The organism is Pseudomonas lactucae (assembly GCF_036688725.1).
Taxonomy (GTDB): Bacteria; Pseudomonadota; Gammaproteobacteria; order Pseudomonadales; family Pseudomonadaceae; genus Aquipseudomonas; species Aquipseudomonas lactucae.
On sequence record NZ_JAQQPT010000015.1, the window covers coordinates 113697 to 171367 of the forward strand.

The following is a 57671-nucleotide window of genomic DNA, read 5'->3' on the forward strand; positions in this document are numbered from 1 at the left end:
CGCATCGGCTGAACTGCTCGCGGCGCTGAACGGTTTTTCCAGGCATACCCTGCTGACCGCCCTGCCCTACGCCGGGCATGCCAGCCGCGTGGTGCTCGACGCGCTCGGTTGGAATGATCTGCAAGCCTTCCAGCGTGAATACCTGAGCATTGCCCTGGCACCGCAGTCCGGCTGGGGCAGTGACCTGCCCAACACACAGGATGAGACCGTGGGTGTGGTGGACCGCTACTTGCTGGACAAGGCGCTGGCCGAGGCCGACCCCGACCACCTGCGCGACTACCTCGCGGCACTCGAACCTTCGCACTGGGCGTTTCCCGAGACGCGTGTACTGCTCGACGCCTACCAGGGCGTCGGCCGAGCAGCGCTGGAAAAGAAACTGACCCGCCATGCACAGGCGTCCATGCGCATCTATGGGGTACTGCCCGTCACGGACGCGGACGACGTACGCCAGCGCTATCTGATGTTCAAGAAACTGCACAAAGAGGTGCGCAAATACGGCGCTGAACGACAAGCCAACTCCCATGCCGCGATACAGGCAGGCCTGGAAAATCTCGCGCGTGTCGCCGGCTATCCCTCGGCGATTCGCCTGGAATGGGCCATGGAAGCGCAGATCGCCGAGTCGGCAGTGACGGCCGCCACGATCGATGGCTATGACGTCAGACTGATCATCGACGGCTTGTCGCCCGCACTGCACGTCGGCAAAGCCGGAAAAACCCTGAAAACCGCACCGCCCGCGATTCGCAAACATCCCGACTTCGTCGCCCTCAAGACCCGGCAAACCCAGCTCAAGGACCAGATCGCGCGCTTCTGCCGCACCCTGGAAGCGATGATGAGCAGCGGCGAAGCCCTGGCGCTGGACGCGCTGAAACCGCTGTTGAACATGCCTGCGGTGCGCCTGCTGCTGGAACAACTGATTGTGCAGGCTGACGACGCTGTGCTGGGTTGGCTCGATGCCGCAACGCTGACGGTGACCGACCTTGAAGGCCGCCCGCACAGCGCAAAAAAACACCTGCGTATTGCTCACCCGTTTCATCTGTTCACGGCGGGCCAACTGTCGGCCTGGCAAAAAGAAGTGGTGACCCAGCGCCGCGTGCAGCCGTTCAAACAGGCCTTTCGCGAGTTGTACCTGCTGACGCCGGCTGAGCAAGACACCGGCCTGTGGTCCAACCGATTTGCCGGCCACCGCCTCAAAGCCAAGGTCGCCGCGCGGTTGCTGCAGGCCCGCGGCTGGTCGACCTCAAGCGTCGAAGACATCTATTACGAGAGCAAGGAGCACGGCATTTACGCGATGTTCAACTTTCTGGACACCGGCCATTACCTCTCGGAAACCGAACACTTTACCTTCGACACGATCGCGTTCTACCGCGACCGTAAAGCCCTGCCGCTTGAGCAGGTTCCGCCGCTGCTGTTTTCGCACGTCATGCGTGACGCCGACCTGCTGGTCTGCGTGGCCCATGCCGCGGACGGTTACAGCACCAGTAACGAAACCCTGCAACGCCGCGCCGAACTGGTCGGCGAGTTGATTCAAGGGCTAGGGCTGCGAAACGTCAAATGTGCAGGGCATTTTCTGTACGTCACCGGCCAGCGTGCGAACTACCGCATTCATCTGGGGAGCGCAGCCATCCATATCGAGCCCGGCAATTACCTGTGCATCGTGCCCGCCGGCAGTGGCTTTACCGAGTTCTACCTGCCGTTCGCCGACACGGACCAGAAAATGGCCGAGGTGCTGAGCAAGATGTTTCTGTTGCTGGACGACCTGAACATCACCGACAGCCTGATATTGGAGCAGATACAGCGCGGCGGCTGATATCGCCGCTCATCACTGATCCGGTGCAGCTTCAAGGGGAATATCCAGGGTAAACGTTGCGCCCTGCCCGGCTCCGTCGCTGTGCACGGTCAAGCGGCCGCCCATTTCCTGCGCGGCGAGGGCACAGCTGTGCAGGCCAAAACCGTGGCCTTCCTTGCGAGTGGTGAAGCCATGCGAAAAGATCCGCGCCAGATGCTCCGGCGTGATCCCGTTGCCGTTATCGGTCACTGAAATACGCAGGACTGATGCGTCAACGAGGCAGGCATCGAGCGTAACGCAGGGGCTGCGATCAGCCACGCCTTCCAACGCATGCTTGGCGTTACTGATCAGGTTCACCAGAATCAGCAACACCCGGTGCCGATCCAGCGGCAGCAAGGGCAAGTCGGCAATCCTCTTGACCAGCGTCACCCCCTGACGCTCCAGCGAACCGGCACTCATGCGCAACGCATCGTCGACTAACCCGGCGACCGAGACTGTCTCCACGACACTGACCGCAACGGCATAGGACTGCTGGGCAGCGACGATGGTCTTGATGTGGTCAATGCCCTTGGTGAGTTGCCCGAGTTCTTCGACAATGCCTTGTTGCTCTGCCGTCACCACCTCCGCCAGCTTGAGCAGGTAGTCGGGCAGCATCTTGCCTTTGGGATCGTTGGCGAGAAAATCGCTCAGGTCATTGACGTGTTCGTTCATCAGTTGAGCGACCTTGCCCAGCCCCTGGACTTTGGAGGTGCGCATCTGGTTGCTGACCAGGTCTGCCGACACGTTCACGCTGTTGAGGACGTTACCAACGTTGTGCAGCACAGCGGTGGCGATTTCGGCCATGCCCGCCTGGCGGGATTTTGCGTGCAGTTCGCTTTGCACCTGGCTCATGCGTAGCGCCGCGCGCACGCGAGCCTTGAGTTCCAGCGGCGAGAAGGGTTTGGCGATGTAGTCATCGGCGCCACTCTCCAGCCCGGAAACGCAGGCATCACTGCCGCCGCGAGCGGTCACCAGGATCACGGGCAAGTGGGCAAAACCGGGGCTGCCTTTGATTCTGGCGGTCAGGCCGAAGCCGTCGAGCAGCGGCATCATCACATCCGAGACAACGACATCGATGGAGCGACGCTGCAGGAGTGCCCAGGCCTGCTCTCCATCCACCGCGGTGGCGACGACATAGTCGTCACGCAAAAGCTCGCTGAGATAGCTGAGCATTTCCGGGCTGTCGTCCACCACCAGCACTTTGGATCGCGCGGCGTGTTCCGGGTGCTGTTCGTCGTCTACGCCTTGCGCCGGACTGCCCTGGCGGCCGTCGTCGAAACGCAGATGGCGCTGCTCGGTCGTGCTCGCTGTGCTCGGTGACGATGGCTCATGCATCGTACTGGCTTCGCTCAGCAAGGCGTTTTGCTCGGCCCCCAGCGGAAGTCGAACGAAGAAGCACGACCCGCGTCCCGGCTCGCTACTGACGCCGACTTCGCCCCCCATCAGTTCGACCAGGTCCTTGACCAGGGCCAGGCCGATGCCTGTGCCGCTGTAATGGCGCGTGGCGGAATTGTCGATCTGGGAAAACCGCTGGAACAGCAACGGCAGTTCCTCAGGCGCAATGCCGATCCCCGAGTCCTGCACCGCCAGTTCAAATCGCTCGCCGTCCAGCGGCGTCACTGCCAGGTGTACGGTGCCGCCAGCGGGCGTGAACTTGATGGCGTTGCTCACCAGGTTGAGCAGAATTTTCTCGAAGTGTCGGGGGTCCAGGAACACCGTGCCGAGCGCGGGATCGATGCTGCAGGTCAAGGTGCACCCCTTGCCCTCGGCCACCATGGCGGCATCCTCGGCCAGCACCCCCACCGCATTGTTCAAGTCGACCAGCGTCGGGCACACCTCGAACTTGCCCGCTTCGGCCTTGGAGAAATCGAGGATGTCGTTGACCCGGTTCATCAAGCGCAGTGCGTTGCGTTGGGCGCGCTCGATTTGCACCCGCCAGTCGGCCGGCACAAGCGTCGCTGCCGACAGCTGCTCCAGGGGGGCGAGAATGAGGGTCAGCGGCGTGCGCAGTTCGTGGCTGACCGTGGCCACGAAATCGCTCTTTGCCTGGTTGGCCGAATCGGCCTGATTGCGCGCCTGGATAAGCTCGATGGCCTGCGCCTCCAGCACCTCGGTCTGGTGATGCAGCGTGTCGGTACGCTCGGCGACCATTCGCTCCAACGAGGCCTGGACCTGCTGTCGTTCGGCCTCGGCCTCGGCCTCCAGCACGCGGATGCGCAGGGCATTCTCCTGGAACACGCGTACCGCGCGGGTCATGATGCCAATCTCGTCGCCGCGTTCGACGCTGGCGATCCCGGTGCGCAGGTCGCCGGCCGCCAGCCGGCGCATGACCGAGGCCAGGGCCACGATAGGCTGCGCAACAAATCGCGAGGTGCTCCAGGCGATGGCGCCGGCCAACAGGATGGCGACCGTGCCCGCAATGATCGTCGCAAGCATGCCGCGGTCATTGTGGACCAAGGCATCGGAGCGCGCCTGACCCGCGAAGCGCGCCACCAACAGGCCGGCACTGCGAGCCTCGTTGCGAACCTGGTCGCGCGCGTCGCTCAAGGCATTGCTTGCCTGGCGGAACCTGGCGAATGCCGCTCGGTAGCCGGCAATCTGATCCTTGACCGTCACCGGCGTCGCATTGGCTTGCGTCCCCACGGACGAAGGGAGCACACGCGCAACACGCGAGAGTTCGTCCAGCAGGGTGCCGACAGCGTCGGCGATCTCGGCCGACGGTGACAGGCGAAACGACAAGGTCTGCGCCTCCAGAGTGGCCACGCGTTCGGCGAAACGCTTGGATAACGCCGCGGCATTGTGCAGCAATCCGGTGGCGGCCTGAATGTCGCTTGCGTCATGGGCAACCTGCCCATCCACATCCCCCAACTGTGCTTCGAGACGCTCGGCCACATCCCCGACAGCGGCGAGCTGCCGCAACGCCTCGCCCCCGCGCAGCTTGGGCGCCTCGCCAAGGTGCTCCACCGCCAGGCCGGCCGCAGTGATCGCCGCGGCCAACTGGTCCAGGTTCTCTTTTGCATCCGCCGTTCCCATCACCTCGCGCAATTGTTCGACCACCGGCTGAAGTGCCGCGCAGGCGTTGCGCGCCGCAGTGGCGGCCGTTCCATCACCGCTCAGCAGCATCCTGGCCACATTGGCGGTGATGATCCGCTCGCCGTTGCGCAGCACATCCAGCATGCGGTGGGCACTTTCGATGTTGCTCACCCGAGCCTGGTGTTCAGCCGCACGGGTGTCGAGGTCCTTGAGCCCATCGGCAATGCCTTGTTCGATGAGGGTCGTCGCCTCTCGCATCCGGCTATGGTGGGTGGTCATGTTCTCCGTTTCACCATCCATGGTCAGGGTCGCCGTGCGCAGGGCCGCGATCGCCGAGGCAAGCCGTTCCAGGCTGCCTTTGAGCGATTGCGCCTCTGCCACCGGAATGGCGGTCAGGCCGGCGATAGCCGTCGCCACCATGCCTTCGGCCTGGGACAGGCTTTCCTGGTCGCGCGTGGCAATGAAGTTCTCCACCCGCCCGGTGGCGCCGTTGACCGACGCCAGGATCTCCGCGGAATGACTGGCCGAATCCACCGCGCGCACCATGCCGCGCAGCCCGTAGAGGTTCACGAGCGACACCGCCAGCATCAGGAACACCAGTGCGGCGACCGCCAGGCCGATCTTGACGGCAATGGGCCGGTCCCTGGCGGTTTTGAATGTCAGCATGGCCCTTGCTCCCCAACCGCCACTACTGTTTCTTGACCTCCGGCACAGGCGCCGGCGGCGCCGTATGATTGTTGGCCGCGTCGATCATCGCCACAACGGAAGCCTGGCTGTAGAAAGGATTGGCGGCGCCGCCCACCGGCATCGTGGCAAGCCAAGTGTCCAGGTCTTTGGCATCGATGCGCACCAGCGGCACTTCAACGAACTTCGGGACCCGTTTGCCCGCCAGAATCTGTTGGGCCACCCAAAACCCCACTTGGGAGACGCTTGGCGAAGCGGAAACGGAGACGGTCTCGTAGCCATTGGCCTCGCGTTCCTGTTTCCACAGGGCGAGTTCATCCTGACGGTTGCCCATCACGATGATCGGCAATGGGCGTCCCGCCGCTTTGAACGCCATGGCCGCCCCATAACCGTCGCCCCCTTGGGTGGCAACGGCATCGATGACGGGCAACGACGGCAACGCCAGCGACACCTCCTTGCGTGCGACGGCCCCCGTCCAGTTGCCGTATACGGTCTTGGCGAACCTCAGGCCCGGATAGTCGCTGGCGGCCTTGCGAATGCCGTCGCTGATGTTTTTATCGGTGGCATCACCCGCAATGCCGCGGATCTCCAGCAGCGTTCCGTTGCCTTTGAGGCGCTCGGCGATATAGTCGATTTCCACGCGGCCCATGGCGGACCAGTTGTAGTCCACGGTATAGACGCAGCCTTCGGTGACCTTGCTGGCCATCACCACCACCACGATGCCGGCGTTGCAGGCATCGCGGATCACCCCATCGAGGGCCGTGTCGGACGCAGCCAGGACAACGATGGCATCGACGCCCTTGACGATCATGTCCTGGATATGAGCCGCCTGTTCCGACGCCGAGTTATTGGCGCTGACCACCGGAGCCTCGCGGATCAAGCCCTCCAGTTGCGCTTGCTGCGCAATTTCCTGCCAGTTGCGCACCATCACTTTGCGAAAATCGCTGCCCGCGTAGGAGTTACTGAAGGCGATGCTATAGCTCGCGGCAGGGCCACCGGCGATACTGCCGTCGGCAGCCTGGGCAGGATTGGCGGCCACCATTACCAGCCCGCTCAGGCAGGCGGCGAAGCGCCACAGGCTCGGCCTGCACGTGCCCACAACCTGTCGATGAAGCCATTGCGGCACTGCCGGACAACATTGAGATCCAGACACATACGGCTCCTTTCCTTGGCGGGCGACAATTGAAACCACGACATGGCTTGCATTTGGCAATGAGCATAGTCTCAATGTGCCAGCTGCGCGCGCGATCATGGCGGATTTCAGTCGATTGTGTGGAACTCGCCAATGTGGGAGGGGCGGTGCGACGACTCGAGTTGCTCCCGGCCGGGCAGACTCATTTACCGCCCGTCACATCCAGGAATGTTCCCGTCACGAAGGATGCCTGTTCGCTGGCCAGCCATAGAATGGCGCGCGCCACTTCCTCCGGCTGACCACCGCGGCCCATGGGGATCGAGTCCTTGACGCGATCGACACGCCCCGGCTCGCCGCCGCTGGCATGCATGTCGGTGTAGATGTGCCCTGGGCGAACACAGTTGACGCGTATGCCTTCCCGCGCCACCTCCTTGGCGAACCCGATTGTAAACGTCTCCAAGGCACCTTTTGAGGCTGCATAGTCGACGTATTCGTTGGGGCTGCCGAGGCGCGCCGAGGCCGAAGAGACGTTGATCACCGCACCGCCCGGGCCGTTATGCCGGTAAGCCATGCGCTTCACCGCCTGCTGGGCACAGAGTATCGGACCGATAGCGTTGACCGCGAAAATGCGCTGCATGCGCTCGAAGCCGAGGTCTTCCAGACGTGACTGCGTCTCCAGCACCCCGGCATTATTGACCAGCACGTCGATTCGCCCGAACGTACGGTCGATGGCCGCGAACAAATCGGCGACATGCCGAGGGTCCGCACTGTCGGCGCGCATGGCCAAAGCCTTGCGCCCTAACGCTTGCACCTGCGCCGCCACTGCCAGCGCCGCGGGTTCGTTGGCAACGTAGCTGATCGCCACGTCATAGCCGTTTGCGGCGGCTAACCGGGCGGTTGCCGCCCCCACTCCGCGACTGCCGCCGGTGATCAGAATCAGCGGTACCTGCGAGACATTACCCATTGAAAAGACTCCCTGAGCCGTTGGCCGTGTCAGCCGATGAGAAGCGTGCCGCTGACGATCACGACGCACGCCAGAATCCGGCGGACGGTGAGCGTCTCGCCGAGGAACAGATAGCCGATCAACACCGCAAACAGCACGCTGGTTTCGCGCAAGGCCGATACCGCACCCAACGGCGCTTCGTTCATGGCGTAGATCACCACGCCATAGGCGAGCAAAGAAACGAGCCCACCCACCACGGCGGAGACTGTTCCAGGCCGCACGCAGAACAGGCTGCGGGCGTCGCGCAGGCCGATGTAAACCACCGGCATCAGCACACCCCACAAGGCGCACATCCACACCGTGTAGGCAAGCGGTGCACCGGAGAGCCTGGCGCCGATACCATCGACGACACTGTACGCTGCGATGAAGACGCCCGTGCCCAGCGCGAAAGGCAGGCTGGGAACCGACAGGCTGCGCCCCCTGAAGGCCAGCGAAATAATTCCGCCCGATACCAGCGCAATACCGAGCAACTCGCCCGGAGCGATGCGTTCCCCGGCAAAAGCCGCAGCCCCGAGGGTGATCAGCACTGGCGACGATCCACGCGAAATCGGATAGATCTGCCCCAGGTCGCCGACCCGGTAGCTGCGCACCAGGAACAGGTTGTAGCCGACATGCAACAACCCCGACAGCAACGCATAGCCCCAGCTTTCAGGCGCAGGGCGCACCATGAACGTGGCGGCGAGGACACAGGTAACGGCGATGGCGATGCACATCACCGTCATCGACCATAACCGGTCCGCACCGCCGCGCAGCAGCGCATTCCAACTGGCGTGTAGCAGCGCGGCAAACAGGACGAGAACCACGAGATGAATAGGCATACGCCACTTTAGGCAACCCCGCGCCCGGACGACAGCGAAGTCTCTTCATTGCAGCATGAGCGAATGCTCATGGATCACTGATCTGCTTGTTGGACTTTCAGCGCCTCGCCGACCAACCATCGACGAAAGCGTGCGATGTGCGGCTGCGATTCGATGCCCTTGGGGCACACGAAATAGTAGGCAAGCGGCGACTGGAACTGCACATCGAACAGCCGCACCAGACGGCCATCGCTGATTTCGTTCTCGACATGCCCGCTGCGCACCAACGCCACGCCCTGGCCGAGCAAGGCGGCCTCAACCGTCATGTTGGTATCGCCAAACCTGACGCTTTCCCTGAGCGGCGAAAATGCCAGGCCGACCGCTTCAAACCACACCTCCCATTTCGGCGCCAGCTCGGCGCCATCCCGGATCAGCAGCGGTAAACGCAACAACTCGGTGGGGCTGCCCGGTGTTCCAACGCGCTGCAGCAGCTCGGGACTGGCCACGGGAAACACCTGTTCGCCAAACAGGAACTCCGAGTACAGCCCTGGGTAGTTGCCTTTGCCGAGTCGGATCGCGACATCGGCCTGAGCGTCGGAGAAGTGGATGACTGCGTCCGTGGTATCCAGCGAGACCAGCAGCTCGGGATGCTGGCGAGAAAGACTCGGCAAGCGTGGCAGCAGCCATTTCAGCGCGAAGGAATAGGTGGTGCTGACGCTGAGTCGAACCCGGCCTTTTTGCTCGCGCAGGTCGCCCAAGGTCGCCTCCAGGCTCATGAAAAACTCTCGCACGATGGGCGCCAGCGTAGCCCCCGCTGCCGTGAGGCGTAACGCCCTGCCCCGTTCGAACAACTGCAACCCCCACAGCGCCTCGAGATGCCTGAGCTGGTGGCTGACCGCGCTCTGCGTCACATGCAGCTCCTGCGCCGCAGCGGTAAAGGTCGGGTGCCGCGTGGCGACTTCAAAAGCGCGCAACGTGGCGGTGGGTGGCAGGTCTCTCATAGGCGGGGCGTCCGGCGAGTGGTCGGGAAAAGCGCAGCATGAAGATTGGCTCATGTTAGAGCCAAATTCGTTGGCGATCACCTTCGTCGGCTGAAACACAAGGAATCGGCATGGAGAAGCTTGGGCATCTACACCGCTTTTCGAGACCGCGATGAGTCTGTGGCGAGGGGGCTTGCTCCCGATATAGGTGGGTCAGTGACAGATGTATCTGACACGCCCTCATCGGGAGCAAGCCCCCTCCCACAGGAAGAAGTTTCAGCTTTTTGAAATTGTAGATATTCATGCACGAAGAAGCCTGTCGTCCTACGGTACAAGGGAATGCACAGTGTTCGCGTATGCCTCCAGCAACCGCGCCAGGTCCTGGTAACAGGCCGCCAAATGATGCGCCCCAAGCCTTTCCATCGACCTTGCCGTACGGCGTGCCTGCACAGCGCCGATCGCCGGGTCATAAGCAAAACGAGCAATCCGCCGGGCGCCGGTTTGTGCGCATTGGGCGACGGGCGAACCCGGGGCAATGCGGCTCGCTTTACGCTGTAGCCGGCTCAATTGCTTGCTCAGTTGCAACGACAGGTATCCCGTCTGCTCAGCGTGCGGGTTATCCGCGCCAAGCGCACTCTTCAGCGCGACGATCCGGTGTTGTTGCGTTGCCTGCCACTTAAGGTGATCGACAGTGCTCGCCTGGCGAAGTAGCCGGCGTGTGTGCTGGTGGAGTGAATCTTTCAAGGCCCGAACGTGTTTAGCCGGATCTTTCGGCAATATCTGAAATGCCAGCAGGCAGATAAGCATGGCAACGATCCAGGCCAGCGCCTGATTGGCGAAGCCGGCGAAATCGTAGAGGGCGGTATCGCCAGTGCTTACCAAGGTGTTGAACCCGATCAGGTAGGCAATTCCTTGCAGACCGTAGCGCGGTTGGCTGGTGGCATGGATTCCGAACGACCAGAACGCCGCCAGTACCAGGAATAACAGAGGGAAACCGTTGATCTGAGGCATCACCAGGAACTTGCACAGCACCGCCGCCAACATGGCATAGAGCGTGCCCCGTATGAAGCCGGCGATACCCTGGGCAGGCGCGGGGGCCGTCGCCAACAATGTGCAGCACGGGCCCACGACCGCCAGTAGCGTGGGCCCTTGATCCCAACCGCTGACGTACCAGAGTGTGCCGGCGGCCAGCGTGGCGAGCAGTGCCCTGACGCCGTTTCGCGCGGCATCGACGTAGTTGCGGTGATACCCCACGGCACGCACGCGCTTTGGGCGAGGCTGATCAAGGCTGGAGAAATTCAACAAGGCCTCACTCAGGTCCGTCAACTGTTCCTCCAGGCGTTCGCTGAACACGTGCGAATGCACGGATGAGTCAGCAGGTTCACGCGCCCTGCGACACAGTTGCTCCACCGTATCGGCAGCGGCGAGAAAGTCGCCGCGTGTGTCGGGCATCCGCTCGCTCAATTGTCGCAACGCGGTGCTTATTTGAGCCAGCGACGTGGGATCGAAGCCGGAGTGTGGCTCGTCCAGGCGCATGTCGAGTACAACGGATTGCAGATGCGCCAGACCTGCCTGAATCGCCAATTGCCGGGAGCGAATCAGCGCCGACTCCCCGCGTGCGAGTCCCAGTTGGTCATCCACCTTGGCGATATCCATCGCGAGCGCATGACGTTGCCTCGCCAGCCCCACAGGCTGCTCGCCGGCGAGTTGGGCAGCGAGCAGCCCCACGCTACGGGCACAGACATCGACAAGCGAGCTTCGAACTTTATGCGCCATCGTTCTGGAGCTGAACAGCGTGACGACCAGGCTCAAGCTCAACACGCCAAGCGCCACCGCCGTGCCCCGCGTGATGAGGTGGTCGAACGCCTGCTCAGGCGCGACGATGGCTGGCCCCAACGCCAGGCACACCGTATAACCCGCCACCACTGCCGCCGTGGCCTGGTAATGGCGCAACACGGTCATTGCACCGACACACAGGCCCAGCCACACGCCGATGCCCAGTATGAACAACAGCATCTGTTGCGCGAACAGCCCTGTCAGCACGAACGCCGCACCCAGGCCGATCAAAGTACCCAGCATCCGGTAGACGCCCTTGCCGCGAACCGCGCCCTGAATCGGCTGCACCAGCAGCAACACGGTAGATGCGCCCGAAAACGGAGCGTCCAGGTGCAGTTGGAAGCCGAGCCACAGCGCCAGACCCGCCGCCACGATACAACGCAGTACGTAGGCGAAGGTGGCGGGTGTCCAGGGTCGGGGAATCGCCGCGAAAAGGCGTGTCGACAGCCGCGTCATCACATGAACGCCTGCAGCCATTGGGTAAGCCGCCAGCGCGGCGCGGCGTTCGGCTGCGTCACTTCGACACTGGCGGTCATGCCCGCCGCCAACGCCACCCCGTCCGGCACCTTGTCCAACTCGATGCGCACAGGTACGCGCTGTGCCAACCGAATCCAACTGAAGGTCGGGCTCACCTGAGGCAAACCGCTGTCGTTGCGCAATTCATTGGTGTCGGCGATCCCCCGGCCCATGCTTGCCACATGCCCTTGCAGCAGTGGGGCAAACCCCATCAGCTTGATCGAGACCGGTGCGCCGATGCGCACCTGCGCCAGCTTGGTCTCCTCAAAATAACCCGTGATCCAGAAACTATGTGCATCGACCACGAACAGGTTGGTAGTGCCCGCCTGCGCGTAGTCACCGGGCTGCAGGCGCAGTTGAGTGACATAGCCATCCACCGGCGAACGCACCGTCGTGCGGTCCAGATCCAGTTGCGCCTGGGCCAGTTGGCTGGCTGCCGCGTCCAGGCGCGCCTGGGCCACCGCCAGGTCGCGCGCTGCGTTGTCAATTTCCTCCTGGGCGATGGCGCCGGCCAACAGGGTTCGTCGCTTGAATTGCGCACGGCGTTGCTCGAACACACTGCGCACCTCGGCGAACTCTGCGGCGCGCTGCTGCACGGCCAGTCGATAGGCGCGTGCATCGATGCGGTACAGCAAATCGCCCTTTGCCACCCACTGGTTGTCAGTGGCCGACAACTGATCGATCTGGCCGCAAACCTGCGGCGCAATACGGATGACCTGCACACTCACCCGTGCGTCCCGCGTCCAGGGCGCCAGGACATACGCTCGCCACAGTTGCAGGCAGAACACTAGGGCCAGCGCCCCCAGCGCCAGGGTGGCGACAGGTTTGAGGAGTTTGACGATAGACATGCCCACAGCCTCGCTCAGCAATTGACAACCATCGCCGACACGACGATGAGCGACACAAAAAACCGCGCCAGCGCTGGGTGCCACGCGCCGTCCAGCCAGCGGCGTGCCAGGCGCTCGATGAGGATGTAGACCAAGGCCGATACGCCCAGGTAGATCAACAAGGGGGGAAAGTAGAGGTTGGCAATGGCGATTTCGCTGAGCATGGCAAGTACCGGGTTCGGAGGGTTCGAGCATTCGCCCGCATCCTGAAAGGGGCTTGTTGACGATGCTAAGGAATTACCCGTGCTGCCGATATTGAGCACACTGCCAAAATATAATCAAATCCAGACAACCCTCGATGGCACCCCATGGCCGAACTCCAGCACTTACCCGTCGATCAGTTCGAGTACGACAACCTGTCCCAACCCGCCGTAGCGCTGATGCTCGCCCCCCAGCGCAACGACAGCGAGTCCGCCGTACACACGCACCGCAAAGGGCAACTGGTCGTGGCTTACTGCGGCGGCATCGTGTGTACGGGAGAAGATGGCGTGTGGATGGTACCGTCAGGGTTCGGCGTGTGGATCCCAGGGGGCGTCGCCCATAGCAACCGCGTCACGGCTAACGGGCAAGTGTGTTTTTTGTTCGTCGAACCCGGCGCCGCGTCACTGCCGGATCGCTGCTGCACGCTGGCGCTGTCGCCACTGATCCTCGAGCTCATCCTCCACCTGAGCGGCCAGGCCCAGGATTACCCCGCGAATTCGCGCACTGCGCGGTTGACCAACGTGCTGCTGGAAGAACTTGAACTGGCCCCCACGGAACAGCTTTACCTGCCGTTGCCCGTATCAACCCCACTGCGCACCATCGCCCGGGCGTTGGCACAAGACCCTTCCAACCGCGCCACCATGGCGAGCTGGGCACGGCACGTGGCCATGAGTGAACGTTCGCTGGCCCGCCTGATAAAAGGCGAAACCGGCCTGACCTTCGGCCAGTGGCGCAAGCAATGGCAGATCATTGTCGCGTTGCAAAGCCTGGCCGAGGGGCAGTCGGTGCAGCGAACCGCCGAGACGCTCGGCTATGAGTCAGTCAGCTCGTTCATCAGCATGTTTCGCAAGACACTGGGCACCTCGCCAGCGCGCTACCTGCGCGAAACCACACGACGCCAGCCTTGATTTAGCTACAATCCCATAGGTTTTTCGCCAAGGTAGCGCTGTATGGGTATCGCATTATTTCGCGGGCGTTTTACGCGCTTGAACAAACGCCTGCGCCAGGAAGCACAGAATCATCCCGAGACGTGGTCACAGATGCTGGTGTTGAGTGCCATCGATCAAATGGACGGCATGGCAACGCCGTCGAAAATCGCCGAAGCAGAAAACATCCGCTCGTCCAACCTCGCCGCCCTGTTGAAGGATCTCGAAGCGCGCGACTTGATCACCCGGACACCGGACACCGAGGATCGCCGGCGCACCTGGATCGGCCTGTCCGACCAAGGCCGCCGCGTATTGCAGGCAAGCCGCAAGCGCCGTGATGAGTGGCTGGCTGAAGCCGTCGACGCCTGCCTGACAGCCACTGAACGCAAGCAGCTGGAGGCCGCCGGGCTGCTGATGGACAAGCTCAGCCAGTACGGCCGCTACGAAGAGCGCTGAACGCGCCCGGCCTCGGCCAGTTGTTCGCACATCCGGTCGGCCGTGGCGTGGGTACGCTCGAACTGCAACGGCGTCGCGGTGATGTGACCGGCGAGATTTTCCGCGGTTTCCGTGCCCGGCTCATCAGGCCGTGGGTGGCGCTGCAATTGAAGCCAATGGTATTCCAGGCCGCGTGGGTCGTTCTCCGAGCGCACCGACACCCCGTCCAAACGCCCCCTGCCCTGGCGGGTTATTTTCAGCGGACGTACGGCACCCGGCGCGCAACTCGGAAAATTGACGTTCAGGCAAACGTCCTGCGGCCAGTCCAGCGCCATCAGTTGCTCAACCGTGTACGCACCGTGGTTGAGGGCGTTTTCCCAAGGCACGGCGGTGCGGTCGGTAAACGCCTGGCTCAGTGCGATAGACGGGATACCGAACAGCAACCCGGTCATCGCCGCGCCGACGGTGCCCGAGAACACCGTTTCGGTGCCCAGGTTCGCGCCACGATTGACGCCGGATAAAATCAGGTCCGGCTTGTCGTGGTTGAGCAGATGCCCCAGCGCCACGGCAATGCAATCGCCCGGCGTGCCGGTCACCGCAAACCGGCGGGTGCCGTGGCAGCTCAGCCGCAGAGGAGCGTGTAGGCTCAATGAATGAGAGGTGCCGCTTTGATCAAGCAAGGGCGCGACGACCCAGACTTCATTCGCCAGTTGGCAGGCGATGCGTTCCAGCACCTTGAGCCCGGGCGCATCGATGCCGTCGTCATTGGTCAGAAGAATTCGCTCGAATCGATGATCACCGTTCGCCATGGCCGTGCCCCGTCAATGCAGGCGCTCGGATGAGCGCCGTCGACGGCATAATTACCTATATTTAAATAGTTATCTAGCCATAGATATAAACCCGAAAACCACGGCGAAAACTACAGCGGAAACTCCGCCCGGATCAAGGTGCCCCCCTCGGCGCGGTTAATGGCGGTAATGGCTCCGCCATGGGCCTGGCAGATCGCGCGGGCAATGGACAAGCCCAGCCCGCTGCCGCCCGAATAACGCGCCCTGGAGCGCTCCGCCCGCCAGAAGCGGTCAAATACGCTGTCCAGGTGCTGTGCCTCGATCCCTGGACCACGGTCACCGATTTCAATCACCACGCGGTCTTCGACCCGAAGCGCCATCACGCTTAATTCGCCCCCCCCCGCAGCGTAACGCAACAGGTTGTCCACCAGGATATTGATCACCTGGCCCAGGCGATCACGATCGGCATGCAGGCGAAACCCATCGGCAATACTGACTTGCGTGCGCACGCCGGCCTCATCCAGTTGCGGCTGGAACCAGGCCAGCCGTTCGGCGATCAGGACCGCCAGGGGAAAATCGCTGCGCTCCAGCACCAGTCGGCCGGCCCGGGCCATCGACAGCAGGTGCAGGTCATCCACCAGTTTGCGCAGCTGATCGAGCTGACGCTTGACCATGCCCAGCTGTGCGGCATCGCTGGGGAACACCTCATCGAGCATGCCCTGCACCCGGCCCATGGCTGCATTCAAGGGCGTGCGCAGTTCGTGGGCGATGACCGCGCTGGACTCACGCACATCGCGCTCATAACGCTCCAGCTGGGTGGTCATACTGTTGAAGTCGCTGATCAGCCGCTGCATCTCGTCGGGTGCGTCGCGGTGAACCGGCAGGCGTGTCAGGAAATCACCGCCGGCGACCCGCCGTGCGCCCTGGGCAATCGCCGAGAACTGGCTGGACAAGGGGCGCGAAAACCACAAGCCACAGACGATGATGATCGGGATGGCCGCCAGCACCAGGCACGCCAGAATCAGCCAGTCGCGATTGGCGATGTCCGGCTGGAAGAATTCCACCGGATAGTATTCGGCAACCAGTTGGCGCAGGCGTTTTTCGTTGAGCTGCGGCTCGGCGCGCAACTGCAGCAACTCCTCGCGCGCCGCCGGCGGCAGGTGCTGCAAAAAGTAGCGGTCCGACAGCCTGAAGTTGATCCACATGCAGATAGCGATCACCACCACCGCGCCAATCGCCAACAGGCTCATGCGCATGCCGACCCAGCGCCACAAGGGTTTGTCGTTGATCCGTGATTTCTCAAGCATGCGGCTTACCTGAACCGATAGCCAATGGAGCGCACCGTGACCAGTACCCCGGCGATGCCATGAGTTTCCAGCTTGCGCCGCAGGTTGTGCACGTGGGTGTCGACGACACGGGCCAGGGCTTCGCTTTCCGGCAGGCAGATTTCCAGCAGCTCATCACGGGTGAAGGCCTTGGAGGGTGTCTTCAGCAAGGTGACCAACAGTTTGAACTCCGTCGGCGTCAGGTCCAGCAGTTGCGGTGGCGCATCGCGGTGTTCAATGGCCGCCGTAAACGCGATGAGGTCCACTTGCAGGTTTTCATGACGCAGCAACTGCTCCACTGGTTGGCTGCCCGTGGTACGTCGCAACACTGCGTGCACCCGCGCCACCACCTCGCGCGGGCTGTAGGGCTTGACCACATAGTCGTCGGCGCCATAGCGCAAGGCGCCGAGTTTTTCCGGCTCGTCCCCCATGGCCGTGACCATGATCACGGGCGTGTCACTGCTGCGACGCACGGCGGACAACACCTCGGTGCCACTCAAGCGCGGCAGCATCACGTCCAGCAGGATCAGATCGGGTCGCCAACTTTTGTGCAGGTCCAGACCGCGCTGGCCGTCTTCGGCCAGGGCCACCTCAAAACCATCCCGGCGCAGATAGGCTTCGAGAATGTTGGCGCTGTCGGCGTCGTCTTCGACGATGAGGATACGTTTTCCTGACACAAAGAAGCCTCTTGATGAAACCTTGATAATTCACGAACGGTTTATTGAAAGTCCGCGAGCAGTATTGCCCTACGCCCGACTTTCGCGAACCGATCCTATGCCGACCACCGCCCCGCTGTCCAAGCCTATCCAGCTGCCCGAACGCCTCGGCGCGGTTTTGCTGCTGGTCGGCATGCTGACCGGCTGTTCGCTGGCGCCTGCGTACCAGGCCCCCGCGCTGCCGGTGCCGCAGACCCTGCAAGGCGAACCTGTAACGGGCGCGCCCTCCTCCACGACCAACGAGGTAGAGGCGCTGTCCGAGGAAGAGAAACAGCTGCTGACCGGCCTGGACTCATCGGCGCAGTTACCGCAGTGGGTTGAACGCGCCCTGAACTACAATCGCGACTTGCGCCTGGCGCTGCTGCGTGTCGAGCAAGCCCGCGCCCAGTACGGCATTTCCCGCGCCGACCGCTTGCCCACCGTGGCCCTGGGACTGCAACGCAACCGCCAGCATTTGCATGACAAGGCCGCCGACGAACGTTATGGGCAGGACATCGCGGTGGCCTCCGTGGGCATCTCGGATTTCGAGCTGGATTTTTTCGGCCGGGTGCGCAGCCTGTCCGAAGCGGCGCAGCATGACTACCTGGCTACGCGCTACGGCGCTCTCGCCGCGCGCAAGGCGCTGATCGTTGAAGTGGCGCGCCTGTATTTGCAGGAGCGTTTGCAGGCAGGCGTACAGGCCGACACGCAGTCCATGCTCGACAACCAGAACCAGTTGCTGAGCGTTTTCGTCGGCCAGCAAACGCAGGGCCTCATCGCCCAGGACATGGTCGACAGTCAGCGCATGGAAGTGCGGCGTGCCACCCAGCAATGGCAGGACGCAAGCGCCGATCACGCCAGTGCACGGCAGGCGTTGGCGTGGGTCACCGGCTATAAGGCCGCAGCTTCGACCGCTACCGTCACAGACCCGGCGATTGACTTGGACACCCCGCCCTGGCTGATCGAACTCTCGTCCCAGCGGCTGTTGCAGCGCTTTGATGTGCGCCAGTGCGAACAAGCGCTGCGCGCCGCGAATGCCAACATCGGCGCCGCGCGTGCGGCGTTCTTCCCCTCGATCACCTTGAGCACCGGCGCGGGCATCGCCAGCCCGCGCTTGAACACCTTGTTTTCATCCGGCAGCGGCGCCTGGCTGTTCACCCCGCAACTGAACCTGCCGCTGTTCGACGGTGGCCGCAACCAGGCCAACCTGGACCTGGCCACCGCCCGCCAACAGTCCGCCGTCGCCCAATACGAAAAGACCGTGCAGGACGCCTTCCGCGAAATCGCCGACCTGTTGAATCAGCGCCAGCAAGCGTTGGCCAACGCCACCACGCAAATCGATCTGGCGGCGTTGACCGCACTGAAAGCCAAGCGTGTCGAGCAACAGATTGCCGCCGGTGCGGCAGCACGTTCGGAGCACCCGGCGGCGGCGATTCGCCTGACTGAATCGGCCATCGAATTACGCAAGGCCACCTACCAATTGTTGTTCAACCGCCTGGCGCTGTATCGCGCGCTGTCCGGCGCACCGCTATTTTCCTCCACTGAAAGGGTTTCACCATGAACTTGACCACTCCCCCGACCCGTACCGTGCTGTGGGGCGCCGCCTTGATGGCCTGCACCCTCGCGACTTCGGCACAGGCGGCCGACGCCGGCGCGGCAGCCGACAAGACCACCGCCACCCTGGGCCTTGGCATGGGTGTCACGCCGCGCTACATGGGTGCCGACCGTTACCGCGCGCTCGTGCTGCCGATGTTCAGCATCCAGCACGGCGTGCTGTTCGCCGACACCACCCGTGGCGTGGGCCTGCAATTTCAATCCGACAGCGGCTTTGGCGCCAGCGCGGCGATCAACTATGACCTGGGCCGCAAGGAGAAGGACAGCACCAGCCGCCCGGGCGACCGCGAGTTGAACGGCATGGGCGATGTCAACGGCGCCACCGTCGCCGACTTCACCCTCAGCCAACAACTGCTTGACTGGCTGTCGGTCAGCGGCGAAGCCGAACTGCGCATGGCCGGCGAACACCGTGGCAACCGCTACCGCTTCGGCCTGGAAGGCATCCTGTTTCATACCGACAGCGACACCCTGGCCCTGGACCTCGATGCGCACGCCGGCGATGGTCGCTACAACCAGACGTTCTTCGGCGTCACCCAGGCGCAGAGCCAGCGCTCGCTCTACGGAAGATACAACGCCGATGCCGGTATCTACGCCTACTCCGCCGCCTTGAACTGGCAGCACAGCCTGGACGCGCACTGGTCGACACTGGCCAGCCTGACCCTGACCCAGTACGCCGACCAGGCGCGTAACAGCCCGCTGATCCGACGTGAAAGCGCTGGCCTGGGCATGTTCGCCATCAACTACACCTTCTGATAACGAGGCGCCAGGCATGCAGGGTATTGCTCAGTTGTTCCGTCCTTGGGGCCGTCCCCTGCTGCTCGGCGTTGCCTGCCTGATGGTGGCGGCCTGTTCGCGCGAGGAACCGGTGCCGGAGCCGGCCGTAAGGTCGGTGAAAGTCACCACCGTGCACGCCGCAGAGGCCGACGCTGCGCCGTTGACCGGTGTGGTGCGCCAACGCCAACGCGCCGCCTTGGCCTTTGAAGGCGCGGGCCGATTGATCGCGTTGAACGTCGACGTCGGCGATAGCGTGAAACAAGGCCAGGTGCTGGCAAGCCTGGACACGGCAGCCGTGCGGTTGCGCCTGAAACAGGCGCAGGCGGCCCTGTTCGCCAGCGTGGCGCAAACCGGCGAGCGCAAGCGCAACAAGCTGCGCCAGCAACAGCTGTATGCCCAGGGCAGCGTCGCGGCCAGCGCCGTGGAGCAAGCCGAAGCCGCGTGGCAAGCCGCGGTTGCACAGCAGGCCGCCGATGAAGCGGCGCTGGACCTGGTACGCCGCGATCAACGCCTGGGCCAACTGATCGCGCCGTTTGACGGCCGCGTCGTGGCCAGACCCGCGCAGTTATACAGCGAGTTGTCGCCCGGCCAAATGGTAATGGAACTGGAGGCCGGCGGCGCGTTGCAGGTCATCGTGCAAATCCCGGTGGAACAGGCTGGCGGCCTCAAGCCTGGCGACCACGCCATCGCCAACGACCCGGCGGCGCCCGGCTCCACCCTGCCGCTGATACTCGAAGGCGTGTCGACACGTGCACAGAACGGCCTGTTGCAAAGCGCGCGTTTCCGCCTGGACGCCCGTGACCTCGCGCTCCCCAGCGGCGTGAACCTCAACGTGCGATTGGCGGCGCCTGCCGCGCTCACGCTGTCGATTCCGACCCAGGCGCTGCGCATGGGTGGCGACGCCAGCCAGGTGCAGGTGTTCGTCTATGACCCGGCCCAGGGCAAGGTCGCCCTGCGTGAGATCAGGATCGGCCTGATCGATCAGGGCCGTGTCGCCATCGACAACGGCCTCAAGGACGGCGAGCAAGTGGTCGTCACCGGCGTCGCGTTCCTCACCGACGGCCAGCCCGTCAACCTGCTCTCGCCCTCCAGCCGTCTGAGCACACCCGAATGATCAACCTGACCCGTCACGCCCTGGGCGCGAGCCGCCTGACGTTATTCACCGCCTTGCTGATCCTGCTCGCAGGCGTGGCCACATTCCTGAGTTTCCCGACCCAGGAAGAACCCTCGGTGACGATCCGCGATGCAGTGGTGAGTATCCAATTCCCCGGCCTGCCCAGCGAACGCGCCGAAGAGCTGCTGGCCCGACCCACCGAAGAAAAACTGCGCGAGCTGTCGCAGATCAAAAACATTGTGACCACCGTCCACCCCGGCAGTGTGATCATCCAGGTGACGGCCCGCGATGAGATCAAGGACCTGGGCGTGCTGTGGCAACAGGTGCGCAATAAAGTCGCCGAGGCCGGCGCCAGCTTTCCACCCGGCACCCAGGGGCCGTTTGTCGACGATAATTTCGGACGTGTCGCCGTGGCGTCCATCGCTGTCACCGCGCCCGGCTACAGCATGAGCGAGATGCGCGGACCGCTCAAGCGCCTGCGCGACCAGTTGGGCGGGCTGCCCGGCATCGGCCAGGTGACGCTGCACGGTGTGCAAGACCAGCAGTTGTCGATCGACTTCAACCCGCAGCGCCTGGCGGGGCTGGACTTGTCCCCGCAACAGCTGTTCCAGCAATTGCAGCAACAGAACGTGCTGGCGCCCGGCGGCATCGCCGACATTGGCGGGCAGATCACCACCCTGACCGTGACCGGCGAAGTACTTAGCGTGGAGCAACTGCGTCAGTTGCCGATCCAACTGCCCGGCGCCGACGGCACCGCGCAATCGGTGGCCCTCGGCGCCATCGCGCAGATCTCGGTGATGGCGGCCGACCCGCCCCAGACCGCTGCGGTGTATCAAGGCCAGGACGCCGTGGTGCTGGCGGTGTCCATGGCGCCAGGACAGAACGTTCACCAATTCGGCGTGGCCTTGCGCGAGCGTTTGGCCCAGCTGGAACAGCAACTGCCGTTGGGCTTCAGCGCCCATATGGTGACGTTCCAGGCTGATGTGGTCGATCAGCAGATGGCCAAGATGAAGCACGTGATGATCGAGACGGTGGTCATCGTCATGGCCGTGGTCATGCTGTTCCTGGGCTGGCGCACTGGGCTGGTGGTCGGCGCCATTGTGCCGCTGACCATCCTCGGTACGTTGATCGCCATGCGCATGCTCGGGGTCGAGCTGCAAACTGTGTCGATTGCCGCAATCATCCTCGCGCTCGGCCTGCTGGTGGACAACGGCATTGTGATCGCCGAGGACATTGAACGTCGGCTGCATGCCGGTGAGGATCGGCGCCAGGCCTGCGAGAACGCCGGACGCACCCTGGCGATTCCGTTGTTGACCTCGTCGCTGGTGATCGTGCTGGCGTTCTCGCCGTTCTTTCTCGGCCAGACCAGCACCAATGAATACCTGCGTTCATTGGCTGTCGTGCTGGCGCTGACGCTGCTCGGCTCGTGGTTGTTGAGCATCACCGTCACGCCGCTGCTGTGCCTGTATTTCGCCAAGGCCGCTCCTCAGGACACGGCAGAGGACAGTTACGACAGCGGTTTTTACCGGGGTTATCGGGCGGTCATCCGCCGAGTGCTGCAGCACAAAGTGCTGTTTCTGATGGCGATGCTGGTGTTACTCGCCGCCGCGATCTTCGAACTGATGCGCGTGCCCTATGACTTTCTGCCTCAGTCCGACCGCTTGCAGTTCCAGGTGCCCATCAGCCTGGAACCCGGCAGCGGTTCGCGCAAGACCTTGCAAAGCGTGCGCGAGATCAGCCTGTGGCTGAGCAAGGAACCCCAGGTGGCCGACAGCATCGGCTACGTCGGCGATGGCGGGCCGCGTATCGTGCTGGGCCTCAACCCGCCGTTGCCAGCACCGGAAACCGCGTACTTCACCGTCAGCGTCAAGGCCGGTTCGGATATCGATGCGGTCATTGCCAACACCCGCCGCTATCTGCTCAAGCAACACCCGGAACTGCGCGCCGAGCCCAAGCGTTTTTCCCTGGGCACCACCGAGGCCGGTGTCGCGATCTATCGCGTGCTGGGCCCGGACGAACAGGTATTGCGCAGCCTGGCCGCTCAGATCGAAAAGGCCTTGCGTGAAGTGCCGGGCACCCTGGATGTGCGTGATGACTGGAGCACACGCCTGACACGTTACACCGTCGAGGTCGATCAGCACGGGGCGCGCCGCGCCGGTGTCGACACCCAAGCCATTGCCCAAGCGTTGCAACTGCATTTCGGCGGTCTCCAGGTGTCGTCATTGCAGGACAACCAGACCCGCGTCCCACTGGTGGTGCGCGAGCCTTCGACGACAACCGATGCCACCCCCGATCTGCGCGGCATCCTGGTCTACCCGGCCGACGGTTCGACGCCCGTGCCGTTGACGGCCGTTGCGCGCATCGTCGCCTCCAGCGAACCCTCGACGCTGATGCGGCGCAATCAGGAACGCGCCATCACCGTGGTCGGGCACAACCCGTCGATGACGGCCACCTCCATCGTCGAGCAGTTGGCGCCGCAAGTGGCGGCATTGCCCCTGCCGCCGGGCTACCGCATCGAGCTGGGCGGCGAAATCGAAGACTCGGCGGACGCCAACCAGGCGTTGCTGCAATACCTGCCCCACGCGCTGATCGCCATGCTGTTGCTGTTCGTCTGGCAGTTCAATTCGTTTCGCAAGCTGCTGATTGTGGTCTCGGCGATTCCCTTTGTACTGATCGGCGTGGCCGTTGCGCTGCTGGTCACCGGTTACCCGTTCGGCTTCATGGCCACCTTCGGCCTGTTGTCGCTGGCGGGGATCATCGTCAACAACGCCGTGCTGTTGCTCGAGCGTATCGAGGCCGAACTCCACGAGGGCCTGCCGGTGTACGAGGCGGTGGTGAACGCCGCCGTGAAACGCCTGCGCCCCATCGTCATGACCAAACTGACCTGCATTATCGGGCTGGTGCCGCTGATGCTGTTTGCCGGGCCGCTGTGGGAAGGCATGGCGATCACACTGATGGGCGGCCTGGCGCTGGGCACGTTGGTCACTCTGGGGTTGATTCCCGTGCTGTACGTATTGCTGTTCACACCGCGTCAACATTCACCCATCAAGGCGAACACACCATGAATTTTTCGTTGAAGTCAAAGCGCAATATCAAGCGCATAACCTGCGCGGCCGTGCTGCTTGGCGGGCTGGCGATGAGTATCGGTGCTCAAGCCTCCGCGTTCGTCCACCCAGGCCTGTTGCAGACCGAACAGGACTTCATACGCATCCGCGAAAAACTGGCCAACCATAATCAGCCGTGGCTGGCCGGTTGGCAGAAGCTGACCGCCAACCGGCACGCTTCACTGGCCTGGAACCCGAGCCCGGTCGCAGTGGTGTATCGGGGCGCGGATGGCCAACATCCGGAAAACTACGCCCGGTTATTCAACGACGCCGCGGCAGCGTACGCACTGGCCCTGCGCTGGCAGCTTTCGGGCGACCCTGCGTATGCCGACAAAGCCGTAGCGATGTTGAACCAATGGTCCAGCACCCTTACATCGATTGAAGGCACCTCGGACCGCTTCCTGGCATCCGGCTTGTACGGTTATCAACTGGCCAATGCCGCAGAGTTACTGCGCGGTTATTCAAAGTGGAAGGCGGCGGACTTTCATCAGTTCCAAAGCATGATGCTCAATGTCTTCTATCCGATGAACCATGATTTTCTGGTGCGTCACAATAACGCGCTGGTCGACCACTATTGGGCGAACTGGGACCTGGCCAACATGAATTCGATGCTGGCAATTGGCGTACTGACCGACCGCCGCGATATCTATGATGAAGCGCTCAACTATTTCAAACATGGCGCCGGCAACGGCTCCATTGAACACGTGGTGTGGAAGCTCTACGGCAATGGTCTCGGCCAGGTCCAGGAAAGCGGGCGTGACCAGGCGCACACCCTGCTCGACATCGCCTTGCTCGGCAGTTTCTGCCAAATGGCCTGGAGCCAGGGCGACGACCTGTTCGGGTACCAGAACAACCGCGTGCTGCAGGGCGCCGAATATGTGGCCAGGTACAACCTCGGCCAGGATGTGCCGTTCACGCCTTTTATCAACAGCGGTTTCAAGCAAACCGTCATCTCGCCGGAACACCGCGGCGACATCCGTCCGATCTGGGAACTGCTCTACAACCACTACGTCGTGCTTAAAGGCCTCAGCGCACCGAACGTGAAGGCCTTCGCGCATAAGGTCCAGGTGGAAGGGGGTGGCGGCGACTATGGACCGAACAGCGGTGGCTACGATCAGTTGGGGTATGGAACCTTGCTGTATTCGTTGGGGGAATATGGGCTGTCCAACACGCAGCTGATGCCGTGAGGGCGGCCCCCATAGGCGCCGTTACCGCAGATTCGGTCTGATCCGCCTTATATGCAGCCGTCGGGGGCAAGTCGAATCGTCGCTCCGCCCCTCCCACAGCAAGCGCCCTCGCCAACGGTTCAATCAGTTCTCCGGCAATTTCAAGCGCCAGCCCTGCCCCTCGCGGGTTATCAAGCCGCGCTGCTCAAGGGAAACCAGATAGTTGCGATGGCCGGTTTCGCTTTTGCGCTGAAACAGCGGCAACAGCCGGGGCAAGATACCGGGGGCCAGCATCACCAGGCGTGCCGTCCAGGATTCGCTCGGTCTTACGAACATCTCCAAGCGAGGTTTATCCAGCGCCTTGAGCACGGTTTGAGCGACGTCCTCGGGCATTTGCGGTGGGTCCAGGAACTGCATTTTGTTGCCGTCCTCAATCGCCTCGCGCATCAGCATCGGCGTTTCGGTAGCTGACGGGTTGACGATGGTGAATTTGACGCCGAGGCGCTTGCCATCCAGCCCCAGGCACAGCATCGCCCCGCGCAGGCCAAACTTGGTTGCCGAATAAATACAGGTTTCCGGCATTGGGAATAACCCACCCAGAGACACGATGGAAATCACCCGACCGTCCATGGCCTGTTGCAGCAACCCGAGAAATGCCTGTGTCAGCGCGATCGGCACCAACATGTTGAGCTGCACTTCGTGGGTAATGGATTGCATCGGCCGCACTTCAAACAGCGTGTTGCTCAGTATCCCGGCGTTATTGACCAGCAGGTCCAGGCGCCCAAGATCCTCGCGCACATGGTTGACCAATCCTTCCAGCGCCGTGGCGTCCGTCAGGTCGGCCTGGTAGGTCAGCGCCATCGGGCCGAGGGCCCTGCTCGCCTGGGCCAGGCGATCGGGGTCGATATCCACCAGCAGGCATTTGATACCCCGGCCGATCAGCGCGGCGGCAATCGCACGGCCCAATCCACCCGCGCCGCCGGTGATCAACGCGACCCAGCCCGTAAACATCCGATTATTCGCCATGGACGCTGGCCTCCTGCAACACCGGCGCTGGCTGGCGTGCCGCTATTGCCTGACGGGAGGACTGTTTCAGGGCGTCGTAGGTATGCTCGCCCAAGGCTGGCCAGTTCAAGTCGGTGCGCAGTTTTTCCAGGTACGCCAGGAAGGCGCGCGCGTCCAGATACACCGCATGGCGGTCCGACTTGACGAATTGAATACCGCCGCTCAGGTCAGGCTCATCGCGTTGGATCAGTTGGTCGAACTGCAAGGCCGTCGCCGAGCCTTCAAGCTGCGCACGGAAATACGCGGCCAAGGTCAACGCCTGGGTATCGAAGGTTTTGAACGCGCTGGAGTTCTGGTCCAGGTAGCCGATGGCGCAGAGGTTGCGGTGGGTGCGGCTGAACATCGACAGGTACATCAGCGGGCGTCCGTTCTTCCACTCGAAAAACTGCGTCGCGCAATCGGCCCCCCACTGGTAGCCCGTCGCGCACAGCACCAGGTCGACCTGCTCGCGGGTGCCATCCTCGAAGACCACGCTGTCGCCTTCAAAGCGGTCAATGTTTTTGCGCACGGAAATATTACCGTGCTGCAAATGGTGCAGCAGTTGCGAATTGATGATCGGGTGGGTTTCGAACAACGCGTGGTCCGGCTTCGGCAGCCCCCAGCGCGTCAAGTCGCCGACCAATAAGCGCAACAACCCTTTGAACACCGGCCGCGCCAACCACAACGGCAAATGCGGGCCTTCGTTGAACTTGTCGACCGGCATGCCGAACACATGCTTGGGAATGAAATAATAGCCGCGACGCATGCTGATAAAGGCCTGGTCGGCATGGATCGCCGCCTCGCAGGAAATATCCGCGCCGGAATTGCCGGCACCGACCACCAGCACGCGTTTGCCTTGGAACTCACGCCCGGATTTAAACGTGTTGGAGTGACGGATTTCGCCGTTGAACTCACCCCGGAATGACGGCAGGTTCGGTTTCCAGTTCGTACCGGTGGCCAAGATCACCCAGCGGTAGCGCTTTACAACACCGTCGGAGAGCGTAACCACCCAGCGGTTTTCAGGGTCTTTTTCGATCAGGCTGACCGAGGTGTTGAATTGAATCGCCTCGCGCAAGCCAAAAGCGTCGGCGAAACTCCTGAGGTAATGGGCTATTTGACGGTGCGAGGGGTAGTCCGGGTAATCGCGTGGCATGGGAAAACCGACGAAGCCGGATAGGTCACGGGAAGAGATGAAGTGCGCCGACTCGTACATCGGTGTACCGCTGTTATTGATGTCCCAGATGCCACCCACCTGCGCGTGCCGCTCGAACTGATCGTAGGGGATCTTTTGCGCTTTCAGGGCGCGCGCCGCACTTAGACCACCCGCCCCCGAACCGATGATACAAACACTGTCGCCCTGATCAATCACAGCGGCATTCCCGAGCGCACTCATGGCTAATTCCTTCCTTTATTGTTAGATAGGCTTTGAACCTGGAATGTAAAGCACGCATCATCCAGGCACGGGGCTTTGGCGGTCAGGAAGGGTTCTTTGCCGGACAGGTTTGTGCCTCCGATACACCTATGTTCATAAGCCACGAGTCTTGACCTATGTTCGAGTCTGCCGGTGACACCCACGACTGGACCCAGCACCCACAGCACAATGAAGCCGTGGTGGTGCCCAACGTCGCGCGAGCCTTGCTCAGCCTGGTCAGTGAAAGCGGGTTGTCCACCGAGCGCCTCTGCCGAGGACTGGGCTTCGGGTATGAGGAGCTTCTGGACCTGGACATGCGTCTGTCTTACCGCCAGACCCGCACGTTGATCACCCGCGCGCAGCGAGCCATGGGCGATCCCGCGCTGGGGATATCGACGGGGATACGGCAGACGCCAGTGTCATGGGGCTTTGCAGGGCTGGCGATGCTGACCTGCAAAACTCTCGGCGAAGCGATGAGCTACGGGCTTGAGCATCAGGGTGACACCGGGGCCTTGATGGAGCACCAGGCCAGCAGGCAGAAAGAGGTGTTGATCATCGAAGTCAAACCCAAAGTGTTTGATCTGGACATCGAGCCGTTTCTGGTGGAAGAGGCGTTTTCCAGCGCCGTGGCCGTTGTACGGCGGCTGGTGGGTTCGAGCTTCACGCCACTGCGCATCGAACTGGCCTACTCACGCCCGTCCTATGCGGACACTTACAGCCGGGTGTTTCGCTGCCCCATCACGTTCAAGGCCGGCAAAAACCGCTTGATCAGCGAGGCTCACTGGCTGACCACGCGCCTGCCCGATTATGACGACATCACCTGTGCGCCTCTGCGCGCCAAACTCGACCAGTTGCTCAACCGTGGCGTGAGTTTCGATGCGTTGATCGAAACGCTTCGCAGCCATATTCGCACCCACCTGGACGATCCGCAGGCGTTGCAGGCGTTTGCCAGACAGATGAACATGAGTGAACGCACCCTGCGTCGCCGTCTGACAGACTCCGGGGTTTCCTATAGCCAACTGCTTGACCAGATCCGCCACGAGCGCGCCCGCGACTTGCTGAGCAATACCGCCATGACCTTGGCACAAGTTGCCCACACCCTCGGCTACAGCGACGCCCGCGTACTGCGGCGGGCGTTCAAGCGGTGGACCGGCACATTGCCCAGCGAGCAGCGCCGGCGTTGAGGATCAACCCGGTTTATTCAGCGACACGTGCGCCTCACACTGCACCCCCGCCACCTGCTCGCCCGGCAGTTCCTTGCGCAACACCCACAGGGTGAGCGACTTGGGCAGCACCCTTGCCAAGCGGATCACCCACCTCATCGGCCAGGGAAACAAGTAGTCCCAGCGCTGGCTGCGCATGGCATAGAGCATATGGTCGACGGCTGCCGCTTCGGAGATTTCCAGCGGCGCCGGCATGCCATCGTTCGCCGTTTGCGCGGTGGCGACAAACCCTGGGTAGAGCGATAGAAAGCGAATGCCACGGCCGCCGAACTCGATACGGCAGGTATCGATCAGCAAGCGCAGTGCGCCCTTGGCCGCGCTGTAGGGCCCCTGCAAGGTCACACCCAGGAAACCCGCGAGGGAGTTGGTGTGCACCACGAACCCATGGCCCTGGCGACTCATCTGTTCCAGGGCCGGGAACAGGTAGTTGACCACCACATCGTAGTTCGAGCGCATGTACGCGGTGACGTCGGCGGCTTTCATCTCGCGCATATCCAGCGCAGGCGCGCCGCCGGCGTTGAGCACGATCACATCCAGCCGGCCATAGTGTTCGACGACTTCATCCACGAGGCCGGCGGCTGCCTGTACATCCAGGGCATCCACCGCCGAGACCCGACATTGCCCGCCCTGAAGCGTGATTTCCAGCTGCAGGTCGTTCAGCAGCTCCTTGCGCCGGGCCGTGGCCACCACACAGGCGCCCTCCTGCGCCAGACGCACCGCCAGCCCACGACCCATGCCGGAGGATGCGCCCACTACCAACACCACTTTGCCCGCGAAACTGACGCGCTTGCTTGCCGGGCATCGGCGAAGCAAACCGACCAGGGTCAGGGCAATCAGCGAGAACACCGCGCTGACCAGCAACACGTACTGGGCGTTCTCCCCCACCACCCACTGCGACGCCATCAAGGGCCCGAAGGCGCACCCCAGCAGTTGCATGCCCGGCACCAGCGCCGCGACTCGTCCCGAAGGATCAAGCTGCAGTGCGATACGGACCTGGAACGGCGTCAGCATCAGCCAGACCAGGCCAAACGCGCCGCACAACGCGAGGAATAGCCGAACGCCCATATCGGCGGAAAAATACATGCCCAGGGCGATGCCGCCCAACAACACCGCGGCGACGGCCAACAATCCGGAGTCCGAGACACGGCGTACCAGAACAATCCCCAGGCACCCGCCCAGGACTTGCATCAGCAGCGTGCCGGAGACGAGCAGCTGTGCGTTTTGTGCATCCAGTCCCACGTATTTGCTTAGCGGCTCCAGGTAAGCCCACAGCCCGCCGATGGCGCTGAGCTGCATGAAGGCCAGCCCCAGCAGCAGCACATGGTTGAGGCCCCATGAAAAACCGGCATCCGCGGTGCACTGTGCTTGCTGACTGGCCAACCGGGTGGGCTGCCACCGCACCAACACCAGGGACGCCGCCGTCAGTGCCCCCAGAAACACGAAGCCAAAAGACGAGGTGCGCTGTAGGGGCAGTATCCAGTACGCCAGCACCGCCGCCACCAACGCCTGACCGAGGGTTTGCACCACCATGAACACACCGGCCACGCGATCAGGCGCCGGCCCCTGAATGATCAGGTTCACGGTGCCCCATAACAGCAGGCCTTCGGCCAACCCGGCCAACGACCGCGTCAATGCCAGCGCGCCATCCCCGCTGGTATTGGCCGTGACCAGGTCCATGCCCGATGCCGCCAGAATGGCGACGATCGTGATCACGCGCAGGCTGAACACCGAACGCAATAAATCGCCCAGGACCACCCCCAACCCCAACGAGAGGATTTCGCCCATCGCGACCAGACCGACGCCCTCGAGTGACAGGCGGTTTTGCTCCAGCAATTCCCCCAGCAGCAAGGGTTGCAGCCCCACCATCAGCACAGCGATCGAGCCCAGCGCCAAGGCGGCGCTCAGGTGTTTACGGGAAACAGCGGACGACATGTGCATGGCGTTACACCTCTTGAAGGGTCTTTTAGTAACCACGGTTTTCCGGCGGAATTTGGCCTCGGGCAAAACACTGCGTCGCGCGTTTTTCATCTTTCATCAAGCGGCTGTTGGCCACCCGCACCACCCACCAGGGCAACAGCGTCATCCTGACCCCGGACGCCTTGGCAAGGGTGAAGGCCTTGGCGCACTTTTCAAACAGCTGCGCATTCATCGCCATTCGCGCACCGGTGGTGCCCAGGACCGCGGGCACGCCCTTGATCAACAGTGCGTTGCCGCCGCGCTGCAAGCCCGTGGCAATGTCCTGGATCGAAGCCACCGGCACGCCCATATGACCAATATGCCGCGCCTGCTCATCGAACAGAATAGGCATGACCCCGCCAAAGTCCGCGAGGCTGTTGGCGAAGTCGCCCCCACCCAGCAAAATGGCGCCGACGTCCGAGCGGGCATGGTAGATCACACGGTGGGTCTGGCTGTCTCCCATGGCATGCACCGGCCAGTCGATGCGGGTGGGGACCAGGTCAGTCAACTGCCCCCACCACATGCTTTCCTCGCCCGGAATACGCAAGGAGACGCTGCCCCCCGCCGACACCAGGCCGATGAGTCGTTCGCGCAGTTCCAGCCATTGTTGTCGCAGTACGTCCTGCATCGTGCTCACCTCACACCAGTTGGAAAACGGCGTCGAATCGCTCGAGCGCATCGTCGATGACGTCATCGGTATCGGCCAGGCTGGTGTAGATCCGGCTGCCGGCCAGGGTGATCAAGCCGTGCGCGGTATACGCGGCGCCCATCTCTTCCATCATGTGCTTGCGTGACTTGGCTTCGTTACGCGCGCGCAGCAGCTTGAGCGGGTTGCTGGTGTCGAGCAGCAGCACGCCGGAGGTCTGCAAATGCACGATCGAGCCCATGTTATAGGCCACATATGGCAAGCCACGGCGATTGATGATTTCTTCCAGCCCTTTGCGCATGCGGTCGCCGGCACGCCCCGCCAGCGCCGGTGCATTCAGTTTGCGCGCCTCGAGCAGCGCGTAGTAACCCGCCACGCAGGACAACGGGTTGGCTGACAGCGTACCGCCGACAAACGCCCGCCGCGCCGAAGTGCCGATGCCACCGGCGAGCAACTGCATGACATCCCTGCGCCCGCCGATCGCACCCGCCATGGGGTAGCCCCCGGTCAGGCATTTGCCCAGCACGGTGATGTCCGGCATCACATTGAAATACGCTTGTGCACCGCCCAGGCCGGCACGGAAACCGGTGACCACTTCGTCGAAAATCAGCAGCGTATCGAACTCGTCGCACAGCTTGCGCAGCTGGCGGTTGAAATCCGGGTGCACCGGACGCGTGCCGCTTTCCGGGCCGAAAGGCTCCACCATGATCGCCGCCGTGCCGCCGCGCAGGCGATTGATCTGCAAGCGCCGACGCAACGCGTCCAGGTTATTCGGCGGGCTCTCCTGGGTGTGAGCCGTGGCGCCACGCGGAATGCCGACGGCCTCCATGCGACCGGTGCCCGGCAAGCGCATGCCGTAGACCAACTGGTCACTCCAGCCGTGATAAGCCCCGCCGATCTTGATCACCCATTTCTTGCGGGTATAGGCACGTGCCAGGCGCACCGCCGCCATGACCGCCTCGGTACCCGAGCCCAGCAGGCGCACCATGTCGACGCCGGGCATCACTTCACAGACCAACTGCGCCAGCTTCACCTCGTATTCATGCAGCAGGCCGGTGACCGGACCGCAGTCGTCGAGGATGCGGTTGACCTGTTCACGAATCGCCGGATGGTTGGAGCCCAGCAAGGTCGGCCCGCCAGCCTGGAGAAAATCGATATAACGGTTGCCGTCCACATCGGTCAGGTGCGCGCCGTTGGCCTGGGCGATGGCCAGCGGGAATGGGTGGTTGAACGCCAGGTTGTGCTGCACGCCACCGGGTATGAATTTTTTCGCCTCCTCGGAAAGTCGCCGCGATCCCTGGCAACGCTCGTCGAAGTAACCCATGACCTTGTTCAGCGCGTCGCGCTTCAAGGGTCGAATCGGTTGTTTGACCAGCGCATCGAAACGCCGATACAGCGAATCGACATCCGGCCATTGGGATACGGCTGAGTCTGTCAGCGCAGGCAATGTGATGGGATCAAGAGGCTTGTTCATGATGGGGTCTCGGAAGAAAAGTGAGCGTCGGCTGCGCTGGACCGCGCCAGCGCATCGACCAGGCGTGCCACGGCGGCGGGTGACTGTGATTGGGTGCGGGACTGTTCGTTGATGTGTCGCAGCAGGTAGTCACGGCAGAACGTTTCCAGATCCTCGAGGCGCGCCAGGGTCGTCTCGATATCCGGGCCACAGCACAGCACACCGTGGTTGCGCATCAGGTACGCGTTGTAGTCCCAGCGAATGGTGCGGCCGAACTTGCCGGCCAACCAGTTGGAGCCGGAAGGCGCGTACCCCACCATGGGAATATGTTTGCCCAGGGAGGCCCACAGCTTGGGGTCCGGGACATCCAGCGGTTCACCGAGCAAGGTGCAGGCGCTGGCGACGGGTTGATGGGTATGGATGCTGCACTGCACATCCGGGCGGGCGCGCAGGATCTTTGCATGCAAGCCGCTTTCGACCGTAGGCGCGCGGTCGCCGGAGAGTTGCGCCAAATCCTTGAGGCGCAGCACACAGACGTCCTCGGGGCGCATGGTGAAATAGTCGGTGGCCGACGGCGTGACCGCAATGTGCTGCGCATCGATGCGCAACGCGAGGTTGCCGCCCGTTGCCGCAAAAAAGCCGCGGTGGCACAGGTGCTGTGATAGCTCAACGATTTGTCGTTGGACATGACTCATGAGGCAGTCTCCTGCATAGGGTTCAGGCGCCGATAAAGCGGTGCGAGGCGTTTACGCACTTCCTGGAACGTGGCGAATTGATCGTCATACAGCGCACGACTGGCGCGGGACGGTTCAAACAGACGATGCGGGCGTTTGAGGCTCGACAAATCGTCAAACTGCAGCTTGCCCAGCGCCACCGCGGCAATGAACGCGGCGCCACGGGCGTTGGTCTGGATCGCGTTCTGCGGTTGCTGGATCACGCGCCCGCAGACGTCGGCCATGATCTGGCACCACACGTCCGATTGAGCGCCGCCACCGGTGGCCACGATCAAGTCGCTGGGCCGGCCGAGAAAGCGCGAGAACGGCTCGAACATCCAGCGCGTATTGAGCGCGACCCCTTCCATGAACGCGCGAATGATGTCCTCGCGTGAGTGCTCCAGCTTCAGGTTGAACAAACCGGCACGCAGGCTGGGATCACTGATCGGCGAGCGTTCGCCGCACAGCCAGGGGGTGTAGATCAACCCCCTGGACCCCGGCGGCACCCGTGCGGCGATGCGGTCGAGCAAGGCGTAGACGTCCGGCTGCTGTTCATCGCTGAGCAATTCATCCGGGTGGTACAACACTTTGTCGCGCAGGAACGAAAGGTTCGCGCCGGCCGCCGACTGCATCGCCATCGCCAGGTAGCGGCCGTTGACGGCACTGGGCACCGCCGCAATGTGATGACGCACACTGGTTTTCTTGAACGGAACGTGCGCGCCCACCCACGATGAAGTACCCAGGTAAAGGTGCGGGGCAAAATCGCTGACAGAGGCGCCGACCGCCACCGCCGAGGTGTCCACGGCGCCCGCCACCACCTGTGTGCCGCGCGCCAGCCCGAGGATGTCGGCAAGCTCCGGGCGCAGCGTGCCGATCACATCCGTGGAGCTGACAAGATCGGGCAATTTGCCGACCTCGATCCCCAGCGCCTTGACCAGGCCGTCGTCGTAGCGGATGCGGTGAGGGTCGCGGTTATCGGTGATCCAGGCGGTCAGCATCGAGTCGTTGGTGGCGCAATAGCGACCCGACAGGCGCAGGTTCATGTAGTCGAGTACGTTGAGGAACTTGTGGGTGCGCTCGTAACGCTGCGGCTCATGATCGAGGATATAGGCCATGTGCCCGGCCGAATCCATGCCGGACAAAGAAGCCACGCCACCGGTCAGGCGCAGTGACCGCCAGAGTTTGAGCGGCCCGTACCCGGCCAGGCTGAACCGCCCTCCGCCCATGCGTTTTTTAACCGCACCGGCGCCGCGTTTATCCAGCCACAACATCGCGCGCCCAATCGCCACGCCGTCCCGATCCACGCACACCGTGCCTTCGCTCTGTGTCGAACAACACACCGCGACCACCTGGCGACGCCTGACGGGGTCGGCACTCAACAGTTCGTTGGCGCCGCGCAGGAAGGCATCCCACCAGTCCTGCGGCTCCTGCTCGACACTCAACCCGCTCACATGCAGCGGCACGCTGTGAAACGCCCATGCCCGGATATCGCCTTCCAGTGAGACCAGGGCGCACTTGCAACCGGAGGTGCCGAGGTCCACCGCGAGGACGAGTTGCTCCAGACCGGTGGCCGCCTGAGGCGTCCGGGATAAGAAAAGCGAAGTCATAAAGGTCTACTCAGAAAGTACGCGAAATCGATGCAACCCAACGGTTTTCATCCGTGGCGCGCACATGCCCGTCGTCCTCGGCCATATACAACTCGCGCGCGCGCGTCTTGGCGGTGACAAAGTCCAGCCCCCAATCGAAGCCCCACAAGTGATGGATCAGGCCGATGTCGTAGTCCGCCGCGTTCGCTTCGGAGAAATTGACGATTTGCTGATAGCCCGCATGCAGCTTGAGCGTAGTGTTCATGCCGAGTGCGTATTTGTAGTCCAGGTCATAGAGCATGCTGCCACGGGAATTGCGATCGCCCTTGGCGTAGCATTCAAGGCCCTTGGTGGGGTCATCGCGAAACTGTAGCTGGGCACCACAAACGCCACCGGTGTTGGCGCCGCGATAGGTCTTGGACAGGACCCTGGCGATTCGACCTTCCAACGCGCCGTAGCCGATTTCCAACACGGCGAATTGGCTGTTGTAGTTGGTCGTGCGTTCATTGGTGGGAGTGAAGGTGTCGAAGTCGAATTTGTTCGGCGCCTTGAACTGCGCCCCCGGGAACATCTCCGCCGCCAGACCCACGCCGTAGTGCCACGCATCCGGGTCGCCAAAGCGATAACCGCCGGCGAGCAGGACGCCCAGCCCATCACCTTCAAGAAACTGCTTTTTGCTGACGGTGGTGAACTCGGCAAGCGCGACCAGGCCACTTTCATGGGCAACCTGAACGGTGACGCGGGCGCCGGGATGATTCAAGGAATCCGAAACGCCTCGAGTGCGGACGTCGGATACCGCCTTGGCCGTAACATCGATGGCATAGCTGGCCATTTCGTCGGCGAAGGCCAGGGATGGGCTGACAATGGGCCACAGCAAGGCGGCCATCAGATAATGGTGTGTTGTTGCGCGCATGAGGCTCTCCTACAAGAAAGGTCGGATTTACAAAGTGCAAACCGGTGCAGGAGGCAGTGAGGCAATGCGTTCGAATTGCTCTGTCTTGCCGAGAATCTCGGTGCCGACAAAAGCCCGGACATTGAGGATTCCCTCTTTGACCCGAACGACGCCTTTGTATTTTTTATGATCACGGGGGTCGAACACCCAGCCATCGCGCCACGCTTGCTGGTCAAAACGCTCCAGCTGCATGATCTGTACGCCGCAATCGTTGGTGGTGGAGGCCACGTCCTTGACCCAGACCACCTTTCCACACAGCGCGCCAGGCTTGTCGGCGCAATCGTCTACCTTGACCACAGCGTCCTTTTCCGAGGTGAGCCACAGGCCCTTGGCCTCCTGTGGGCCCGCTGCCGCATAACCGCTGGTAGAGCACACCAGTGCCAGAGAAAGGAAAAGCCATTGCCGAGCGTTCATAGTAGTCACCTGTATTTTTTGTTTTAAGAGACCGTCACACTAACGACGCATCGGTTATGATAGTCATCGCTACACGATAGTTATAACTACCATTATCGAGCTCAGCAACATTTTTTTTCATTTTGATAAGCTGACTCTTCACCCTTTTTTTGCCAGGTACCTATGGTCAAGCCCAACACTGCCAGCGCCCGCGCCGCGACCGCCGGGAAAACCCAGGAACACAAGAAGCCGCCTGCACAGCAGCGCAGCACCGAGACCTACGAACGGATCCTGGTCGCCACCGCGCAGACCCTCTGCGACGTCGGCATCGAACGCCTGTCCACCAACCTGGTTTGCGAATGTGCTGGGCTGACACCGCCGGCGCTGTACCGCTACTTTCCAAACAAATACGCACTGCTGAGCGTGCTGGGTGAACGCCTGTTGGAGAAACAGAACGGCCTGATCGACAACTGGATCACGCCGCAGCTGTTGTCCGGACCGCCCGAAGCCCTGGAGTCGGCGCTCGCCGAGCTGATCCTGGACACCTACCGGGTCACCCAGGCGACGCTGGGCGGCATGTGGATTCTCAAGGGCCTGCGCGCCGTGCCGGCACTGGAACACGTGCGGCTCGACTCCCACCGCAAGGTGTCCGCCGCACAGGCGCAGATCCTCGCCGCGATATTTCCACAGGCCGATCCTCAACAGCTGGCCACCGCTGCGCGTGTCGCGGTGGAGATGATTCACGCCACGATCGAACTGCTGTTCGATGAGTCCATGGACCCCAAAAGCGTGTGTGCGATGGTCGCGTCGATGATTGTCAGCCATCTGGATCGGTTGGCGCCTGCCCCAAGCGCATGAGGTGAGCGCGAACATGGCCGGCGCGAACCCGTTGGCCGGCCGGATCGCACCTTCGTTGGCATCTGGGCACGCTTTACCCTCCCAGCGGCGAGACCACGCGTCATTTCATTTACCGCTGAACTCATTAGGTCCTTCATGCGCCGTGTCGAAACTGCCCCGCTGCTTCCCGCTCGCGATTACGCCTATTACCACCAGGTGCTGGACGGGGTGCGGTTACCCGCCGCGTTCGTCGACCTGGATGCGCTGACCGCCAACCTCCAGCAGTTGGGCAAACGTGCCGGGCGCCTGCCCGTGCGGCTGGTGACCAAATCCATACGCTCGGTGGAGATGATGCGGATGATCATGAGCGCAGCGCCCTTCGTGCAGGGCCTGCTGTGTTACTCCGCCGCCGAAGCCGCCTGGCTGGACTGCTTGCCCAGCAACGTAATCGGCGTCTTGACCTTTTCCGGCCTGAGCAGACGCTCGGCATTTTTCTCCAGCCAGTCGAGCCAATCGAGGGTGCCTAGAACCTCTGCGATCAATGCATCCGTTCTGCATTTGCCCACCTCCTGCATCACCCGCTCGATGATCATGGAGCGATCAGCCAAGATCGTTTGCTTAAGCTTGGCCAGCTCCGCCAGGCGCGCCCGGGTCGACATCTGCGAATGAGCGCCGAACGCCTGACGGGCCTTCGCAAAGGCGATCCGGGAGATCTCGACCTCGCCGGGCGGCATGTGGTCGTGCGGCTGAGTGTTCAGCTCATGGGGGGTGTGCATGCAGGTTCCTCGGGATCATCGGCCAGCCGTCAAAGTAACGGGCTGCGGGATCGTAAGGCAGGGTTGAGACGGACGAAAACCGGTCAAAAACGGCTAGCTGACAGCGCCTGGCTGAACCTCAGCTGAAGGCAATGGCTATCGGGCTAAAACCGTTTGATAAATACCCGCGCCTGTTCAGATCATGGCGGGCCTGTTTCACAAGGCTTGGCCGCCAGTATTGAACCACTCAGGAATATGCCGTTGACATTCCCGACGCCCCAGTGTCTTTCAGCCCTCGTGTTAGCTGCCGCTGCGCTGTTAGCGCAACCCTCTCTGGCGGCAAGTCATGCAGAGGGTTTTGCCAAAGACGTGACCGGCGGCGGCCAAATTGCGGCCATGCGGCCCACCACACCGGCCGAACTGAAAAAGGCGCTGTGTGCAAGCTTCGACACACGCGGCAACTGCACCGATGACACCCCGCGTGTCATCGCTCTGGACCATACATTTGATTTTCGCGGTTCGGTTGTGTCCGACGGCAGCGCCCAAGTCACAGAGGCCGGTTGCATGGCCAACGCCTGCCCCCAGGGCGGCGGGCAATGGGCAATCGACGGTGCCAACCATTTCTGCCAGTCGAAACCGCCTGCCACGGTGACGTATGACAAGGCCGGGTTGCAGCGCCTGAAGATCGGTTCGAACAAGACCCTGCTGGGTGTGGGCGCCCATGCCGGTATCCAGGGCATGGGGTTGTTCATCGGCGGCGGCGCGCACAATGTCATCGTGCGCAACCTGGTTCTGTCGGACATCAATCCCCGCGTGGTCTGGGGCGGCGACGCACTCACGCTGGACGATGCCGATGGCGTGTGGATCGATCACAACACCTTTGCGCGTGTCGGTCGCCAGATGATCGTGACCGGCTGGGGCAGCGCGACCCATGTGACGATCTCCAACAACGAATTCGACGGCCGCACGCCCTACTCCGCGACCTGCGATGGTCATCATTACTGGGTATGGTTGTTTCTGGGCCATCACGACACCCTGACCCTGCTCAACAACTATGTGCATGACACCTCGGGACGCGCCCCTCATTCCGGCGGCATGGGCAATGCCGAAGTGCGCGCGCAACTGGTCAATAATCTGTTTGTTCATCTGACATACCAGGGCGCGGTCATGTCGCGTACCGCCAGCTCCTATCTACTGGTGGAAGGCAATGACTTCGAAGACGTGTCCCACCCGCTGTTCAACGATACCCAGCAACCGGGCAGCGCGTATGCCCTCTTCACGCCCATCCCACCGTCGCCCGACGATGCCTGCCAGGCTGCGCTGGGCAGGCCCTGTGTTGCCAACCGGCAACGCCTGAGTGGCGATGATTATCGTCCCCGGGATGCTTCTGTGCTGGAGGCGTTCAAGGCCTACCGTCAATACCTTGTTGCACCGCAGCCAGCCGACGTTGCGCGAATTGGCGTGCAGCGCGATGCCGGTGCGGGCCACCTCACCCCTGGAAACCACTGATGCGACGTCTCTTGCTGCTGATGCTCTGCTCACTGGCGACGCCTGCCTTCGCCGGTTTCGGCTTCACGCGCACCGACTCGCGCATCGTCGTCGACACCGATGCACAGTTGCTGTTCAGCGTGGACACCCGCAATGGCGATCTGGTGTCCCTGCGTTATCGCGGCAGTGAATTGCAGACCACCGAACCCAAGGCCTCGCAGCTTGCATCCGGGCTGGGTAGCGCGCAGGTAGAGGCACACACAGTGGGTGATGTGATCGTCATCAGCGTGCGGACCGGTGATTTGATCCACTACTACTTGGCAAAAAAAGGTCGCGCAGCCATTTACATGGCGACCTACGCGCCCACCTTGCTGCCCGTGGGCGAGCTGCGCTTCGTGGCGCGGCTCAACGTCGGCAAGCTGCCCAAGGCTGTGCATGGCACCGATTCCAATGTCGGCACGGCACTCGAAGGCAAGGACGTGTTCTTGCTACCGGATGGCCGCACCAGTTCCAAGTTCTATTCGGCGCAACCGATGATCGACGACCCATTGCACGGTGTGAAAGGCCCGGGTGTCGCGGTGTATATGCTGATGGGCAACCGCGAGCTCAGCTCGGGCGGTGCGTTTTTCAAGGATATTGCCACCCAGAAAACCCCGATCACCCACGAGCTGTACAACTACATGTATTCCAACCACACCCAGACCGAGCCCTTTCGCGGCGGCCTGCACGGGGTCTACGGGCTATTGTTTACCGACGGTGATGGGCCTGATGCACGCTTGAGCGACCTGGGTTTTGTCGACAATCAACTGGGCCTTGCGGGCTTCGTGGACAGCGCCGGGCGCGGCACCCTGGCCGGTCATGTATCCGGTGTCGACGGTGGGTTGCCGGCGGTGGTGGGTTTGAGTAATGCCAACGCCGAGTATTGGGCACGCGCCGACGGCAGCGGGCGGTACGTCGTGACCGGGGTCAGACCTGGACACTACCGGGTCACGCTGTACCAGAATGAGCTGGAAGTCGCGCAAACCACCGCCGCAGTGAGCGCCGGCGGCACCACGCAAACCAGCCTGCAGGCGCAACCGCTGGCCGGCCAGGTGAAATGGCAAATCGGTATGCCAGATGGCACGCCGGCGGGTTTTCGCAACGCCCACCTGCTGGCATCCGCCCACCCCAGCGATTCACGCATGGCGCCATGGGCCCCGGTCACCTACACCGTTGGCAGCAGCCCTGTCGACGCCTTTCCCGCCGCGCAATGGCGCGACGTCAACAGCCCGACCCGCATCCAATTCGTGTTGGCCGCCAACGAGGTGACGGCTTACCGGTTGCGCCTGTTTATTTCACTGGCCCAAGCCGGAGGGCGCCCGGCGGTGAGTGTCAATCAGCACTGGGAGGCGCCCGTGCCAGCGGCCTCGAATCAACCTGACAGCCGTGGGATTACCCGAGGTACTTATCGCGGTAACAACAGCGTGTTCGAGATCAATGTGCCGGCCACGGCGCTGCATGCGGGTGTCAACACACTGGAGATCGGCGTGGCGTCGGGTAAAACGGGCACGGGCTTTCTGAGCCCTGGTTTTGTGTTTGATTGCGTGCAGTGGGTGCGCCCCTGAACAGCGGAGTCGCCACGCTTACTTACCCAGGTTTTGATTCATTAAATTATCTAAAACAGGGCGTTGATTGGCGGCCTGCCATTCATGCAAATGCGCGCAACCCTCAGCATTGACTTCAGCGAGGTTGCTGCGAGGGTCGCACAGCGTCAGCCATTTTTGCCGCAGGGATGGGTACTTTATAAAGTCTTCCCGCGCCGGCGGTTGGCCGCCGGATATTCGCAGCACGGACAACACCAGCAGCACGGACGCGCCAAGGCCTATAGAGCACTTTTTATAATTCATATTCAGCTTTCCGTAGAGTGGGAGCGCTCAGCGAACAGCGCTGAACACTCGGGATACGGCGCGACTATAGGAACTAAATGGATCGATAAAAAGATCCACTTTCCGGGCATTTCATAGAGCCATTAATTCGCGTTGGATGCCCTGATAAAAACGCGGATCGGTATCTTCTACGCCTCGAAACTACTGCGGCGCCCTTATAAATCCTGATCCACCACGTCCCGCATCCTGTCCCCCACCGACTGCCTCAACCAGGCCGCGTGCAGCGCCATGTCCGCCACCGTCAGGTGCACCCAGAACCTGACGCTTCGTACCTTGCCATCAACCCGGGCGTAGCACACGTCAATGTGACTGATGCTGGAAAAAGCGGTCGGTTGGAAGGGCCTGATCGAGTGGATGGCGCTGTAAGGCACCTGCTCCTGCGTGGGGGCTCGGGCGGGACGGCTCTGGGTGAACGTCAGGCACTGTTCGTTTTCGTCAAAGCAGAACCCATGCCCTTGCGCTTCTCGGGTGAGCCAGTAAAGCATGCAAAAGGACGCTGACGCGCTGATCACCGCGAGGATAAAAAACAACCGGTCTTCGCCCGGGGGTGCGCGCGTCCCTGGCGGCTGGGTGGCCATGAGCGTGAGCCAGTAAGCTGGCAACGCCAGCAATAACGCCGCGACGTAGAGCTGACTGCCCAGGTTGCCGGTGCGCAGCACCGTGTCCGGGCTGTCCCAGACGGGAGGATGCGGTGGCGGTTCACGGTTCATGTGCGAGCTCTTTGGTTTGGCAACCCGGTCATTGTTAACCGGATGCGCGAACACGGCCAATTTAAAAACAGCCAGGACCTACCCCGCCCCTCAACATAATAAAATTGGATAATTTTAACGATTAATAACATTACAATATCTGATAATTAGCTTATTCCAAAAAAATACTTTCCCAGCGGTTTTTTATAGGAATATCTTCATTCCACAGACCGACCCCACGCCTGGCGGAGGACGTATCAGCCGACGCCATACGAGGGCACCCCATTGAACACCTTCAAATTGATGAGCCGTCTATTGGCCCCGTGCGCACTGGTCTTAGGCCTGGCCGCGTGCTCGCCTTCGGCTCAAGACAGCCAGGGCGGCAAGACCCTGAACATCGCCTTCTTTGGCGATAACACCACCCTGGTCAGCGTCGATCCGTTCCAGGTGTATTGGCTCGAACATCGCGTGCTGCTGCGCAATGTCGCCGAATCCCTCACCGACCAGGACCCGCAAACCGGCAAGATCATCCCCTGGCTGGCGAACAGTTGGGAAGTCAGCGATGACGCACTCACCTTCACCTTCCACCTGCGCGACAACGTCACCTTCAGCAATGGCGAGCGCTTTAATGCCCTGGCGGTGAAAACCGCGTTCGACAGCAACAAAGCCCTGGCTACCGAGTTGCCCGCCACCTTCGGCGCCACCTACCTGGCGGGGTTCGATCATGCCGAAGTGGTGGACGACCTGACCGTCAAGCTGGTGCTGGCCAAGCCCAACGCCGGTTTCCTGCAAGCGACGTCCACCACCAATCTGGCGATCCTTGCGCCAGCTTCCTATGCGCTCAGCGCCAAGGAGCGCTCCCTTGGCAAGATCATCGGCACCGGGCCGTTCGTGCTGGCCAGTTACACGCCGGAAGTCGGCGCACACCTGACCAAACGCAAAGGCTACGCCTGGGCTTCGGCCAACATGAAAAACCAGGGCGAAGCGCACCTGGACGCCGTCGACATCAGCTATATCCCCGAAGAGAGCGTGCGCAACGGCCTGTTCCTGCAAGGCAAAGCGGACATCCTGTGGCCGCGCAACCCGTTCTCCGAGGTCGACCTGAAACTGTTCCAGTCCAAGGGCGCGACCATCCAGAGCCGCTCATTGCCGGGGCCTGCGCTGAACCTCTATCCCAACACCCGTGGCGAGCGCGCACTGGCCGACAAGCCCGTACGCCTGGCGCTGCAAAAGTCCATCGACCGCAAGAGCTACGCCAGCACCGTGTACAACGCCGAGTTCCCGGTGGTCAATGGCATCTATGACGTCACCACCCCCTACTTCAAAGGCCAGGGCGACAAGCTCGCGTATGACCCCGCTGGTGCCGAGCGCCTGCTGGAACAGGCCGGCTGGGTCAAGGGCGCGGACGGCTACCGCAGCAAAAACGGCAAGCGCCTGAGCCTGAGCTACAACATCACCCCGGCCGAAACCGCCGGTGATGTGCTGATCCAGGACCAACTGCGCAAAGTCGGCATCGACTTGAAACTCAACGTGGTCACCCGCGCCGAATGGGTCGCCAATAACAGCGCCGGCAACTATGACCTGACCAGCACCTACATGACCCGTGCCGATCCGATCATTCTGCAAACCATCCTCGACCCGCGCAGCGCCAACAGTGCGACCCTGGCCACCAACCTTTACGAACCGGCGGTGCTGGATAAAGCCAAGGGGCTGTTCGATGCGGGCATCACCGCCACTCAAGGTCCGCAACGCGCCGCGGCCTACGGCAACCTGCAAGACCTGCTGGTGGATGAAGGTTCGGCGTTCCCGGTGTACGAGCGCGTGTGGCAGGCGGCGACGTCACCCAGGGTGAAGAACTTCCGCTGGACCGCCGAAGGCTTTGCACTGCTGGGTGATATCGAGGTCGGCACGCCATGAGCCGCTACCTGATCGGCCGCGTCGGCCAGGCGCTGCTGGTGCTGTGGGGCGCCTATAGCATCACCTACTTCATCCTCTATCTGCTGCCGGGCGACACGCTGTCGATCATGCTCAGCGCTTCGGGCATGGAGGCCGATGGGCTGTCGGTGGAAGACCTGGCCAAGGCGCGGGCTTATTACGGGCTGGATAAAGGCCTGTTCGAGCAATATATCGACTTGCTGTGGGGTGCGCTGAGGGGCGATTTCGGCCAATCCCTCTCGCTTAACCGCCCCGTGGCCGAGTTGCTCGCCGAGCGTCTGCCGCAGACGCTGTCCCTGGCCGGCCTGGCGATTGGGCTGTCGCTGCTGGGCGGGGTCGGCCTGGCTTACCTCACCGCGTATATCCGCTGGCAGCCATTGAAAAAAGCGCTGACGCGCGTGCCGTCGCTGGGTTTTTCGGTACCGGTGTTCTGGATGGGGCTGTTGTTGATCCAGGTGTTCGCCTTCGGCCTGGGCTGGTTTCCGGCCACCGGCAGCCGGGGTTTTGAAAGCCTGGTGCTGCCGGCGGTCACCCTGGCGATTCCGAGTGCGGCGGTGTACGCCCAAGTGCTGCAACGCAGTTTCCAGGGTGTGTGGAACGAGCCCTACATCGTGACGGCGTATGCCAAGGGCCTGAGCCGCGGTCAGGTGCAGGCGCGGCATGGCTTCAAGAACGCAGCGCTGCCGATCCTCACGCTGATCGGTTTGCAGGTCGGCAATACAGTGTCCGGCGCGGTGCTGGTGGAGACTATTTTCGCCCGCTCCGGCATCGGCCGACTGGCCCAGGAAGCGGTGCTGCGCCAGGACATTCCAGTGGTGCTGGCGATTGTCGCAGTATCGGCGGCGGCATTTGTGCTGGTGAACCTGCTGGTGGACCTGCTTTATCCCTGGCTCGACCCACGCATTTCACACACGCCAAAGGTGTCCTAGACCATGACCACGCTTAATCGAAACCTGGGGCTTTCGGCACCGCTCTGGCGGCGCCGCAGTTACCTGCAACGGGCAGCGGCAACCTTGCGGCCATTGCTGCTTCGGCCGGGGTTCAGCCTGGCCGTGCTGGTGGTGCTGTTCGCATTGGTGGCTGCGGCAGCGCCGCAGTTGCTCAGCGGCTTCGACCCCTACGCCACTTCGCCGCTGGACAAGCTGCGCGCGCCGAGCCTGACCCACTGGTTCGGCACCGACGAGCTGGGCCGCGACCTGTTTACCCGTGTGGTGTACGGCGCGAACCTGTCGGTGCTGGCCGCGTTTCTCGCGGTGGGCATCGCGCTGCTGGGCGGGCTGGGCTTGGGCGTCCTGTCTGGTTTTGCCGGCGGGCGTATCGACGCGGTGATCATGCGGTTTATCGATGTGCTGCTGGCCCTGCCCGGCCTGTTGCTGGCCCTGGCCATCGTCACCGCCATTGGTTTCGGCACGGTGCCGGTGGCTATTGCGGTCGGCATCGGCATCATCCCGGGGTTCGCCCGTACCACCCGTGCCGAGGTGTTGCGGGTCAAAACCCTGCCCTATGTGGAGGCGGCCCGCCTGGGCGGTGCCAGTTGGGGGCGAACATTGCTGCGGCACATTCTGCCCAATGCCTGGGGCCCGGTGGCGGTGTTGGCGACCCTGGATTTCGGCGCCGCGATTCTCGCCACCGCGGGCTTGAGCTTTCTCGGCTTCGGCGCCGCGCCACCGGCGGCGGAATGGGGCACCTTGATCGCCAACGGTCGGCACTTTCTGATCACCGCGCCGTGGGTGTCGTTGTTGCCCGGCCTGTTTCTGGTCGCGGTGGTGTTCAGCCTTAACCATATCGCCCGCACATTCGAGGAGGTTCAGCGATGAGCCCGCTTTTAGTCGATGTACGCCAGCTGAGTGTCGATTACCGCGCCGACGGCCAAGTCAACCAGGCCGTTCGCACGCTGTCATTCTCCATCGCCCAGGGCGAAACCGTGGCGATTGTCGGCGAGTCCGGCTCGGGCAAGTCGACCCTGGCCAACGCCATCCTCGGCCTGCTGCCGGGCAATGCGCAGATCAGCGCCGGGGCCCTGTGGGTGGACGGCAACGACCTGACCCACGCCAGCGAACGCCAGAAACGCGCCCTGCGCGGGCGTACCCTCGGGCTGGTGCCGCAAGACCCGACGGTGAGCCTCAACCCGACCCTGCGCATCGGCCAGCAAATCGCCGAAGCGCTGATATTGGCCAAGGGCAAGCGCTACCCCGGCGTGGATGCCGATATCGTTGAGCTGCTGCAACAGGTCGGCATCGACACGCCGGTGCTGCGCGCGCGCCAATACCCCCACGAGCTGTCCGGCGGCATGCGCCAGCGCGTGCTGATCGCCATCGCCCTGGCCGGCAACCCACGCCTGATCATCGCCGACGAGCCCACCAGCGCCCTCGACGTCACCGTGCAGCGCAAGATCCTCGATCACCTGCAACGCCTGGTCAGTGAACGCGGGATTGCGCTGCTGATCATCACCCACGACCTGGGCGTGGCCACTGACCGCGCCGACCGTATCCTGGTGATGCAGCACGGCGCCGTGGTCGAACAAGGCCCGCCCCGGCAGATCCTTGCCCGGCCCACTCACGACTACACCCGCGCGCTGATTGCCGCCGCGCCCGCTTTCGCCAAACGCCGCGAGCCGTTGATCAACCTTGACCTCGGGCGCGCGCCGATCCTGAGCTTGCACAACGTCGGCAAACGCTTTGCACTGCCTCCGGTCAAAGGCGAAGCCAACAGCTTTGTAGCCCTGGAGGATCTGAGCCTGCAGGTGTACCCCGGCCAGACCCTGGCGATCGTCGGCGAGTCCGGCTCGGGCAAGAGCACCGCGCTGCGCATCGCCCTAGGCCTGGAAAAACCCAGCCAGGGCCGAGTCTGCTTCGAACAGCAGGACGTCACCGACCTGAGCTGGCGCGAGTTCCGGCCATTGCGCCAACGCCTGCAACTGGTGCAACAAAATCCATTCGCCGCCCTTGACCCACGCTTCACCGTGTTCGACAGCATCGTCGAACCGCTGGTGTCGTTCGGGCGGCTCAAGGGTGCGGCGCTGGAACAGGCGGCGCGTGAGCTGATCGGCCGCGTGCACTTGCCGGTGAGTTTCCTGGACCGGCTGCCGCGCGAACTCTCCGGCGGCCAGTGCCAACGCGTCGCCATTGCCCGCGCCCTGGCGTTGAAGCCGGACGTGTTGCTGCTCGACGAACCGGTCAGCGCCCTGGATGTGTCGGTGCAGGCGCACATTCTCGACCTGCTTGAAGCGCTGCAGCGGGAGATGGGCATCGCTTATGTGCTGGTGTCCCATGACTTGTCGGTGGTCGCCAACTTTGCCCATGAGGTGCTGGTATTGCGCAATGGCCGGGTGATGGAACAAGGCTCGGTGGAACAGATCTTCAACCGGCCGGCCACGGCGTACACCCGTGAGCTGATTGCAGCGATTCCGGGCCAGGTGGCGGCCTGAGTGCGGCGTGGTAACCCAGTCCCGGGCGTGAACCACTGCGCGTCCCTCAACCTTCAGCCAAGGAGGCCGCAAGTGCCGGCGCACAGGTAGACGCCGCTACCGCAACGGCACATAAATATCGGTCTGCCACTGACCCTGCGGTGTCTGCGGGAAGATGCTCAGGTACTCGAAGAACAGCGGATGATCACGCAGCTCCTCGCCGCTGCCTGGGAGCCAGTCGCGGTAGATCGGATAGATCGATTCCGCGATGTGATCCGGCGAGCCCACGTGTCGCACCACGACACAACGCCCGCCGGGGATAGTCCGCTCGGTTACGCCGAATTCATTGGCGCGTACCGCCTCGCGAATCTCGCCGCAGATCGCAAACCGGAACTCATCGGCCGGGGTCGTATCAGGGTTACCGAACGCAATACCAAAGCTGCGACTGGTTGCCACCGGCGACTGTCCGCTGCGCATGCGCCACTGTATGAATTGATCCACGCTTTCAGGCACCCGCGCTGGAGCGCCGCAGTGCTCGAGTGTTGCAACCCTGACGGTGGGAAAGTCGACAATTCTGACTTGCATGATGATGCTCCTGGAAAAATGAGGGATGGCGAATACCGCATTCCAGACCTGCCAATTCGGGCGCTTTCTGAAGGCGCTCGGCGTCATGCCGAACGCCCGCCGGAACGCCCTGGAAAACGCTTCGGGGCTTTCAAAACCGGCTCCCGATGCGGCGTCCAGCACCGAGTAATCCGCCACGGAGCACAAACCGTGCGCCGCACGTCGAAGCCGCATCAGTTGCACATAACGTGACACCGGTACGCCCACGAACGCGGTGAATTGCCTGTGGAAGTGATACGCCGAAAAATTCGCCACGCCGCTCAACGTTTTTACACAGAGGTCGCCCTCAAGGTTCGCGTCGATGTAGGCCAATACCCTGTCGAAACGGGTTGTGTAGGCGGTATTGTTCGATGAGTCAGGCACTGGATAGAGGCTCCGGGGTATTCGCTGGACACCAGCTTCGGCTATTGCGAGGGACGGCGCCTAGCCGTGTTTGCTCAGTATGCCGTGGATAGTCGCCTGTCACCTTTCAAGGGCAACGGAGCAATTGTCCAACCCCCTCCACTCACCTTATCCTCCTATCTCCCCGACCCCACAAACCCGGAGCCGCCATGGACCTCGCCACCCTCGCCCTCTTCCTCCCCGCCTGCTTCGCCCTGAACATGGCACCCGGGCCGAACAACCTGTTGTCGGTCAGCAACGCCACCCGCTACGGCTACCGCACCGCCTGCCTGGCGGGTATCGGCCGCCTGCTCGCGTTCGCCGGCATGATCGCCCTCGCCGCCGCCGGTTTGGCGGTGGTGCTGCAAACGTCGGAACTGTTGTTCTACGGGATCAAGATCCTGGGGGCGGCGTATCTGTTTTATCTGGCGTACCAGCTGTGGCGGGCCAGTCCTGAAACTGAAGCGCAATCGGCGGCGGCCAACGTGGGTTTGTGGGCGTTGGCGCGCCAGGAATTTCTGGTGGCGGCGGGCAACCCCAAGGCCATCCTGATCTTCACCGCCTTTCTTCCGCAATTCGTGGTCCCCGGGCAACCCATCACCCCACAGTTCGCCCTCCTGGGCGTGATGTTCCTGGTGCTGGAATGGATCGCCATCAGCGCGTACGCCTATATGGGCCTGCATATGCGCCGTTGGTTTGCGCAACCTCGGGGCAAGCGGATATTCAATCGCTGCTGCGCGGGGTTGTTGTCGGCGGCGGCGTCGGTGTTGTTGATGGCGCGGCGCGCTTGAGGGACGAACGGCACCGCTCATAACCCTTGAGCAGCAGCTAGACTCCATGGACCACCGACTCCGTGGAGACCCCAAATGCGCCATAAAAACACCCTCTGCCTCTGGTACGACGGCACCGCCGAGGAGGCTGCACGCTTCTACGCCCAAACGTTCCCCGACAGCACAGTGAACGCCGTGCACCTGGCGCCGAGTGATTACCCGTCAGGCAAACAGGGCGACGTATTGACCGTGGACTTCACGGTGCTGGGCATTCCCTGCATTGGCCTGAACGGCGGTCCGATATTCCCGCATACCGAGGCCTTCTCGTTTCAGATAGCCACCGATGATCAGGCCGAAACCGATCGATATTGGAACGCTATCATCGGCAACGGCGGCCAGGCCAGCGCCTGCGGCTGGTGCAAGGACAAATGGGGCGTGTCGTGGCAGATCTCGCCACGGGTATTGACGGATGCGGTGACAAACCCCGATCCGGCCATCGCCAAGCGCGCATTCGCAGCAATGATGACCATGACTAAAATCGACATCGCCGCCATCGAAGCTGCCGTGGCGGGGCCCTGAGCACATGCGCCAAAAAAAGACACACAACCGACCCTCGGGTTGCGACCCACCCGATACCGGCCTAGTGTTTTATGTCTCCCTTTGCGTATCCAGGTGATGACATGCCCACACCCTCACGCCCCGCCGTGCTCGAACTGATCGGCAACACGCCGCTGGTTCGCGTGAGCCGCTTCGATACCGGTCCCTGCACGCTGTTTCTCAAACTGGAGTCGCAGAATCCCGGCGGCTCGATCAAGGACCGCATTGGCCTGGCCATGATCGACACCGCCGAACGCGACGGCCGTCTACACCCCGGTGGCACTATTATCGAGGCCACCGCCGGGAATACCGGCCTGGGCCTGGCGCTGGTGGGGCGGGCCAAGGGCTACCGCGTGGTGCTGGTGGTGCCCGACAAGATGTCCACCGAAAAGGTGTTGCACCTCAAGGCCATGGGCGCCGAGGTGCACATCACCCGCTCCGACGTCGGCAAGGGCCACCCCGAGTATTACCAGGACATGGCCGCGCGCCTGGCCAAGGAGATTCCCGGTTCCTTCTTCGCCGACCAGTTCAACAACCCGGCCAACCCCCTGGCCCACGAGACCAGCACCGCACCGGAAATCTGGGCGCAAACCCAGCACGACGTGGATGCCATTGTGGTGGGCGTCGGCTCGGCGGGCACCCTGACCGGCCTGACGCGTTTTTTCAAGCGCGTGCAACCTGAACTGCAGATGGTACTGGCCGATCCTGTGGGCTCGGTGATGGCCGAATACAGCCGCGGCAACACTCTGCCAAGCCCCGGTTCGTGGGCGGTGGAAGGCATTGGCGAGGACTTCATTCCGTCGATTGCCGACCTGTCCAGCGTGCGTCACGCCTATTCCGTCAGCGACGAAGACAGCTTCGACCACGCCCGCCAATTGCTCAAGGCCGAGGGTATCCTGGGCGGCTCGTCCACCGGCACCCTGCTTGCCGCCGCCCTGCGTTACTGCCGCGAACAGACCGCGCCCAAGCGCGTGGTGACGTTTGTCTGCGACACCGGCACACGCTACCTGTCCAAGGTCTACAACGACCAATGGATGACCGATGCCGGCCTGCTGCACTACAAGCACTACGGCGACCTGCGCGACCTGATCGCCCGCCGCTTCGAAGACGGCCGCGTGATCAGCGTAAGCCCCGACGACACCCTGCTCACCGCGTTCCAGCGCATGCGCCTGGCCGACGTCTCGCAACTGCCGGTGCTGATCGACGGCCGCGAACTGGTGGGCGTGATCGACGAGTCCGACATTCTGCTGGGCCTGCACCACGATGCCGCGCATTTTTCGATGATCGTCGCCAGCGCCATGACGGACACCCTGCGCACCCTGGCTCCCAGCGCCAGTCTCGTCGAATTGCAGGCGGAGCTGGACCGTGGCCTGGTCGCCATCATCGCCGACACGGGCGGCTTTTACGGCTTGATCACCCGCGTTGACCTGCTTAACCACCTACGGAGATCCCTTGCATGAGCCAGCCCGACAAAAGCGCGTTTGCCACCCGTGTAATCCACGCCGGGCAATCCCCCGACCCGAGCACCGGCGCGCTGATGCCGCCGATCTACGCCAACTCCACCTATCTGCAAGACAGCCCCGGTGTACACAAGGGCTTTGACTACGGCCGCTCCCACAACCCCACGCGGTTTGCCCTGGAGCGTTGCGTAGCCGACCTTGAAGGCGGTACGCAGGCGTTTGCGTTCGCCTCCGGGCTGGCGGCGATTTCCACGGTGCTGGAACTGCTGGATGCCGGCGCGCATATCGTCTCCGGCAATGACCTGTACGGCGGCACTTTTCGTCTGTTCGACAAAGTGCGCCAGCGCAGCGCCGGGCACCGGTTCAGTTTTGTCGACCTGAGCGATGTGGCGGCATTTGAAGCGGCGCTGCAAGACGACACGCGCATGGTCTGGGTCGAAACCCCGAGCAACCCACTGCTGAGCCTGACCGACCTGGCTGCCATCGCGCGTATCTGCCGCCATCGCGGGATCATCTGCGTGGCCGACAACACCTTCGCCAGCCCCTGGATCCAGCGCCCATTGGAGCTGGGCGTTGATGTGGTGGTGCACTCCACCACCAAATACCTCAACGGCCATTCGGATGTCATCGGCGGCATCGCCATTGTCGGCGACAACCCTGGGCTGGCCGAACGCCTGGGCTTCCTGCAGAACTCGGTGGGTGCCATTGCCGGGCCCTTCGATGCCTTCCTGACCCTGCGCGGCGTGAAAACCCTGGCCCTGCGCATGGAGCGCCATTGCAGCAACGCGCTGCAACTGGCGACCTGGCTGGAACAGCAGCCGCAGGTCTCACGGGTGTACTACCCCGGCCTTGCCTCACACCCGCAACACGCATTGGCGTGCAAACAGATGCACGGGTTTGGCGGGATGATTTCGCTGGACCTGAACAGCGACCTGTCCGGCGCCCGGCGTTTTCTGGAAAACGTGCGGATCTTTGCCCTGGCCGAAAGCCTGGGAGGCGTGGAAAGCCTGATCGAACACCCGGCGATCATGACCCATGCGAGCATCCCGGCGGCGACGCGGGCGCAGTTGGGGATTGGCGATGGGTTGGTGCGCTTGTCGGTGGGGGTTGAGGATCTGGAGGATCTACGCGCGGACCTGGCGCAGGCCTTGGCCCGAATATAAATCCTCCAGACAACAGCGGACCACATTTTGATCCTTACACATCAGGTAGTTATCAACCTGCCGAAGTGATGTTGGCCCGCGCGCTGTGCAGTTTCTTGTAGCTCTCGATCAAGCGCAAATGCCGGTCCAGTCCTTCCAGTTTCAGGCTGGTCGGCGTCAAACCGTAGAACCGCACGCTGCCGTCAACCGAGCCGATCACCGCGTCCATGCGCTCATTGCCGAACATGCGGCGAAAGTTCACCTCGTAATCGGCCAGTTCCAGGTCGTCGTCCAGTTCCATTTCCAGCACCGCGTTCATCGCCTGGTAGAACAGGCCACGGTCGGCGGTGTTGTCGTTGTACTGCAGGAACATCTCCACGCATTCCTTGGCTTCTTCATACTGCTTCAAGGCCAGGAAGATCAGCAGCTTCAACTCCAGAATGGTCAGTTGGCCCCACGCGGTATTGTCGTCGAACTCAATGCCGATCAGGGTGGTGATGTCGGTGTAGTCGTCCAGTTCGCTTTCGATCAGGCGCTCGACCAACGCCTGCAGCTCTTCCTCGTCAAGGCTGTGCAGGTTGAGGATATCGGCGCGGAAGAACAGCGCCTTGTTGGTGTTGTCCCAGATCAGGTCGTCCACCGGGTAGATTTCCGAGTAGTCCGGCACCAGGATGCGGCAAGCGGTGGCGCCGAGGTGTTCGTACACCGCCATATAGGATTCTTTGCCCATGCCTTCCAGGATGCCGAACAAGGTCGCGGCCTCTTGGGTGTTGGAGTCTTCACCCTGGCCCGAGAAGTCCCACTCGACAAACTCATAGTCCGACTGCGCGCTGAAGAAGCGCCACGACACCACGCCGCTGGAGTCGATGAAGTGCTCCACAAAGTTGTTCGGCTCGGTCACCGCCTGGGCTTCAAAGGTCGGCTGCGGCAGGTCGTTCAAGCCTTCGAAGCTGCGGCCTTGCAGCAATTCGGTAAGGCTGCGCTCCAGCGCCACTTCCAGGCTTGGGTGGGCGCCGAACGAGGCGAACACGCCACCGGTGCGCGGGTTCATCAGGGTCACGCACATCACCGGGAATTCACCGCCCAGGGATGCATCCTTGACCAGCACCGGGAAGCCCTGGGCCTCCAGGCCTTCAATGCCCGCCACAATACGCGGGTACTTCGCCAGCACCTCGGCCGGCACATCCGGCAGGGCAAATTCGCCTTCGATGATTTCGCGCTTCACCGCCCGCTCGAAGATCTCCGACAGGCACTGCACCTGGGCTTCGGCCAAGGTGTTGCCCGCGCTCATGCCGTTGCTGAGGTAGAGGTTTTCGATCAGGTTGGACGGGAAGTACACCACCTCACCATCCGATTGGCGCACGAACGGCAACGAAACGATACCGCGCGCTTCATTGCCGGAGTTGGTGTCGAACAGGTGCGAACCGCGCAGCTCACCGTCGCGGTCGTAGACCTTGCGGCAGTAGGCGTCGAGGATCTCGCTCGGCAGCTCGTCGTTTGGCCCAGGCTGGAACCAGCGCTCGTCCGGGTAGTGCACGAACGGCGCGTTGGCCAGTTCCTCACCCCAGAACTGGTCGTTGTAGAAGAAGTTGCAATTGAGCCGCTCGATAAACTCGCCGAGTGCCGACGCCAGGGCGCCCTCTTTGGTCGCGCCCTTGCCGTTGGTAAAGCACATCGGCGACTGTGCATCGCGAATATGCAGCGACCACACATTGGGCACGATATTGCGCCACGAGGCGATCTCGATCTTCATGCCCAGGCCCGCGAGGATCGCCGACATATTGGCGATCGTCTGCTCCAGCGGCAGGTCCTTGCCCGCAATGTAAGTGCCGCCTTGCGACGCCTCGATGGGCATCAACAGGGCCTGGGCATCGGCGTCGAGGTTGTCCACCTGCTCGATCACGAACTCGGGACCGGCCTGCACCACTTTCTTGACCGTGCAACGGTCGATGGAACGCAGGATGCCCTGGCGGTCCTTGTCGCTGATGTCCGCCGGCAACTCCACCTGGATCTTGAAGATCTGGTTATAGCGGTTTTCCGGGTCGACGATGTTGTTCTGCGACAGGCGAATATTGTCGGTGGAAATGTTGCGGGTCTGGCAGTACAACTTCACAAAGTAGGCTGCGCACAACGCCGACGAAGCCAGGAAATAGTCGAACGGCCCCGGTGCCGAACCATCGCCTTTGTAGCGAATGGGTTGGTCGGCAATCACCGTGAAGTCATCGAACTTGGCTTCAAGCCGGAGGTTGTCGAGAAAGTTGACCTTGATTTCCATGGGGTACACCAGAATAACGGCTGAACAAAAATGGCCGCCATTATGGGGTTTTTCGTCGATTGATTTCAGGCTTTTGACCAATGGCGGGATAAATAGCAGCTATGCATTAATCTTCTGCAGCTTGGTGCCGATGCACTGTGGGCAACCAGGGAGTAGTCGGAATGCGTAACAACCAGCCCGTAACACAGCGCGAGATTTCACTCGCACCTTCGCAAAAGCTTATCTCCACCACCGATACTCAAGGTGGTATCACGTACTGCAACGAGGCCTTTGTCGAGATCAGCGGCTTTGAACACGCCGACCTGATTGGCGCGCCGCAGAATATCGTGCGTCACCCCGATGTACCGCCAGCGGTCTTTGCGCACATGTGGAGTGCGCTCAAACAGGGCCTGCCATGGATGGGCATCGTCAAGAACCGCTCTAAAAACGGCGACCACTATTGGGTGAATGCGTACGTTACGCCGATCTTCGAAGGCAGCCGTGTGGTGGGGTTCGAGTCGGTGCGAGTCAAGCCCACGGCAGATGAAATTCGTCGTGCCCAGGCCCTGTACCAGCGCCTCAGCCAGGGCAAGGCCGCCATACCGCACCAGGACACCTGGTTGCCGACCCTGCTCGGTTGCGTGCCGTACGTGACCACTGGCCTGGCGGGCGCCCTCGGCGGGCTGTTTCTGAGCATGCCGGCAGCCGTTGCGGTGGCCGTGGCGGTTGCGGTGCCGGTAGGCGTACTTTGCGCCCGTGCGCGCCTGGGCTCGACGCTGCGTCTGTTGAACGGTGTCGAACCGTCGACGTCAGACGCCTTGATCGCCCAGATGTACAGCGACGCGCGCGGCCCCCAGGGGCGCTTGGAAACCGCGTTCCTGAGCCAGAACGCGCGCCTGAAAACCTGCCTCACCCGCCTGCAGGACAGCGCCGAACAGCTCAGCGTCCTGGCCGGGCAGTCGGATCAGTTGGCCACCGCCAGTTCCAAGGGCCTGGACCGCCAGCGCGTCGAAACCGAGCAGGTCTCGGCCGCCGTCAACCAGATGGCTGCCACCACCCAGGAAGTCGCCAGCCATGTGCAACGCACCGCCGACGCCACCCAGCAAGCCAACGTGCTGACCGGCCGTGGCCGTGACGTGGCGCGCGACACCCGCGAGGCCATCGAGCGCTTGTCTGCCGTGGTCGGCGAAACCGGCACCACCGTGGCGCAACTGGCCCGGGACAGCGACGAGATCGGCAGCGTGGTCGATGTGATCAAAGGCATTGCCGACCAGACCAACCTGCTGGCTCTCAACGCGGCCATCGAAGCGGCACGCGCCGGCGAACAAGGCCGCGGCTTTGCCGTAGTGGCCGACGAAGTGCGTCAACTGGCGCAACGCACGTCGCAATCGACCACTCAGATCCATGCCCTGATCACCCAGCTTCAGACCTCCTCCAACAACGCCGTGCAGAGCATGCAGAACGGTCATCGCCAGGCGCAGGAAGGCGTGGCCTGGGTACTCGAAGCCGACCAGGCGTTGGTCGGCATCAGCGAAGCGGTGGCGCATATCACCGACATGACCACCCAGATCGCCGCCGCCACCGAAGAGCAAAGCGCCGTCGCTGAGGAAATCAGCCGCACCATCGTCACCATCGCCGAACTGGCCGACCAGACCTCGGTACAAGCCCATCAATCCACCGATCTGAGCAAGGAACTGACCAACACCGCTGCTACCCAGTACGCGCTGGTGGAGCGTTTTAACCGCTGAGGCACGCGAGGCTGCGAAAACGGCGGCAGGGTCAAGATATTCCTTGCTTGCCCTACCGCTATCGCCGCCTCGCTAAAGCTCGACGGCTCCCACAGGTGATCAGCCTCGGCGTGGATGCGAAAGCGGCGGCACGGCTGACATTTTCATCGTCTGCCCGCACGCTGTCGTCTCAACAGCTGATATGTTTCACTCCTGCGTTGTCGTGTTGAGTCAGCCCTCAAAGCCCCACTACCTGCCAAGGAATGCCCATGAACTTCTTCAAGAAGCTGTTCGGCTCATCGAAAAAAAACCAGCCCCTTGAACCCGCGCCTCAAGCCCCCGTGGCACCTGCACTGGCCGACACCGAATCCGCCAACCTCGCCGCACGCCTGGCCAGCGCTGAGTGCCTGGACCGTCACTGGCAATCGGTGGGCAGTGTGGAAAAAGACGTCCTCGCCTACCTGATCAGTCCCAGCTTCAGCGGCGGCCCGTATTGGCCGTCGACTCGCCAAGCCTATCGCGTGGTCCGCCGTGAAGGCTCCATCGTCCTCGCCACCGATGGCCTGTCCGATCCATTCGACGATGCCGAAGGCCTGGGCAATGGCTTCGAAATGGAACTGTTCCTGGAAACCGCCGACATCCCCGAACACGCCCGTGGCACCTTGGGCGATGTCGACCCCTTACGCCGCAGCTGGGCGTTCGAGCTGATCGAACACGTCGCCAAGACCGTCGCCAATGCCGGTGGCATCACCCAGCAGTTGGAACAACATGGCGTGCTGTCCCTGGAGCTGCCGGGGTTCAGCCTGTCGCATGTAATGAGCGACCAACTGCCGAGCTTGTTCGTGACCGAAGACGACGCGGCCGGCGTACTGCTCGGAGGGCCGGCCCCGGACTTCCCTACCCGCCTGGACGACATGCCGCTGTCGCCGGTGCAATTGGTGCCGGTGGTGTTGATCACCGCATCGGAGCTTGAATACGTGCGGGCCGGCGGGCGGGCAGCGCGAGAGGATCTGGTGGCGCGGTTGCAGGCTGCCGGCGTGGGGCATACCAGCAGCCTGTATCGTGAGAGCGTGGTGTGATGGGATTTTTTGATCGGTTGTTCGGTGGCCGCTTTACACTGCCGCCCCCGGATGAAACCAACGCCAGCCACGCGGCAATCATGCGGGAATTTCGCACACCGGAATCCAAGGCACGCAAGCAAGCGCTCGGAACCCTGACCGAATCCCTGTCAAGCGCCGCCCCCGAACCAGAAAGAGCCAGACTGGTACGACGTGTGCTGCGTAAATATGCCGTCGACCAAGACGCCACCAGCGCCCTGATCGACGGACTGCTTGACCCGTCAAGAGGCCAGAAACTCGCCTACCTCGCACTGCTCAGCGTCGATTGGCGTGGCTTCGACGAATTTGAATACCTGGCGCCCTATCTGGCCTCAGTCAGTGGCGTGCCAGAACCTTATGCCTACGTGCACA

General features: G+C 62.5%; 48 protein-coding genes and 2 pseudogenes (2 of these 50 cut by a window edge). 23 read left to right on the forward strand and 27 right to left on the reverse strand.

What is annotated here, in order from left to right:
- Positions 1 to 1807: the 3' portion of a DUF4132 domain-containing protein gene (locus V6M90_RS18455; RefSeq protein ID WP_332846914.1), read on the forward strand. The gene continues 1082 nt to the left of window position 1, outside the view; the window shows 1807 of its 2889 coding nt (coding positions 1083-2889); the start codon falls outside the window, past its left edge; it ends in the stop codon at positions 1805 to 1807.
- A gap of 12 nt (positions 1808 to 1819) precedes the next feature.
- Here the strand turns inward: V6M90_RS18455 and V6M90_RS30220 are convergent, their stop codons facing one another.
- From V6M90_RS30220 to V6M90_RS18495, 10 genes and pseudogenes are all read right to left on the reverse strand, one after another.
- Positions 1820 to 2677 carry a sensor histidine kinase gene (locus V6M90_RS30220; protein WP_408637324.1) on the reverse strand — a complete coding sequence of 286 codons (858 nt, stop codon included), beginning with the start codon at positions 2675 to 2677 and terminating at the stop codon, positions 1820 to 1822.
- Positions 2678 to 3160 (reverse strand): annotated as a pseudogene (locus tag V6M90_RS30225) (response regulator transcription factor); the annotation flags it as partial.
- 51 nt (positions 3161 to 3211) lie between these two features.
- Positions 3212 to 5524: pseudogene (locus V6M90_RS30230) on the reverse strand (ATP-binding protein); the annotation flags it as partial.
- 22 nt (positions 5525 to 5546) lie between these two features.
- The gene (locus V6M90_RS18465) at positions 5547 to 6584 is read right to left on the reverse strand and encodes an ABC transporter substrate-binding protein (RefSeq protein WP_408637325.1); all 1038 of its coding nucleotides are present in this window, start codon (positions 6582 to 6584) and stop codon (positions 5547 to 5549) included.
- Positions 6585 to 6876: 292 nt separating this feature from the next.
- The gene (locus V6M90_RS18470) at positions 6877 to 7638 is read right to left on the reverse strand and encodes an SDR family oxidoreductase (protein ID WP_078733153.1); all 762 of its coding nucleotides are present in this window, start codon (positions 7636 to 7638) and stop codon (positions 6877 to 6879) included.
- Positions 7639 to 7667: 29 nt separating this feature from the next.
- Complete coding sequence (locus V6M90_RS18475; RefSeq protein ID WP_141063824.1) at positions 7668 to 8495, reverse strand: EamA family transporter; 828 nt, start codon at positions 8493 to 8495, stop codon at positions 7668 to 7670.
- Positions 8496 to 8569: 74 nt separating this feature from the next.
- On the reverse strand, positions 8570 to 9475 hold the full coding sequence (gene gcvA / locus V6M90_RS18480) for a transcriptional regulator GcvA (RefSeq protein ID WP_042944638.1): 906 nt from the start codon (positions 9473 to 9475) through the stop codon (positions 8570 to 8572).
- A 303-nt stretch (positions 9476 to 9778) separates the two neighbouring features.
- Positions 9779 to 11746: an FUSC family protein gene (locus tag V6M90_RS18485; RefSeq protein ID WP_332846916.1), complete on the reverse strand. Its 1968-nt coding sequence runs from the start codon at positions 11744 to 11746 to the stop codon at positions 9779 to 9781.
- Positions 11746 to 12654, reverse strand: coding sequence for an efflux RND transporter periplasmic adaptor subunit (locus V6M90_RS18490; RefSeq protein ID WP_003173782.1), 909 nt, complete (start codon positions 12652 to 12654; stop codon positions 11746 to 11748). Before V6M90_RS18490 ends, V6M90_RS18485 begins: the two co-directional genes overlap by 1 nt.
- A 14-nt stretch (positions 12655 to 12668) precedes the next feature.
- Positions 12669 to 12857 carry a DUF1656 domain-containing protein gene (locus V6M90_RS18495; protein ID WP_003173781.1) on the reverse strand — a complete coding sequence of 63 codons (189 nt, stop codon included), beginning with the start codon at positions 12855 to 12857 and terminating at the stop codon, positions 12669 to 12671.
- Between the two features lie 144 nt (positions 12858 to 13001).
- Between V6M90_RS18495 and V6M90_RS18500 the strand changes: the two genes are divergently transcribed.
- Together V6M90_RS18500 and V6M90_RS18505 are read left to right on the forward strand one after the other, a co-directional pair.
- The gene (locus tag V6M90_RS18500; protein WP_305429524.1) at positions 13002 to 13802 is read left to right on the forward strand and encodes an AraC family transcriptional regulator; all 801 of its coding nucleotides are present in this window, start codon (positions 13002 to 13004) and stop codon (positions 13800 to 13802) included.
- Positions 13803 to 13844: 42 nt separating this feature from the next.
- A complete protein-coding gene (locus tag V6M90_RS18505) occupies positions 13845 to 14276 on the forward strand; it encodes a MarR family winged helix-turn-helix transcriptional regulator (protein WP_332846917.1) in 432 nt (143 codons plus the stop codon).
- Here the strand turns inward: V6M90_RS18505 and surE are convergent.
- From surE to V6M90_RS18520, 3 genes are all read right to left on the reverse strand, one after another.
- Entirely contained in the window at positions 14261 to 15064 is an 804-nt protein-coding gene (surE, locus tag V6M90_RS18510) for a 5'/3'-nucleotidase SurE (protein WP_003173778.1), read from the reverse strand. The two genes, V6M90_RS18505 and surE, sit on opposite strands and share 16 nt — an antisense overlap.
- A gap of 110 nt (positions 15065 to 15174) precedes the next feature.
- Positions 15175 to 16350 (reverse strand): sensor histidine kinase, encoded by a 1176-nt coding sequence (locus V6M90_RS18515; RefSeq protein WP_003173777.1) that lies wholly within the window; start codon positions 16348 to 16350, stop codon positions 15175 to 15177.
- Positions 16351 to 16355: 5 nt separating this feature from the next.
- On the reverse strand, positions 16356 to 17045 hold the full coding sequence (locus V6M90_RS18520) for a response regulator (protein ID WP_003173776.1): 690 nt from the start codon (positions 17043 to 17045) through the stop codon (positions 16356 to 16358).
- 97 nt (positions 17046 to 17142) lie between these two features.
- Between V6M90_RS18520 and V6M90_RS18525 the strand changes: the two genes are divergently transcribed.
- The 5 genes from V6M90_RS18525 to V6M90_RS18545 are packed head-to-tail and all read left to right on the forward strand — an operon-like array spanning position 17143 to position 24856.
- The gene (locus tag V6M90_RS18525) at positions 17143 to 18624 is read left to right on the forward strand and encodes an efflux transporter outer membrane subunit (protein ID WP_332846918.1); all 1482 of its coding nucleotides are present in this window, start codon (positions 17143 to 17145) and stop codon (positions 18622 to 18624) included.
- Positions 18621 to 19430 (forward strand): MipA/OmpV family protein, encoded by an 810-nt coding sequence (locus V6M90_RS18530; RefSeq protein WP_003173773.1) that lies wholly within the window; start codon positions 18621 to 18623, stop codon positions 19428 to 19430. The genes V6M90_RS18525 and V6M90_RS18530 overlap by 4 nt, the downstream gene beginning before the upstream one ends.
- A 16-nt stretch (positions 19431 to 19446) precedes the next feature.
- Positions 19447 to 20565, forward strand: coding sequence for an efflux RND transporter periplasmic adaptor subunit (locus V6M90_RS18535; protein ID WP_332846919.1), 1119 nt, complete (start codon positions 19447 to 19449; stop codon positions 20563 to 20565).
- A complete protein-coding gene (locus V6M90_RS18540) occupies positions 20562 to 23630 on the forward strand; it encodes an efflux RND transporter permease subunit (protein ID WP_332846920.1) in 3069 nt (1022 codons plus the stop codon). The genes V6M90_RS18535 and V6M90_RS18540 overlap by 4 nt, the downstream gene beginning before the upstream one ends.
- On the forward strand, positions 23627 to 24856 hold the full coding sequence (locus V6M90_RS18545) for an alginate lyase family protein (protein ID WP_408637322.1): 1230 nt from the start codon (positions 23627 to 23629) through the stop codon (positions 24854 to 24856). Before V6M90_RS18540 ends, V6M90_RS18545 begins: the two co-directional genes overlap by 4 nt.
- Before the next feature lie 123 nt (positions 24857 to 24979).
- Here the strand turns inward: V6M90_RS18545 and V6M90_RS18550 are convergent, their stop codons facing one another.
- Together V6M90_RS18550 and V6M90_RS18555 are read right to left on the reverse strand one after the other, a co-directional pair.
- Entirely contained in the window at positions 24980 to 25861 is an 882-nt protein-coding gene (locus V6M90_RS18550) for an SDR family NAD(P)-dependent oxidoreductase (RefSeq protein ID WP_003173769.1), read from the reverse strand.
- Complete coding sequence (locus V6M90_RS18555) at positions 25851 to 27272, reverse strand: flavin-containing monooxygenase (RefSeq protein WP_332846921.1); 1422 nt, start codon at positions 27270 to 27272, stop codon at positions 25851 to 25853. The genes V6M90_RS18550 and V6M90_RS18555 overlap by 11 nt, the downstream gene beginning before the upstream one ends.
- A gap of 155 nt (positions 27273 to 27427) precedes the next feature.
- Between V6M90_RS18555 and V6M90_RS18560 the strand changes: the two genes are divergently transcribed.
- Positions 27428 to 28474, forward strand: a complete 1047-nt coding sequence (locus tag V6M90_RS18560) for an AraC family transcriptional regulator (RefSeq protein ID WP_003173767.1) — start codon at positions 27428 to 27430, stop codon at positions 28472 to 28474.
- A gap of 3 nt (positions 28475 to 28477) precedes the next feature.
- On the opposite strand, the gene V6M90_RS18565 is transcribed toward V6M90_RS18560, so the two are convergent.
- Genes V6M90_RS18565 through V6M90_RS18595 form a run of 7 tightly spaced genes read right to left on the reverse strand, consistent with a single transcriptional unit; the run spans position 28478 to position 36233 of the window.
- Positions 28478 to 30451, reverse strand: coding sequence for an SDR family NAD(P)-dependent oxidoreductase (locus tag V6M90_RS18565; RefSeq protein WP_332846922.1), 1974 nt, complete (start codon positions 30449 to 30451; stop codon positions 28478 to 28480).
- A gap of 25 nt (positions 30452 to 30476) precedes the next feature.
- Positions 30477 to 31097, reverse strand: coding sequence for a hypothetical protein (locus V6M90_RS18570; RefSeq protein ID WP_332846923.1), 621 nt, complete (start codon positions 31095 to 31097; stop codon positions 30477 to 30479).
- A 10-nt stretch (positions 31098 to 31107) separates the two neighbouring features.
- Complete coding sequence (locus V6M90_RS18575) at positions 31108 to 32589, reverse strand: aspartate aminotransferase family protein (protein ID WP_305429512.1); 1482 nt, start codon at positions 32587 to 32589, stop codon at positions 31108 to 31110.
- Entirely contained in the window at positions 32586 to 33263 is a 678-nt protein-coding gene (locus V6M90_RS18580; protein ID WP_003173763.1) for a class II aldolase/adducin family protein, read from the reverse strand. Before V6M90_RS18580 ends, V6M90_RS18575 begins: the two co-directional genes overlap by 4 nt.
- Positions 33260 to 34888, reverse strand: coding sequence for a xylulokinase (locus tag V6M90_RS18585; protein WP_003173762.1), 1629 nt, complete (start codon positions 34886 to 34888; stop codon positions 33260 to 33262). The genes V6M90_RS18580 and V6M90_RS18585 overlap by 4 nt, the downstream gene beginning before the upstream one ends.
- A 10-nt stretch (positions 34889 to 34898) precedes the next feature.
- Positions 34899 to 35780, reverse strand: a complete 882-nt coding sequence (locus tag V6M90_RS18590; protein WP_003173761.1) for a TorF family putative porin — start codon at positions 35778 to 35780, stop codon at positions 34899 to 34901.
- A 27-nt stretch (positions 35781 to 35807) separates the two neighbouring features.
- Positions 35808 to 36233: a DUF2147 domain-containing protein gene (locus tag V6M90_RS18595; protein WP_305429509.1), complete on the reverse strand. Its 426-nt coding sequence runs from the start codon at positions 36231 to 36233 to the stop codon at positions 35808 to 35810.
- A gap of 162 nt (positions 36234 to 36395) precedes the next feature.
- Between V6M90_RS18595 and V6M90_RS18600 the strand changes: the two genes are divergently transcribed.
- Positions 36396 to 37070 (forward strand): TetR/AcrR family transcriptional regulator, encoded by a 675-nt coding sequence (locus V6M90_RS18600; RefSeq protein ID WP_003173759.1) that lies wholly within the window; start codon positions 36396 to 36398, stop codon positions 37068 to 37070.
- Positions 37071 to 37447: 377 nt separating this feature from the next.
- Here V6M90_RS18600 and V6M90_RS18605 read toward each other — a convergent pair whose 3' ends face one another.
- Positions 37448 to 37825 carry an aldehyde dehydrogenase family protein gene (locus V6M90_RS18605; RefSeq protein ID WP_003173758.1) on the reverse strand — a complete coding sequence of 126 codons (378 nt, stop codon included), beginning with the start codon at positions 37823 to 37825 and terminating at the stop codon, positions 37448 to 37450.
- Between the two features lie 234 nt (positions 37826 to 38059).
- On the opposite strand from V6M90_RS18605, the gene V6M90_RS18610 reads away from it, so the two are divergent.
- Positions 38060 to 39313, forward strand: coding sequence for a pectate lyase family protein (locus tag V6M90_RS18610; protein ID WP_003173757.1), 1254 nt, complete (start codon positions 38060 to 38062; stop codon positions 39311 to 39313).
- Positions 39313 to 40896, forward strand: a complete 1584-nt coding sequence (locus V6M90_RS18615) for a rhamnogalacturonan lyase B N-terminal domain-containing protein (RefSeq protein ID WP_332846924.1) — start codon at positions 39313 to 39315, stop codon at positions 40894 to 40896. The genes V6M90_RS18610 and V6M90_RS18615 overlap by 1 nt, the downstream gene beginning before the upstream one ends.
- A gap of 18 nt (positions 40897 to 40914) precedes the next feature.
- On the opposite strand, the gene V6M90_RS18620 is transcribed toward V6M90_RS18615, so the two are convergent.
- Both V6M90_RS18620 and V6M90_RS18625 read right to left on the reverse strand, forming a co-directional pair.
- The gene (locus tag V6M90_RS18620; protein ID WP_003173754.1) at positions 40915 to 41178 is read right to left on the reverse strand and encodes a hypothetical protein; all 264 of its coding nucleotides are present in this window, start codon (positions 41176 to 41178) and stop codon (positions 40915 to 40917) included.
- A gap of 194 nt (positions 41179 to 41372) precedes the next feature.
- A complete protein-coding gene (locus V6M90_RS18625; protein WP_181408605.1) occupies positions 41373 to 41927 on the reverse strand; it encodes a hypothetical protein in 555 nt (184 codons plus the stop codon).
- A gap of 282 nt (positions 41928 to 42209) precedes the next feature.
- Between V6M90_RS18625 and V6M90_RS18630 the strand changes: the two genes are divergently transcribed.
- Genes V6M90_RS18630 through V6M90_RS18645 form a run of 4 tightly spaced genes read left to right on the forward strand, consistent with a single transcriptional unit; the run spans position 42210 to position 47268 of the window.
- Positions 42210 to 43823 (forward strand): ABC transporter substrate-binding protein, encoded by a 1614-nt coding sequence (locus V6M90_RS18630; protein WP_305429612.1) that lies wholly within the window; start codon positions 42210 to 42212, stop codon positions 43821 to 43823.
- Positions 43820 to 44770, forward strand: a complete 951-nt coding sequence (locus tag V6M90_RS18635) for an ABC transporter permease (RefSeq protein WP_332846925.1) — start codon at positions 43820 to 43822, stop codon at positions 44768 to 44770. The genes V6M90_RS18630 and V6M90_RS18635 overlap by 4 nt, the downstream gene beginning before the upstream one ends.
- Before the next feature lie 3 nt (positions 44771 to 44773).
- Positions 44774 to 45658, forward strand: coding sequence for an ABC transporter permease (locus V6M90_RS18640; RefSeq protein ID WP_003173750.1), 885 nt, complete (start codon positions 44774 to 44776; stop codon positions 45656 to 45658).
- The gene (locus V6M90_RS18645; RefSeq protein WP_332846926.1) at positions 45655 to 47268 is read left to right on the forward strand and encodes an ABC transporter ATP-binding protein; all 1614 of its coding nucleotides are present in this window, start codon (positions 45655 to 45657) and stop codon (positions 47266 to 47268) included. Before V6M90_RS18640 ends, V6M90_RS18645 begins: the two co-directional genes overlap by 4 nt.
- Before the next feature lie 96 nt (positions 47269 to 47364).
- On the opposite strand, the gene V6M90_RS18650 is transcribed toward V6M90_RS18645, so the two are convergent.
- Entirely contained in the window at positions 47365 to 48234 is an 870-nt protein-coding gene (locus tag V6M90_RS18650; protein WP_332846927.1) for an AraC family transcriptional regulator, read from the reverse strand.
- Between the two features lie 188 nt (positions 48235 to 48422).
- Here V6M90_RS18650 and V6M90_RS18655 point away from each other — a divergent pair, with 188 nt between their 5' ends.
- The 4 genes from V6M90_RS18655 to V6M90_RS18670 all read left to right on the forward strand — a co-directional run bounded on the left by V6M90_RS18655 (position 48423) and on the right by V6M90_RS18670 (position 52242).
- Positions 48423 to 49043 (forward strand): LysE family translocator, encoded by a 621-nt coding sequence (locus V6M90_RS18655; protein ID WP_003173746.1) that lies wholly within the window; start codon positions 48423 to 48425, stop codon positions 49041 to 49043.
- A 75-nt stretch (positions 49044 to 49118) separates the two neighbouring features.
- Entirely contained in the window at positions 49119 to 49601 is a 483-nt protein-coding gene (locus V6M90_RS18660; RefSeq protein WP_003173745.1) for a VOC family protein, read from the forward strand.
- Between the two features lie 101 nt (positions 49602 to 49702).
- Positions 49703 to 51079 carry a cystathionine beta-synthase gene (locus V6M90_RS18665; RefSeq protein WP_305429505.1) on the forward strand — a complete coding sequence of 459 codons (1377 nt, stop codon included), beginning with the start codon at positions 49703 to 49705 and terminating at the stop codon, positions 51077 to 51079.
- Positions 51076 to 52242, forward strand: a complete 1167-nt coding sequence (locus tag V6M90_RS18670) for a cystathionine gamma-synthase (protein WP_003173743.1) — start codon at positions 51076 to 51078, stop codon at positions 52240 to 52242. The genes V6M90_RS18665 and V6M90_RS18670 overlap by 4 nt, the downstream gene beginning before the upstream one ends.
- Before the next feature lie 52 nt (positions 52243 to 52294).
- Here V6M90_RS18670 and V6M90_RS18675 read toward each other — a convergent pair whose 3' ends face one another.
- On the reverse strand, positions 52295 to 54496 hold the full coding sequence (locus V6M90_RS18675) for an OsmC domain/YcaO domain-containing protein (RefSeq protein ID WP_042944632.1): 2202 nt from the start codon (positions 54494 to 54496) through the stop codon (positions 52295 to 52297).
- A gap of 161 nt (positions 54497 to 54657) precedes the next feature.
- Between V6M90_RS18675 and V6M90_RS18680 the strand changes: the two genes are divergently transcribed.
- The 3 genes from V6M90_RS18680 to V6M90_RS18690 all read left to right on the forward strand — a co-directional run.
- Positions 54658 to 56223 (forward strand): methyl-accepting chemotaxis protein, encoded by a 1566-nt coding sequence (locus V6M90_RS18680; protein ID WP_332846928.1) that lies wholly within the window; start codon positions 54658 to 54660, stop codon positions 56221 to 56223.
- 248 nt (positions 56224 to 56471) lie between these two features.
- The gene (locus tag V6M90_RS18685) at positions 56472 to 57281 is read left to right on the forward strand and encodes a suppressor of fused domain protein (RefSeq protein WP_003173740.1); all 810 of its coding nucleotides are present in this window, start codon (positions 56472 to 56474) and stop codon (positions 57279 to 57281) included.
- Positions 57281 to 57671, forward strand: the 5' portion of a protein-coding gene (locus tag V6M90_RS18690) for a DUF6630 family protein (protein WP_078824506.1). It continues 191 nt past the right edge of the window; the window shows 391 of its 582 coding nt (coding positions 1-391); it begins with the start codon at positions 57281 to 57283; its stop codon lies beyond the right edge, outside the window. The genes V6M90_RS18685 and V6M90_RS18690 overlap by 1 nt, the downstream gene beginning before the upstream one ends.

Coding starts and splice junctions, on each gene's coding strand:
- V6M90_RS30220 (WP_408637324.1), bottom strand. CDS start 2,677: ATGAGCCAGGTGCAAAGCGAACTGCACGCAAAATCCCGCCAGGCGGGC.
- V6M90_RS18465 (WP_408637325.1), bottom strand. CDS start 6,584: ATGGTGGCCGCCAATCCTGCCCAGGCTGCCGACGGCAGTATCGCCGGT.
- V6M90_RS18470 (WP_078733153.1), bottom strand. CDS start 7,638: ATGGGTAATGTCTCGCAGGTACCGCTGATTCTGATCACCGGCGGCAGT.
- V6M90_RS18475 (WP_141063824.1), bottom strand. CDS start 8,495: ATGCCTATTCATCTCGTGGTTCTCGTCCTGTTTGCCGCGCTGCTACAC.
- gcvA (WP_042944638.1), bottom strand. CDS start 9,475: ATGAGAGACCTGCCACCCACCGCCACGTTGCGCGCTTTTGAAGTCGCC.
- V6M90_RS18485 (WP_332846916.1), bottom strand. CDS start 11,746: ATGACGCGGCTGTCGACACGCCTTTTCGCGGCGATTCCCCGACCCTGG.
- V6M90_RS18490 (WP_003173782.1), bottom strand. CDS start 12,654: ATGTCTATCGTCAAACTCCTCAAACCTGTCGCCACCCTGGCGCTGGGG.
- V6M90_RS18495 (WP_003173781.1), bottom strand. CDS start 12,857: ATGCTCAGCGAAATCGCCATTGCCAACCTCTACTTTCCCCCCTTGTTG.
- V6M90_RS18500 (WP_305429524.1), top strand. CDS start 13,002: ATGGCCGAACTCCAGCACTTACCCGTCGATCAGTTCGAGTACGACAAC.
- V6M90_RS18505 (WP_332846917.1), top strand. CDS start 13,845: ATGGGTATCGCATTATTTCGCGGGCGTTTTACGCGCTTGAACAAACGC.
- surE (WP_003173778.1), bottom strand. CDS start 15,064: ATGGCGAACGGTGATCATCGATTCGAGCGAATTCTTCTGACCAATGAC.
- V6M90_RS18515 (WP_003173777.1), bottom strand. CDS start 16,350: ATGCTTGAGAAATCACGGATCAACGACAAACCCTTGTGGCGCTGGGTC.
- V6M90_RS18525 (WP_332846918.1), top strand. CDS start 17,143: ATGCCGACCACCGCCCCGCTGTCCAAGCCTATCCAGCTGCCCGAACGC.
- V6M90_RS18530 (WP_003173773.1), top strand. CDS start 18,621: ATGAACTTGACCACTCCCCCGACCCGTACCGTGCTGTGGGGCGCCGCC.
- V6M90_RS18535 (WP_332846919.1), top strand. CDS start 19,447: ATGCAGGGTATTGCTCAGTTGTTCCGTCCTTGGGGCCGTCCCCTGCTG.
- V6M90_RS18540 (WP_332846920.1), top strand. CDS start 20,562: ATGATCAACCTGACCCGTCACGCCCTGGGCGCGAGCCGCCTGACGTTA.
- V6M90_RS18545 (WP_408637322.1), top strand. CDS start 23,627: ATGAATTTTTCGTTGAAGTCAAAGCGCAATATCAAGCGCATAACCTGC.
- V6M90_RS18550 (WP_003173769.1), bottom strand. CDS start 25,861: ATGGCGAATAATCGGATGTTTACGGGCTGGGTCGCGTTGATCACCGGC.
- V6M90_RS18555 (WP_332846921.1), bottom strand. CDS start 27,272: ATGAGTGCGCTCGGGAATGCCGCTGTGATTGATCAGGGCGACAGTGTT.
- V6M90_RS18560 (WP_003173767.1), top strand. CDS start 27,428: ATGTTCGAGTCTGCCGGTGACACCCACGACTGGACCCAGCACCCACAG.
- V6M90_RS18565 (WP_332846922.1), bottom strand. CDS start 30,451: ATGCACATGTCGTCCGCTGTTTCCCGTAAACACCTGAGCGCCGCCTTG.
- V6M90_RS18570 (WP_332846923.1), bottom strand. CDS start 31,097: ATGCAGGACGTACTGCGACAACAATGGCTGGAACTGCGCGAACGACTC.
- V6M90_RS18575 (WP_305429512.1), bottom strand. CDS start 32,589: ATGAACAAGCCTCTTGATCCCATCACATTGCCTGCGCTGACAGACTCA.
- V6M90_RS18580 (WP_003173763.1), bottom strand. CDS start 33,263: ATGAGTCATGTCCAACGACAAATCGTTGAGCTATCACAGCACCTGTGC.
- V6M90_RS18585 (WP_003173762.1), bottom strand. CDS start 34,888: ATGACTTCGCTTTTCTTATCCCGGACGCCTCAGGCGGCCACCGGTCTG.
- V6M90_RS18590 (WP_003173761.1), bottom strand. CDS start 35,780: ATGCGCGCAACAACACACCATTATCTGATGGCCGCCTTGCTGTGGCCC.
- V6M90_RS18595 (WP_305429509.1), bottom strand. CDS start 36,233: ATGAACGCTCGGCAATGGCTTTTCCTTTCTCTGGCACTGGTGTGCTCT.
- V6M90_RS18600 (WP_003173759.1), top strand. CDS start 36,396: ATGGTCAAGCCCAACACTGCCAGCGCCCGCGCCGCGACCGCCGGGAAA.
- V6M90_RS18605 (WP_003173758.1), bottom strand. CDS start 37,825: ATGCACACCCCCCATGAGCTGAACACTCAGCCGCACGACCACATGCCG.
- V6M90_RS18610 (WP_003173757.1), top strand. CDS start 38,060: ATGCCGTTGACATTCCCGACGCCCCAGTGTCTTTCAGCCCTCGTGTTA.
- V6M90_RS18615 (WP_332846924.1), top strand. CDS start 39,313: ATGCGACGTCTCTTGCTGCTGATGCTCTGCTCACTGGCGACGCCTGCC.
- V6M90_RS18620 (WP_003173754.1), bottom strand. CDS start 41,178: ATGAATTATAAAAAGTGCTCTATAGGCCTTGGCGCGTCCGTGCTGCTG.
- V6M90_RS18625 (WP_181408605.1), bottom strand. CDS start 41,927: ATGAACCGTGAACCGCCACCGCATCCTCCCGTCTGGGACAGCCCGGAC.
- V6M90_RS18630 (WP_305429612.1), top strand. CDS start 42,210: ATGAGCCGTCTATTGGCCCCGTGCGCACTGGTCTTAGGCCTGGCCGCG.
- V6M90_RS18635 (WP_332846925.1), top strand. CDS start 43,820: ATGAGCCGCTACCTGATCGGCCGCGTCGGCCAGGCGCTGCTGGTGCTG.
- V6M90_RS18640 (WP_003173750.1), top strand. CDS start 44,774: ATGACCACGCTTAATCGAAACCTGGGGCTTTCGGCACCGCTCTGGCGG.
- V6M90_RS18645 (WP_332846926.1), top strand. CDS start 45,655: ATGAGCCCGCTTTTAGTCGATGTACGCCAGCTGAGTGTCGATTACCGC.
- V6M90_RS18655 (WP_003173746.1), top strand. CDS start 48,423: ATGGACCTCGCCACCCTCGCCCTCTTCCTCCCCGCCTGCTTCGCCCTG.
- V6M90_RS18660 (WP_003173745.1), top strand. CDS start 49,119: ATGCGCCATAAAAACACCCTCTGCCTCTGGTACGACGGCACCGCCGAG.
- V6M90_RS18665 (WP_305429505.1), top strand. CDS start 49,703: ATGCCCACACCCTCACGCCCCGCCGTGCTCGAACTGATCGGCAACACG.
- V6M90_RS18670 (WP_003173743.1), top strand. CDS start 51,076: ATGAGCCAGCCCGACAAAAGCGCGTTTGCCACCCGTGTAATCCACGCC.
- V6M90_RS18675 (WP_042944632.1), bottom strand. CDS start 54,496: ATGGAAATCAAGGTCAACTTTCTCGACAACCTCCGGCTTGAAGCCAAG.
- V6M90_RS18680 (WP_332846928.1), top strand. CDS start 54,658: ATGCGTAACAACCAGCCCGTAACACAGCGCGAGATTTCACTCGCACCT.
- V6M90_RS18685 (WP_003173740.1), top strand. CDS start 56,472: ATGAACTTCTTCAAGAAGCTGTTCGGCTCATCGAAAAAAAACCAGCCC.